At 51.2% G+C, this 57,671-nt stretch carries 45 protein-coding genes (2 of these 45 running past the window's edge); 33 read left to right on the forward strand and 12 right to left on the reverse strand.

Annotated features, from left to right (window positions below; genetic code table 11):
* The 13 genes from uppS to tilS form a co-directional block, all read left to right on the forward strand.
* Positions 1-585, forward strand: the 3' portion of a protein-coding gene (gene uppS / locus L2712_RS10380; protein ID WP_033537559.1) for an undecaprenyl pyrophosphate synthase. Its footprint begins 207 nt before the window's first position; 585 of the gene's 792 nt are visible here — the last part of the coding sequence; its start codon lies beyond the left edge, outside the window; its stop codon occupies positions 583-585.
* Between the two features lie 20 nt (positions 586-605).
* Positions 606-1,463 carry a phosphatidate cytidylyltransferase gene (locus tag L2712_RS10385; protein WP_033537560.1) on the forward strand — a complete coding sequence of 286 codons (858 nt, stop codon included), beginning with the start codon at positions 606-608 and terminating at the stop codon, positions 1,461-1,463.
* Between the two features lie 2 nt (positions 1,464-1,465).
* A complete protein-coding gene (gene ispC, locus L2712_RS10390) occupies positions 1,466-2,653 on the forward strand; it encodes a 1-deoxy-D-xylulose-5-phosphate reductoisomerase (protein ID WP_088904214.1) in 1,188 nt (395 codons plus the stop codon).
* Between the two features lie 35 nt (positions 2,654-2,688).
* Entirely contained in the window at positions 2,689-4,050 is a 1,362-nt protein-coding gene (gene rseP, locus L2712_RS10395) for a sigma E protease regulator RseP (protein WP_248977747.1), read from the forward strand.
* A gap of 31 nt (positions 4,051-4,081) precedes the next feature.
* On the forward strand, positions 4,082-6,565 hold the full coding sequence (bamA, locus tag L2712_RS10400) for an outer membrane protein assembly factor BamA (RefSeq protein ID WP_033537563.1): 2,484 nt from the start codon (positions 4,082-4,084) through the stop codon (positions 6,563-6,565).
* A 69-nt stretch (positions 6,566-6,634) separates the two neighbouring features.
* On the forward strand, positions 6,635-7,129 hold the full coding sequence (locus L2712_RS10405; protein ID WP_248977845.1) for an OmpH/Skp family outer membrane protein: 495 nt from the start codon (positions 6,635-6,637) through the stop codon (positions 7,127-7,129).
* A 6-nt stretch (positions 7,130-7,135) separates the two neighbouring features.
* Positions 7,136-8,161, forward strand: coding sequence for a UDP-3-O-(3-hydroxymyristoyl)glucosamine N-acyltransferase (gene lpxD, locus L2712_RS10410; protein ID WP_248977748.1), 1,026 nt, complete (start codon positions 7,136-7,138; stop codon positions 8,159-8,161).
* A 30-nt stretch (positions 8,162-8,191) separates the two neighbouring features.
* A complete protein-coding gene (gene fabZ / locus L2712_RS10415) occupies positions 8,192-8,653 on the forward strand; it encodes a 3-hydroxyacyl-ACP dehydratase FabZ (protein ID WP_033537565.1) in 462 nt (153 codons plus the stop codon).
* Positions 8,650-9,417 (forward strand): acyl-ACP--UDP-N-acetylglucosamine O-acyltransferase, encoded by a 768-nt coding sequence (gene lpxA, locus L2712_RS10420; protein ID WP_033537566.1) that lies wholly within the window; start codon positions 8,650-8,652, stop codon positions 9,415-9,417. The genes fabZ and lpxA overlap by 4 nt, the downstream gene beginning before the upstream one ends.
* Before the next feature lie 242 nt (positions 9,418-9,659).
* Positions 9,660-10,808, forward strand: coding sequence for a lipid-A-disaccharide synthase (gene lpxB / locus L2712_RS10425; RefSeq protein WP_248977749.1), 1,149 nt, complete (start codon positions 9,660-9,662; stop codon positions 10,806-10,808).
* Positions 10,809-11,435, forward strand: a complete 627-nt coding sequence (gene rnhB, locus L2712_RS10430) for a ribonuclease HII (RefSeq protein WP_248977750.1) — start codon at positions 10,809-10,811, stop codon at positions 11,433-11,435.
* A 98-nt stretch (positions 11,436-11,533) separates the two neighbouring features.
* Positions 11,534-15,007 carry a DNA polymerase III subunit alpha gene (dnaE, locus tag L2712_RS10435; RefSeq protein ID WP_248977751.1) on the forward strand — a complete coding sequence of 1,158 codons (3,474 nt, stop codon included), beginning with the start codon at positions 11,534-11,536 and terminating at the stop codon, positions 15,005-15,007.
* Complete coding sequence (tilS, locus tag L2712_RS10440) at positions 15,008-16,408, forward strand: tRNA lysidine(34) synthetase TilS (protein ID WP_248977752.1); 1,401 nt, start codon at positions 15,008-15,010, stop codon at positions 16,406-16,408. It abuts the gene before it with no gap.
* A 174-nt stretch (positions 16,409-16,582) separates the two neighbouring features.
* Here tilS and dgcS read toward each other — a convergent pair whose 3' ends face one another.
* Positions 16,583-17,467, reverse strand: coding sequence for a diguanylate cyclase DgcS (dgcS, locus tag L2712_RS10445; protein WP_248977753.1), 885 nt, complete (start codon positions 17,465-17,467; stop codon positions 16,583-16,585).
* Between the two features lie 237 nt (positions 17,468-17,704).
* Here dgcS and L2712_RS10450 point away from each other — a divergent pair, with 237 nt between their 5' ends.
* Positions 17,705-19,654, forward strand: coding sequence for a monovalent cation:proton antiporter family protein (locus L2712_RS10450; RefSeq protein ID WP_248977754.1), 1,950 nt, complete (start codon positions 17,705-17,707; stop codon positions 19,652-19,654).
* A 9-nt stretch (positions 19,655-19,663) separates the two neighbouring features.
* Positions 19,664-20,380, forward strand: a complete 717-nt coding sequence (locus L2712_RS10455) for an SGNH/GDSL hydrolase family protein (protein ID WP_248977755.1) — start codon at positions 19,664-19,666, stop codon at positions 20,378-20,380.
* Here L2712_RS10455 and L2712_RS10460 read toward each other — a convergent pair.
* On the reverse strand, positions 20,377-21,501 hold the full coding sequence (locus tag L2712_RS10460) for a patatin-like phospholipase family protein (RefSeq protein ID WP_088904225.1): 1,125 nt from the start codon (positions 21,499-21,501) through the stop codon (positions 20,377-20,379). The two genes, L2712_RS10455 and L2712_RS10460, sit on opposite strands and share 4 nt — an antisense overlap.
* A 438-nt stretch (positions 21,502-21,939) precedes the next feature.
* Between L2712_RS10460 and L2712_RS10465 the strand changes: the two genes are divergently transcribed.
* Positions 21,940-22,608, forward strand: coding sequence for a response regulator transcription factor (locus L2712_RS10465; protein ID WP_033537574.1), 669 nt, complete (start codon positions 21,940-21,942; stop codon positions 22,606-22,608).
* 59 nt (positions 22,609-22,667) lie between these two features.
* Here L2712_RS10465 and L2712_RS10470 read toward each other — a convergent pair whose 3' ends face one another.
* Positions 22,668-26,168 carry a hybrid sensor histidine kinase/response regulator gene (locus L2712_RS10470; RefSeq protein WP_248977756.1) on the reverse strand — a complete coding sequence of 1,167 codons (3,501 nt, stop codon included), beginning with the start codon at positions 26,166-26,168 and terminating at the stop codon, positions 22,668-22,670.
* A gap of 258 nt (positions 26,169-26,426) precedes the next feature.
* Here L2712_RS10470 and L2712_RS10475 point away from each other — a divergent pair, with 258 nt between their 5' ends.
* The 13 genes from L2712_RS10475 (at position 26,427) to L2712_RS10535 (ending at position 43,220) form a co-directional block, all read left to right on the forward strand.
* Entirely contained in the window at positions 26,427-27,464 is a 1,038-nt protein-coding gene (locus tag L2712_RS10475) for a DcaP family trimeric outer membrane transporter (RefSeq protein ID WP_033537576.1), read from the forward strand.
* 115 nt (positions 27,465-27,579) lie between these two features.
* Positions 27,580-28,377, forward strand: coding sequence for an ABC transporter ATP-binding protein (locus L2712_RS10480; RefSeq protein WP_033537577.1), 798 nt, complete (start codon positions 27,580-27,582; stop codon positions 28,375-28,377).
* A complete protein-coding gene (locus tag L2712_RS10485) occupies positions 28,377-30,344 on the forward strand; it encodes a long-chain fatty acid--CoA ligase (RefSeq protein ID WP_052125447.1) in 1,968 nt (655 codons plus the stop codon). The genes L2712_RS10480 and L2712_RS10485 overlap by 1 nt, the downstream gene beginning before the upstream one ends.
* Positions 30,341-31,234, forward strand: coding sequence for a branched-chain amino acid ABC transporter permease (locus L2712_RS10490; protein ID WP_033537578.1), 894 nt, complete (start codon positions 30,341-30,343; stop codon positions 31,232-31,234). The genes L2712_RS10485 and L2712_RS10490 overlap by 4 nt, the downstream gene beginning before the upstream one ends.
* A gap of 61 nt (positions 31,235-31,295) precedes the next feature.
* On the forward strand, positions 31,296-32,369 hold the full coding sequence (locus L2712_RS10495; protein ID WP_033537579.1) for a branched-chain amino acid ABC transporter permease: 1,074 nt from the start codon (positions 31,296-31,298) through the stop codon (positions 32,367-32,369).
* A gap of 139 nt (positions 32,370-32,508) precedes the next feature.
* Entirely contained in the window at positions 32,509-33,753 is a 1,245-nt protein-coding gene (locus L2712_RS10500; RefSeq protein ID WP_248977757.1) for an ABC transporter substrate-binding protein, read from the forward strand.
* Positions 33,754-33,816: 63 nt separating this feature from the next.
* Positions 33,817-34,635, forward strand: coding sequence for an ABC transporter ATP-binding protein (locus tag L2712_RS10505; protein ID WP_033537581.1), 819 nt, complete (start codon positions 33,817-33,819; stop codon positions 34,633-34,635).
* Positions 34,636-34,644: 9 nt separating this feature from the next.
* Positions 34,645-35,871, forward strand: coding sequence for a phenylacetate--CoA ligase family protein (locus L2712_RS10510; protein ID WP_248977758.1), 1,227 nt, complete (start codon positions 34,645-34,647; stop codon positions 35,869-35,871).
* A gap of 742 nt (positions 35,872-36,613) precedes the next feature.
* Positions 36,614-37,126 carry an Imm26 family immunity protein gene (locus tag L2712_RS10515; protein ID WP_248977759.1) on the forward strand — a complete coding sequence of 171 codons (513 nt, stop codon included), beginning with the start codon at positions 36,614-36,616 and terminating at the stop codon, positions 37,124-37,126.
* Between the two features lie 28 nt (positions 37,127-37,154).
* The gene (locus L2712_RS10520; protein ID WP_248977760.1) at positions 37,155-37,613 is read left to right on the forward strand and encodes a hypothetical protein; all 459 of its coding nucleotides are present in this window, start codon (positions 37,155-37,157) and stop codon (positions 37,611-37,613) included.
* 1,488 nt (positions 37,614-39,101) lie between these two features.
* Positions 39,102-40,865 (forward strand): hypothetical protein, encoded by a 1,764-nt coding sequence (locus tag L2712_RS10525; RefSeq protein ID WP_248977761.1) that lies wholly within the window; start codon positions 39,102-39,104, stop codon positions 40,863-40,865.
* 253 nt (positions 40,866-41,118) lie between these two features.
* Positions 41,119-42,102: a hypothetical protein gene (locus tag L2712_RS10530; protein WP_248977762.1), complete on the forward strand. Its 984-nt coding sequence runs from the start codon at positions 41,119-41,121 to the stop codon at positions 42,100-42,102.
* 98 nt (positions 42,103-42,200) lie between these two features.
* Positions 42,201-43,220, forward strand: a complete 1,020-nt coding sequence (locus L2712_RS10535) for a hypothetical protein (protein WP_248977763.1) — start codon at positions 42,201-42,203, stop codon at positions 43,218-43,220.
* 103 nt (positions 43,221-43,323) lie between these two features.
* On the opposite strand, the gene L2712_RS10540 is transcribed toward L2712_RS10535, so the two are convergent.
* Entirely contained in the window at positions 43,324-45,033 is a 1,710-nt protein-coding gene (locus L2712_RS10540) for a proline--tRNA ligase (protein WP_033537588.1), read from the reverse strand.
* A 517-nt stretch (positions 45,034-45,550) separates the two neighbouring features.
* Here L2712_RS10540 and L2712_RS10545 point away from each other — a divergent pair.
* Both L2712_RS10545 and L2712_RS10550 read left to right on the forward strand, forming a co-directional pair.
* A complete protein-coding gene (locus L2712_RS10545) occupies positions 45,551-45,856 on the forward strand; it encodes a hypothetical protein (protein ID WP_033537589.1) in 306 nt (101 codons plus the stop codon).
* Positions 45,857-45,981: 125 nt separating this feature from the next.
* Entirely contained in the window at positions 45,982-46,254 is a 273-nt protein-coding gene (locus tag L2712_RS10550; RefSeq protein WP_033537590.1) for a hypothetical protein, read from the forward strand.
* Positions 46,255-46,351: 97 nt separating this feature from the next.
* Here the strand turns inward: L2712_RS10550 and L2712_RS10555 are convergent, their stop codons facing one another.
* A complete protein-coding gene (locus L2712_RS10555) occupies positions 46,352-48,076 on the reverse strand; it encodes an AMP-binding protein (RefSeq protein ID WP_248977764.1) in 1,725 nt (574 codons plus the stop codon).
* A gap of 228 nt (positions 48,077-48,304) precedes the next feature.
* The gene (locus L2712_RS10560) at positions 48,305-49,858 is read right to left on the reverse strand and encodes a M28 family metallopeptidase (RefSeq protein WP_248977846.1); all 1,554 of its coding nucleotides are present in this window, start codon (positions 49,856-49,858) and stop codon (positions 48,305-48,307) included.
* A gap of 302 nt (positions 49,859-50,160) precedes the next feature.
* Here L2712_RS10560 and L2712_RS10565 point away from each other — a divergent pair, with 302 nt between their 5' ends.
* Positions 50,161-50,382, forward strand: a complete 222-nt coding sequence (locus L2712_RS10565) for a hypothetical protein (RefSeq protein WP_088904245.1) — start codon at positions 50,161-50,163, stop codon at positions 50,380-50,382.
* Between the two features lie 96 nt (positions 50,383-50,478).
* Here L2712_RS10565 and L2712_RS10570 read toward each other — a convergent pair whose 3' ends face one another.
* The 6 genes from L2712_RS10570 to L2712_RS10595 form a co-directional block, all read right to left on the reverse strand.
* Positions 50,479-51,096, reverse strand: coding sequence for an acyltransferase (locus L2712_RS10570; RefSeq protein WP_248977765.1), 618 nt, complete (start codon positions 51,094-51,096; stop codon positions 50,479-50,481).
* Positions 51,097-51,098: 2 nt separating this feature from the next.
* Complete coding sequence (gene tsaA / locus L2712_RS10575) at positions 51,099-51,836, reverse strand: tRNA (N6-threonylcarbamoyladenosine(37)-N6)-methyltransferase TrmO (protein WP_033537595.1); 738 nt, start codon at positions 51,834-51,836, stop codon at positions 51,099-51,101.
* 43 nt (positions 51,837-51,879) lie between these two features.
* Positions 51,880-52,260 (reverse strand): Rcs stress response system protein RcsF, encoded by a 381-nt coding sequence (gene rcsF / locus L2712_RS10580; RefSeq protein WP_248977766.1) that lies wholly within the window; start codon positions 52,258-52,260, stop codon positions 51,880-51,882.
* Positions 52,261-52,339: 79 nt separating this feature from the next.
* Positions 52,340-53,608: an amidohydrolase family protein gene (locus tag L2712_RS10585; protein ID WP_248977767.1), complete on the reverse strand. Its 1,269-nt coding sequence runs from the start codon at positions 53,606-53,608 to the stop codon at positions 52,340-52,342.
* A complete protein-coding gene (locus L2712_RS10590) occupies positions 53,608-56,733 on the reverse strand; it encodes an amidohydrolase family protein (RefSeq protein ID WP_248977768.1) in 3,126 nt (1,041 codons plus the stop codon). Before L2712_RS10590 ends, L2712_RS10585 begins: the two co-directional genes overlap by 1 nt.
* A gap of 219 nt (positions 56,734-56,952) precedes the next feature.
* Entirely contained in the window at positions 56,953-57,345 is a 393-nt protein-coding gene (locus L2712_RS10595) for an H-NS histone family protein (protein ID WP_033537599.1), read from the reverse strand.
* 316 nt (positions 57,346-57,661) lie between these two features.
* On the opposite strand from L2712_RS10595, the gene L2712_RS10600 reads away from it, so the two are divergent.
* A protein-coding gene (locus L2712_RS10600) for an electron transfer flavoprotein subunit beta/FixA family protein (protein ID WP_033537600.1) crosses the window boundary here: on the forward strand, positions 57,662-57,671 show its 5' end (the start). 740 nt of this gene lie beyond the right edge of the window; the window shows 10 of its 750 coding nt (coding positions 1-10); the start codon lies at positions 57,662-57,664; its stop codon lies beyond the right edge, outside the window.

The following is a 57,671-nucleotide window of genomic DNA, read 5'->3' on the forward strand; positions in this document are numbered from 1 at the left end:
GGTTCGTTAACCCTGTTTGCGTTTTCCAGTGAGAACTGGCGCAGACCCGAGAAAGAAGTCAGCCTCTTGATGGAGCTGTTTTTTACTGTGTTGCAGCGGGAAATCAAACTGCTGGATAAAAACGGTGTACGGTTAAACATCATAGGGGATACCAGTCGTTTTTCTGCCCGATTACAGAAGCAGATCGCCTCGGCGATGGAGAAGACAGCAAATAACGATGGCCTGATCCTTAATGTCGCTGCCAACTACGGTGGCCGCTGGGATATCATGCAGGCGGCGCAAACCTTAGCCCAAAAGGTGGAATCTGGTGAAATGAGCAGCAGTCAGTTCACCGAAGAGGCGCTAAGTCAGCATTTAAGCATGCAAAATCAGCCGGAAGTTGATTTAATGATTCGAACCGGTGGAGATTTTCGTATCAGCAACTTCGTGTTATGGCAGGCGGCTTATGCGGAGTTAGTCTTCACTGATGTATTATGGCCAGATTTTGACGAGCAAGCCTTTAAAGATGCGGTAGCCGTATTTGCTACCCGACAGCGCCGTTTTGGATTAACGGGTTCTCAAGTTGAGACTTTACAGGCTGAGTAAATAAGAATAGAGGGAAAGTTTTGCTAAAACTTAGAATAATAACAGCAGCATGGTTAATCCCATTGGTTATTGGGGCCATTTTCTTTTTCCCTGTGGAGTATTTTTCATGGGCCCTGGTTGCGGTGTTTCTGATTGCTGCAAAGGAGTGGGGGCGCATTATCGACAAGCGCTGTAATGTGACACAATGGAGTTTTACGCTAACCATAGGTATTTTGTTGGTGGCACTCAACCTTCTGGTGCCAGCACAAGAAGTCTGGTTTAAAGGTCAAATGCATCCCGTCTACCTGGCGATCACTTTGATTGGCGCCATGTGGTGGGCTATCTCGCTGATATTGGTACTCACCTATCCTAAGAGTTCCGCCCTGTGGGCCAAGAGCCACATGCTAAAATCCATGTTTGGCCAATTGACCTTAGTTCCCTGTTTTACCGCGCTGATTGCGCTAAAAGCCCTGAGTTCGGCGAGTATGCCCTATTATGGCGGCGCCTTGGTCTTTTTGGTGATGCTCACCGTATGGGCCGCAGACTCTGGTGCTTACTTTGCCGGTAAGGCGCTCGGTAAACATAAGCTGATGCCGAATGTTAGCCCAGCAAAAACCCTTGAAGGGCTGATTGGTGGATTGGTCACAACTATGATTGTGGTTGCCGGCATCATGATGGTCTCACCCGAGCAAGAATTAGCCTTAGTCATAGGGGTAACCCTGTTTGTGGCATTGGTCTCGGCCCTTGGCGACCTGTCCGAAAGCATGTTTAAGCGTGTGGCCGACATCAAGGACTCGGGGACTATATTACCGGGTCATGGTGGTGTGCTAGATCGTATTGACAGCCTGACCGCGGCGCTGCCTATATTTACCCTTATTTATATCGCATTTTGGATGTAACCATGCAGAATATGGTGATTCTTGGCGCCACAGGTTCTATCGGTGCCAGTACCCTGAGTGTTATCGAGCAAAATCCTGAAGACTATTCGGTGCATACCCTAGTGGCGCACCGCAGTGTCGACAAGATGCTGGAGTTGTGTCTTAAACACAATCCATCGATAGCCCATATGGTCGACCCTCAAGCCGCTGCCGAATTACAGCGTCGTTTACCGCCGCATATGGCGATAACTGTTTCATCGGGCGAAGATGAACTGGCAAGCATAGTGGCTTTGCCAGAGGTTGATACCGTGATGGCAGCAATTGTCGGCGCAGCAGGTCTACCTTCTACGCTAGCGGCAGTTAAGGCGGGGAAAAGGGTACTGCTGGCTAACAAAGAATCACTGGTGATGTCTGGGCGATTGTTTATCGATGCCATGCAAGCTTCTGGGGCAACCGTGTTGCCCGTCGATAGCGAGCACAACGCCATTTTCCAGTGTCTGCCAGAAATTGTGCAGCAATCTGTTGGTGTGTGCGATCTCACCTCGGCGGGTATTTCCCATATTTTGCTGACGGGATCTGGTGGACCTTTTCTCACCTCGGATCTTAATACCCTGAGCCAGATGACGCCCGATCAGGCGTGCAAACACCCCAACTGGTCTATGGGGCGTAAGATTTCGGTCGATTCCGCCAGCATGATGAACAAGGGGCTTGAGTATATCGAGGCGCGCTGGTTGTTTAATGCCACCAAAGCACAATTAAAGGTTGTGGTGCATCCGCAAAGCGTGATTCACTCTATGGTGCAATATAAAGATGGTAGTGTGCTGGCCCAGATGGGCAACCCGGATATGCGCACCCCTATTGCTCATTGCATGGCCTATCCAGAAAGAATTTTGGCCGGTGTTGAACCTTTAGATTTTTTCAAAGTCGGACAGTTAAGCTTTCTTGAACCCGATTTTACGCGTTTCCCCTGCTTGAAGTTAGCCATAGATGCCTGTGAGCAGGGACAGGAAGCCACCACTGTACTGAATGCGGCCAATGAGATGTCGGTAGCGGCTTTTTTAGCTGGCCAGATACGCTTCACCGATATTGCGCGGGTAAACGAGTATTGCCTGACTCAATTGGCGCAGCAGAGTTTAGACAGCATAGAAGATATATTGGCACTGGATACCCAGGCCCGCCGAGTGGCGAACGAATACCTGAACAGGCTGTAATAACGGCCTGGCTATAAGCAGAGATAAGGAGAGGAATGCTAGACTTTTTGTGGAACTTAGGCTCATTTATTATTGCCTTAGGAATGCTTATCACAGCCCATGAATATGGCCATTTCTGGGTGGCCAGACGATGTGGCGTGAAGGTCGAGCGTTTTTCTATCGGCTTCGGTAAGGCTATTTGGCGCAAAGTGGGCGCCGATGGTACCGAATATGTCGTGGCCATGATCCCCCTTGGCGGTTACGTCAAGATGCTCGATGAGCGGGTCGATACTGTGCCAGATGAATTGAAAGAGCAGGCGTTTAACCGTAAGTCTGTGTGGCAACGCATCGCCATAGTGGGCGCAGGTCCTATGGCTAACTTTGTGTTTGCCATTTTTGCACTCTATACCATGTATCTCATCGGTGTTCCCTCGATTAAGCCCGTGATTGAGTCGACTCAAATTGACTCGCCTGCGGCAGTTATTCAGGTAAACAAACCTTTGCAGGTGATTGCCGTTGGCGATCGCAGCGTGCGTAACTGGGAAGAGGTGACCTATGCCTTAGTAGGTCATATCGGCGATGACGCTATCGATGTGACTCTGGCGCCGCTGTCTGGCGTAATGGGCGAGGAGCGGACCTATCAGCTTGATACCCGCAACTGGAAATTTAATCCAGAGACAGAGTCTCCCATCACCTCTTTAGGGCTCAATGTTTTTAGGCCCGCTATCACACCCGAGTTAGGCCTTGTCGCTGAAGATGGTGCCGCCTACGAGGCCGGCATTCGAGTGGGTGACACCTTAGTGGCGGTAGATGGCGAGCGCTACGGTGACTGGGATCAGTTTGTTGCCAAGATAAAAGCCTCTGCCGATAAGCCGTTAACGGTCACCGTCAGACGCGATGGCGAGCAGTTACGATTGAATGTGACCCCTAAAGCCAGAACCATAGAAGGTGGCAAGGTAGAAGGCGTGATAGGGGTTGCGCCCACTCAAGCTCCTTGGCCTGAAGAGATGCGTTTGCAACTCGAATATGGCGTAGGTGAATCCCTATGGGTGGCCGTAGATAAAACGTGGCAACTTGTATCGGTCAGCATTAAGATGATTGGCAAATTATTTACCGGTGATGTATCGGTGAAGAATTTGAGTGGACCTATCTCCATTGCGCAAGGAGCAGGGAATAGCGCTAACTATGGTTTAGTTTACTTTTTGGGATTCCTGGCATTAATCAGCGTGAACTTAGGCATTATTAATTTATTGCCTTTACCCGTGCTTGATGGCGGGCATCTGTTATATTACTTCATCGAAGTGATCACAGGCAGGCCTGTACCGGAAAAGGTGCAGGAAATTGGATTCAGATTTGGGGCAGCCTTGCTGCTAATGTTGATGAGTATCGCCCTTTTCAATGATTTTTCCCGACTCTGAGCAAGGACACACACATAATTAGAAGTGCTCTATGAGATTGAATAAAATTTTTGCCTCGATGTTATTAGTCGGTGCGTCTTTATCAGGGAAGGGTTGGGCCGACACATTCCAGCCTTTTGAAGTGACCGACATTCAGGTTAAGGGACTGCAACGCGTTGCGCTGGGTGCAGCTTTGCTCAATATTCCGATCAAAGTCGGTGATACAGTGGATGAGATGCGCCTGCAGCAGGCGATCAAGAGTCTGTATTCTTCGACTAACTTTGAGCATATCGAAGTCAGTCGCGACGGTAGCGTATTGGTGGTGACGGTCAAAGAAAGACCCACTATCAGCATTGTTACCTTTGAAGGCAACAAAGATATTAAGGACGAGCAGCTTCAAGAGAGTCTCGACGGCAGTGGCGTTAAGACGGGTGAGTCGCTGGATCGTACCATGCTCAGTGGTATCGAGAAGAGCCTGCAGGATTTCTACTATGGTGTGGGTAAGTATGGCGCCAAGGTTGAAGCCCAGGTGATCAACTTGCCACGTAACCGTGTCGAATTGAAGTTTAAGTTTACCGAAGGTTTGGCGGCTGAGATTCGCCAGATCAACGTGGTCGGCAATACAATATTTAGCGATGCTGAGCTGATCGGTATGCTGGAGCTGAAAGACTTTGTGGCGTGGTGGGATCTCTTTGGTGAGCGTCGTTATCAGAAGCAGAAGCTCCAGGCTGACCTTGAAACCATCAAGACCTTCTACCACAACCGGGGTTATATCCGTTTCGATGTGACCTCGACTCAGGTTGCTATGACGCCGGATCGTAAAGGCCTCTATATCACGATTAACGTCAATGAAGGTGAGCAGTATAAGGTTAAGGAAGTTAACCTGACTGGTGATCTCATGGGCCGTGAAGAGGTGATGCAGGCGATTTTGCCAATTAAAGCAGGTGACACCTATAACGGCGCAGACGTTACGTTTACCGAAGAGATGTATGGCAAATATCTGGGCCGTTTCGGCTATGCCTACCCTGAGGTGAAAACCTATCCAGAGATTGACGATGAGACCAAAGAAGTGGCCCTCAACGTTAATATCAAGCCGGGTAAGCGCGTCTACGTGCGTAGCATTAACTTCACTGGTAACCAAGTGACCAAAGATGAAGTGATGCGTCGTGAGCTGCGTCAGATGGAAGGCGCTTGGTTGAACTCGGCGCAGGTAGAGCAGTCCAAAGCCCGTCTTAACCGTCTAGGTTATTTCGAGACCGTTGATACACAAACCGTACAAGTGCCTGGCACGGACGATCTTGTGGATGTTGATTTTACCGTGAAAGAGCAGCCATCAGGCTCGTTTAACGCGGGTGTGGGTTATGGTACCGAATCAGGCTTAAGCCTGCAGTTTGGTGTACAACAGAGTAACTTCTTAGGTACAGGTAACCAGGCCGGGATTAACCTCAATACCAACAAGTATTCTAAGAACGTCAATATTAACTATACCGACCCCTACTTTACCAAAGACGGTGTGAGTTTAGGTGGTAGCATCTACTGGAACGAGTTTGATGCTCAGGAAGCGAACCTTGAGCGCTATAAAAACAGCTCTTATGGTGTGGCGCTTAACTCAGGTTTCCCGATCAATGAATACAACCGTCTCAACGGTGGTATCGGTTATCGTCACAACAGTATTTCGGAGATCTCTGCCTACGAGCAGGCGCTGCGTTTCTACAACATCTACCGTGATGCTAACGATCCAAATGCTGATCTGTCGTTCGATAACTTCGAGCTAACCGCAGGTTGGTACCGCAGCACGCTAAACCGTGGTACTTTCCCAACCGATGGTTCATCACAGCGTCTGAGCGGAAAGATGACGATTCCAGGTTCAGATCTGCAGTACTTTAAGGCCGATTTTGATACCAGTTTTTACTGGCCAATCAACCGCAGCCACAGCTTCGTGCTCTTAACTAAAGCGCGTCTGGGTTACGGTAATGGCTATGGTCAGTATAACGATAACGATCAGATCCTACCTTTCTGGGAAAACTACTACTCGGGTGGTTCGAGCTCACTGCGTGGCTTCAAGTCTAACTCAGTGGGTCCGCGTTCATTCTATCTCTATCGTGGCAGCGAGCCTTGTTCGCCAGATCCAGCGGGTGATACTTGTACCTTGCCTGGGGATCCAAACCGTGTCACGGTAAGTGACGGTCGCTCTATTGGTGGTAACGCCATCGCGACGGCAAGCCTCGAGATGATTGTACCAACACCTTTCTTGGATGAGGCGTACACCAACTCGGTACGTACCAGCTTCTTTATTGATGCCGGTAACGTTTGGGATACTGAGTTCAACTATGACGCTTATCGCTTCCTACCTGTGGAGCAATTTGACAAGTTAGAGGACTATTCCGATCCAGGGCGTATTCGTGCATCGGCAGGGATGAGCGTCCAGTGGTTGTCGCCTATGGGACCTATGGTATTTAGCCTTGCATGGCCAATCAAAAAATATGAAGATGACGATACAGAGATCTTCTCGTTCAACATTGGTAAAACTTTCTAAAGTAGAACTAATTTAATTTATAAATCATCGGCAAGTTTTGCTGATAATAAGGAGTTTATTTTGAATAAGATGTTTAATCGCGCAATGATGGTTTTGGTTCTTTTAGGTGCTCCTCTGGCGGCACAAGCTGAAAAAATTGCCGTAGTCGATATGCAGGCGGTTTTTGAGCAGCTACCACAGCGCGAAGAAGTGAGCAAAACACTGAAGACTGAGTTTGGCGATCGTGTTGCTGGTGTTCAGAAGATGCAAGAAGAGCTTCGTGCCATGCTTGAAAAGCAACAACGCGATGCAGCGCTGATGAGTGAAACACAAAAAACTGACATGCTGCGTCAAATGGAATCTCTCAAGGCTGAGCTACAGCTAAAGGGTAAGGCTCTTGATGAAGATATGCGTCGTCGTAACGGCGAAGAGCAGAACAAGTTGCTGGTTAAAGTACAAAAGGCGATCAGCGAGATTGCCGAGAAAGAAAAATATGACGTAGTACTTCAGCGTGGTGCTGTGATCTATGTTAAGCCTGAATCAGATATCAGCAGCAAGGTTGTTGAAGTCCTGAGCAAAGGCTAATACTCGATGACAAGTTATACATTAAGAGAGATAGCGACCCATCTTAATGCTGAGGTAAAGGGTGACGACACTGTGATGGTTCATCGTGTCGCCACGCTGGAAAAGGCTCAGGAAGGAGAGATCTCCTTCCTGGCAAATGCGAAATACCAGAGTCAGCTAGCTGGCACAAGTGCATCGGCGGTACTGCTATCACCAAAGATGGCCGAGCAATTTGATGGCAACGCCGTCATCTTAAATGACCCATATGTGGGTTTTGCTCGTGTCGCGCAGCTGCTCGATACCACCCCAAAGGCGGCCGAGGCGATTCACGCTACCGCCGTGGTCGATCCCAGTGCACAACTGGGTGAAGGCGTGGCCATTGGTGCCAATGCAGTCATTGGTGCCAATGTTATCTTGGGTGAGAATGTTCAGATAGGTCCAGGCTGTGTCATCGGCCAGGATGTGATCATTGGTTCTAATACTATCCTCTGGGCCAATGTAACCCTATACCATGACGTACATTTGGGCACGGATTGTATTGTTCATTCGGGCACAGTGATCGGCTCAGATGGTTTTGGTTATGCCAATGAGCGTGGTCAGTGGGTCAAGATCCCGCAGACCGGTGGGGTACGTATCGGCAATCGCGTGGAGATCGGGTCTTCCACCAGTATTGACCGCGGCGCGCTGGATCATACAGAGATCCACGATGGTGTGATTATCGATAATCAGGTGCAGATAGCCCATAACGTGATTATTGGTGAAAACACGGCATTGGCCGGTAGTTCTACCTTTGCAGGTAGTTGTACCATAGGTAAATACTGTATCATAGGCGGCTGCAGTGCAGTGGCCGGGCATCTTTCGATTGCTGACGGTACCCACATCTCAGGTGGCACCAATGTGACGAGTGTTATTCGAGAGCCTGGTGTATACTCTTCTGCTACTATTGCGATGGAGAACAAGTTGTGGCGACGTAATACCGTCAGATTCAGGCAACTTGATGAGTTGTTCCAGCGCGTGAACAAGCTTGAAAAAAACGTTAAATCAGATGATTAACTGCCTGAGGGCAGCTAAGGAAGTTATTGAGTGTCAAATCAATTAAATACAATGGATATCAAAGAGATCCTGAAGTTTTTACCTCACAGGTATCCGTTTTTATTGATCGATAGAGTCCTTGACTTTACGCCAGGTGAAACACTGCATGCGATCAAAAATGTCACCATCAATGAGCCGTTTTTCCAAGGCCATTTCCCTGTAGCGCCCGTTATGCCAGGTGTCTTGATCCTTGAAGCTATGGCCCAAGCAACCGGTCTGTTAGCGTTTAAAACCATGAGCGACGTGCCTTCTAACGATACCTTGTACTATTTCGCCGGTATCGACAACGCTCGTTTTAAGCGTGTGGTCGAGCCAGGTGACCAACTTCATTTCGAAGTTAAAATGATCAAAGAACGCCGCGGGATTGGCGTATTCACAGGTGAAGCTAAGGTCGATGGTGAACTAGTTTGTTCAGCAGAGATCATGTGTGCCCGCAGAGAGATAGCCAAGTGATTGATAAGTTAGCATTTGTACACCCAGATGCCAAAATCGGTAACAATGTTACCATCGGCCCTTGGACCTACATTGGCCCAGATGTAGAGATCGGTGACGATTGTCATCTGAGTTCCCATGTGGTGGTTAAAGGCCCAACGGTTATCGGTAAGGGTAACCGAATTTTTCAGTTCGCCTCAGTGGGAGAGGATTGTCAGGATAAGAAATATGCTGGCGAGCCGACCCGACTCATTATCGGCGACAACAATGTGATCCGTGAGTCTGTTACCATTCACCGTGGTACTGTGCAGGATAACAGCGAGACCCGTATCGGCTCCAACAACCTATTTATGGCCTATGTGCATATCGCTCACGACTGTGTGGTGGGTAATAATGTGATTATGGCCAATAATGCCTCTATTGCCGGCCACGTACACGTGGGTGATTGGGCGATTTTGGGTGGCATGACAGGTGTGCATCAGTTTGTACATATCGGTGCCCATGCCTTTACTGCTGGTTGCTCACTCGTCCTGCAAGATGTGCCGCCTTTCGTGATGGCATCGGGTCAACCTGCTATACCTCGTGGCCTGAACAGTGAAGGCCTCAAGCGCCGTGGTTTTTCTAAAGAGAGCCAACTGGCCGTGCGCCGTGCATACAAGACCTTGTATCGTAAGGGCTTGACGGTTGAAGAAGCGGTTGCCGCTCTGGGAGAAGATGCCCAGGATGAGCAGGTTAAGTTACTGATGGACTTTGTGGTCAACTCGAACCGAGGCATTATTCGTTAATCGGTCGCGTTAATCGGTATTAGTTATCGAAGAAAAGCTCGTGTTCACGGGCTTTTTTATTTTCAGTAATACCAATCACAGTAAGTGATTAGAAATAGCGCAGGAAAAACGCTTGAGAACAAAGCAGGATTTTTAGATAAGTAGTTATTCTACAATTAAAAATACTAATGCCGTTATCGAGCATTTTAACAAGCAAGAATGATCCGTTATTTATTACGATTGGTATAAGCAAGTAACAGAAGATGAATCAGAGCAATCAAAAAGTCTTTGCCATGGTGGCGGGTGAGCTATCAGGCGATATTCTCGGTGCAGGCCTGATTAAGGCGCTGAAACAGCAATACCCGGATGCACGTTTTTTTGGCATTGGTGGCCCGCAAATGGACGCTTTGGGGTTTGAGTCCCTGTTTTCTTTCGAAGAGCTTGCAGTAATGGGGCTGGTTGAGGTGTTGTCACGCCTGCCGCGCCTGCTTAAGGTAAGAAAAACCCTCATTGAAGAGATCACCACCTTAAAGCCTGACTGCTTTATTGGAATCGATGCGCCTGACTTTAATATCGGCTTGGAGCTGAAACTCAAGGCTCAGGGGATCAAGACGGTTCATTATGTCAGCCCTTCTGTTTGGGCCTGGCGTCCTAAGCGGATCTTCAAGATAGCCAAGGCGACCAACATGGTGTTGTCTCTGCTGCCGTTCGAGAAAGCCTTCTACGATGAACATAATGTGCCCTGTACCTTTGTTGGCCACACCCTGGCGGACGATATTCCGCTACAAAGTGATAAGCTCGCTGCCCGAGAGGTGCTGGGGTTAGATGCTCATGCCGAGTATCTCGCGATTTTACCTGGCTCGCGTGGCGGTGAACTTAAGCAGTTGGCCGAACCTTTTGTACAGGCGGCGGTAAAATTAAGGCAAAAGTATCCTGACCTTAAGTTTGTGACTCCGCTGGTGAATGCCAAGCGCCGCGCTCAGTTTGAGCAGGCTCTTAAGGCCCACGCACCGGATCTCGACATTCATTTGGTGGAAGGCCAATCACGCACAGTGATGGCGGCTGCCGATGCAATTTTGCTGGCCTCGGGCACGGCGACATTGGAGGCCATGTTAGTCAAACGCCCCATGGTGGTGGCCTACCGCGTATCGCCAATAACCTACCGTATCGCCAAAGGAATGATGCAGATCGAGCATTATTCGCTGCCCAACTTGTTGGCTGGCAAAGAGATCATTCCTGAACTGATTCAGGCTGATTGCACTGCCGATAAGATAGCCGATGCCGTTGCCAAGCAGCTAGATGGCGATCATCAGCCGCTGATAGATACCTTTACCGCGCTGCATCATCAACTCAGATGTGATGCCAGCCAACGGGCCGCTCAGGCGGTTGTTACACTCGTTGAGGCAAAATAGATGGCCATATATAAAGATATTACCCAGGCGCAGATCGACGAGCTGTGCTGCGGATTTTATGCCGGCGTCGATGAGGTGGGCCGTGGTCCCTTAGTCGGTGATGTGGTGACGGCCGCCGTGGTGCTGGACCCCAATAAACCGATAGCCGGGCTTAACGACTCAAAAAAGCTGTCTGAGAAGAAGCGCGATGCCCTCTATGAGGCGATCTTGGCCAATGCGCTGGATGTCAGTGTCGGGCGCTGCTCACCACTGGAAATCGATGAACTCAACATATTACACGCTACCATGTTGGCGATGCAGCGCGCCGTGGCAGGCTTACGAGCCAGGCCCGATAGGGTGCTGATCGACGGTAACCGTGTGCCAGCATTTGAAGATGCGAGCCTTGAGGGACACGCAGTGATCAAGGGTGACGGCTTAATCCCGGCCATCAGCGCCGCCTCAATCGTCGCTAAAGTCGTGCGTGACCGAGAGATGGAAGTCCTGGATAAACGCTATCCAGAATATGGCTTTGCTCAGCATAAGGGTTATCCCACCAAGGCTCATTTCGAGGCGCTTGAGGCCCATGGGGTATTGCCCGAACACCGTAAGAGTTTCCGCCCCGTCAAGGAGCGTTTAGACGCTTGTTAAATGGCGAAGTGCCCCCGGACCGCGACTGGTGCCTGGGGCGCGACTCTGTTACTCTTTCAAGGCGATAACCTGCCGATAAAAAAAGAAATTAGCTAACTATGTCAGAACCTCGTTTCGTGCATCTGCGCGTCCACAGTGATTTTTCCATGTCTGATGGCCTTGCCAAGGTCAAGCCTATTCTCGCCAAGGCGACCGAATATGAGATGGCGGCGCTGGCGCTGACCGACAATACCAACCTGTGTGGTTTGGTTAAGTTCTATAGCGGCTGTCATGGTGCGGGGATCAAGCCCATTGTGGGTTGTGATTTCGCTATGCTGGTGCCGGGGTTTGACGATGAGTTTTGCTCGCTGACCGTGCTGGCGATGAACAATCAGGGTTATAAAAACCTCACCTTATTGATCAGTGATGCCTATCTGCGTGGTCATGTTAAAGATAGGGCGGCGATCGACCAGGCCTGGCTTGAAAAATACAGCGAGGGACTGATCTTACTCTCGGGCGCCAAAGATGGTGACGTGGGTAAGGCGCTGCTTAAGGGAAACCGTGGCCAGGTCGAGTCCTTGGTGGATTTCTATCAAACCCATTTCCCAAACCGATACTACCTTGAGCTGATCCGTACAGGTCGCCCTGATGAAGAGCGTTACCTGCATATGGCGGTCGAGCTGGCGGGGCAGAAAGACTTGCCTGTGGTCGCCACTAACCAGGTGGTGTTTATGCAACCCGAGCAGTTTGAGGCCCATGAGATCCGTGTGGCCATCTCAGATGGCTTTACTCTTGCGGATCCTAGGCGACCTCGACGTTACAGTGAACAGCAATATTTCCGCAGCCAAGATGAGATGTGTGAGCTGTTTGACGATATTCCCGAGGCGCTGCAAAACAGTGTGGAGATCGCCAAGCGTTGTAACGTCACCGTGAGGCTAGGAGAGTACTTCCTGCCTAATTTCCCCACGGGCGATCTCTCCATCGAAGACTTTCTGGTCGAGGCGTCCAAGAAGGGCCTCGAGGAGCGTCTGGAGTTCCTGTTTCCCGATGAGGCGGAGCGCGCCGAGAAACGCGGCGAATATGACGAGCGTCTCGATGTCGAGCTCACCGTGATTAACAACATGGGCTTCCCCGGCTACTTCCTTATCGTAATGGAGTTCATCCAGTGGGGTAAGGACAACGGTATTCCTATCGGGCCGGGGCGTGGTTCAGGCGCGGGTTCCTTGGTGGCCTATGCGCTGAAGATCACCGACCTGGATCCGTTGGAATTCGATTTGCTGTTCGAACGTTTCCTTAACCCCGAGCGTGTTTCCATGCCCGACTTCGATGTCGACTTCTGTATGGACAGGCGAGACGAGGTGATTGACCACGTAGCCGAACTCTATGGCCGCGACGCCGTATCACAGATCATCACCTTCGGTACCATGGCGGCTAAGGCCGTAGTGCGCGACGTGGGCCGTGTGCTTGGCCACCCTTATGGTTTCGTCGACCGTATCTCTAAGATGATCCCCGCCGAGCCGGGCATGACTCTGGCCAAGGCCTTCGAGGCCGAGCCTGCGCTGCCCGAGGCCTACGATGCCGACGAAGAGGTGAAAGATCTCATCGACATGTGCCGGGTGCTCGAAGGGGTGACCCGTAACGCCGGTAAGCACGCGGGGGGCGTGGTGATCGCGCCGACCGTGATCACCGACTTTGCGCCGCTCTATTGTGATGCCGAGGGGCACAACCCGGTCACCCAGTTCGATAAAAACGATGTGGAAACCGCAGGTCTGGTGAAGTTCGACTTCCTGGGGCTGCGTACCCTGACCATCATTGACTGGGCGCTGCAGATGATCAATCCGTATCTGGCGAAACAAGGTAAAGAGCCAGTTCGCATCGAGGCGATCGCCTTGGATGACCCGGCGTCTTTCCGCCTGTTGCAGCGCTATGAAACCACCGCCGTGTTCCAGTTGGAATCCCGCGGTATGAAAGATCTGATTAAGCGTCTGCAACCTGACTGTTTCGAAGATATGATCGCTCTGGTGGCCCTGTTCCGTCCGGGGCCCTTGCAATCGGGCATGGTAGATAACTTCATCGAACGTAAGCACGGCCGTGAAGAGGTCTCTTACCCCGATATTCAATGGCAGCACGATAGCCTTAAGCCTATCCTAGAGCCGACCTACGGCATCATTCTCTATCAGGAACAGGTGATGCAGATCGCCCAGGTGCTCTCTGGTTATACGCTGGGCGGCGCGGATATGTTGCGTCGTGCCATGGGTAAGAAGAAACCCGAGGAGATGGCCAAGCAGCGTAGCATCTTCAAAGAGGGTGCGGAAAAGAACGGCATCGACGGCGAGCTGGCGATGAAGATCTTCGACTTGGTGGAAAAATTTGCCGGTTACGGTTTCAACAAGTCGCACTCGGCCGCCTACGCCTTGGTTTCCTATCAGACCCTTTGGCTCAAGACCCATTACCCGGCGCAGTTTATGGCGGCAGTGATGTCTGCCGATATGGATAACACCGACAAGATTGTTACCCTGGTCGACGAGTGTGAGCGCATGGGGCTGCCGCTGCTGCCGCCTGATGTGAATAAGGGCTTGTTTCGTTTTACCGTGGATGACGACCTTAATATCGTCTACGGCATCGGCGCCATCAAGGGCGTGGGTGAAGGCCCGGTAGAGTCAATTCTCAAGGCCCGTGAAGATGGTCCATTTGTGGATCTGTTTGATTTCTGTGCCCGGGTGGATCTGAAAAAGCTTAACCGCCGGGTGATTGAAAAGCTGATCTGCGCCGGCGCGCTGGATAATCTGGGGCCGCATCGCGCGTCTATGATGGCGACCTTGCCTGAGGCGATCCGCGCGGCCGACCAACATGCCAAGGCTGAGGCGATCGGCCAGCACGATATGTTTGGCCTGCTCAACAGCGAGCCAGAAGATAGCAAGCAGCAATTTGTTCAGTGTACCCCTTGGCCCGATAAGATCTGGCTCGAAGGGGAGCGGGAAACCTTAGGTCTATACCTGACAGGTCACCCGATCAATCAGTACCTGAAAGAGCTTAAGCATTACACCTCAGGCAGGCTTAAGGATGTCCATCCTACCGAGCGCGGCAAGACCACTAAGGCGGCAGGCCTGGTGGTGGCGACGCGTGTGATGATGACCAAGCGTGGCTCTAAGATGGGGTTAGTGACTCTGGATGATAAGAGTGCGCGCCTCGAGGTGATGCTGTTTACCGAGGCCTTTGAGAAATTTGGCGAGCTGTTGGAGAAGGACAGAATATTAATCGTCGAAGGCGAAGTGAGTTTCGACGATTTCTCCGGCGGCAATCGCATGACGGCGCGTAACATTATCGACATGGGTGAGGCTCGCAGCCATTTTGCCCATGCGGTCGAGGTGGATCTGGACGGCGCCAGCGTGACTCCTGAGTGGCTCAGTCATTTTCAGGCGGCCGTAGAACCATGGAAAGCGGGCAGTGTGCCCGTGGTGATTAATTATGCTCAGCCGACGGCGAAGGCGCAGTTCAGGCTTGGGGATGAGTGGCGAGTGAACCCCACGGATGAGCTGATGTTGGCGCTTGAGACGTTGACCGGCTCAGATAAGGTCAGGATCCTCTTCTAAATGGCTATCGACAGCTTCTGCCCGTTTGATGCACTAAGCAAACTGGTTGCCCAGATAGCGCCGCCGGCTGGCACTAAGTTAGTGCTGGCTTACAGTGGCGGCGTCGACTCTGAGGTGCTTGCCTATGGGCTGAGCCAATTGAGCAAGGTAAAGAGCGAGCTCAGTTATCAGCTGGTGCATGTGCACCATGGCCTAAGTGATAATGCTGATGGCTGGCAGTCGCACTGTGAGCGGCGCGCCCGTGAATATGGGCTGCCAATTGCGGTGAAACGTGTCACTGTGGCGAGCGGCGCACGTATTAGCCTGGAGGCAGCGGCGCGGGACGCCAGATATGCGGCGCTTAGGGAGGAGCTTAGCCCAGGTGATATCCTGCTCACCGCTCATCATCAGGACGATCAGCTCGAAACCTTGCTGCTGGCGCTTAAGCGTGGGCTAGGCCCCAAAGGCTTAGCGGCCATGGGAGAGGTGCAAGCCTTTAGCCCGGATAACCTAATGCTCAGACCCTTGCTTGGGGTTGCTCGCGCACAAATTGAAGCTTTCGCTAAGGCAGCAGGACTGACCCATATTCAGGATGAGAGCAATCTCGACAGTCGATTCGATCGCAACTTCCTGCGCCTTGAGGTGCTGCCAACATTGACCGCTCGCTGGCCCGCCTTTGCCGCGACAGCCAGCCGCAGTGCCCAGCTTTGCGCCGAGCAGCAGGCGTTGATTGATGAGGAGGTAAGCCTTCGCTTACCTGCCATGCTGGTAAGCGTGCCCCATGCTGAGTATCAGGTGTTAGATCTTAAAGCCCTGGCCAATGAGCGAGCGTTATGGCGACCTCATCTGCTGCGAGGTTTTATCGAGTATCGGGGCTTTGCCTTGCCCTCGGCGGCGCAGCTTGGCGAGATCCTTAATCAATTGCTGGCGGCGAAGAACGATGCCCAGGTGGCGATCCGCATTAAGTCGATGCAGCTGAGACGCTTTCAGCATCATCTTTATCTGGATCCTGTCGTGCTTGAACCTAGAGTCGGGAGAAGGCTTACTGGTGTTGGCCCTCATCCCGATACGCCCGAGTTAAGCTGGCCAATCGATAGCCGATTGCAGCTGCGGGCGACCTGGGCTGAGGCTGGGCCCAGGTTAACCCTTGATGAAGCTTTGCCTTTACGGCTGGCGTTTGGCGCACCTGGCGGGCTGCGCTGTCATCCGCATTCGCGGGATAAGGGAAGAGAGCTCAAGAAACTGTGGCAGGAGTTTGCCGTGCCGCCATGGGAGCGTAGTCGCGTGCCGCTGATCTTCGCAGGCGATAAGTTGGTGGCCGCTGTGGGTTATTGGGTCGAAAAGAGTTATCTGGCCAGTGAAGGCGAAGGGGGCTGGCAGTTCACGCTTGCGTGTTCAACCGGCTCTATTGCTAACCCTTGATTCTGAGACTCAATCTCAGGCCTCAATCTCAGGCCTTAAGCTCTAGCCTTAAGCAGGGGGCTTTCCCTCGAAGTAGAAGCCCTCTAGGCTGGCAGCTTCAGAGCACAATCTTCAGTGCAGCATTTTTGGCGTATAACCTTCAGTGTATAGTCTTCAGCACTGAGCGGGCTATCTTTATGAGGCTTGATCGATACGGTAGCAACGACGCCCGGCTGCCTTAGCGTGATAAAGCGCCCTGTCGGCCCGCAAGTAAAGCGCCTCAGCATCCTTGTCTCCATGCCACTGAGCTGCCCCAAGGCTGCACTGTACCTGAAATTTGTTTAGCAGGTTATCCTGAGCCATTAGAGCGAGGATACGTTCACACAAGATACTTGCCGCGGCGGCATCCCCCTCGACGATAAGCGTAAATTCATCTCCGCCGATGCGAAATGCCTGATCGCTATCTCTGATCGCTTGATTCAGGGTTTTGCCGAATTGACACAGCACTTCATCGCCTACCAGATGACCATACTTATCGTTCAGACTCTTGAAGTTGTCTAAATCCAGCACCACTAGCGTGATCGCATCATCATGGCGCAGTGCGCGGGCCATGACCTGCTTAAGGCTCTGCTCATAGTAGCGACGGTTACCCAGCTGAGTGAGCGAGTCGTGCATCGCCTGTTTCGCCATCTGTTGGTAGGCGATGGCATTGACCAGAGGGCTTAGCAGCAGAGATTGCAGCTGATACAGCAGCTCTGTCTGGGGCTTGACCAGAGGCGCCGACAGACGATAGGCGATCACCGCGTTCAAACCATCATGGCTAAGGTTTTGTTTTATTAGTAGACCTTGCTCAGTGCCCCAGCTTAGCTGATACTCTTTATAGACAAGGCTGACACCTTGAACTGGCAAGTATTGTCCCATGAGTTTGCCGTAGCAGGCAAAAACCGTCCGTGGATCTAGGCTCTCATGCAACTGTTGCATAACAGACACCAGATTAGGGACACTGGCTGAATTGTGATGGTGATCTGGCTGATAGCGATATTCGTCAAACGAAAATTCTGTCGCTAAGGCAAAGTCCATAATCTTTACTCCACAATGTAACGGACCTGAGATAATGTTTGTAAAGCAAAAAACGTGCCTAATACTAAATGATGACTTTGTCTTTATTAGTCATTAAGTTAGTCTGTAAGAGGTGAGTTCTTTCGTGGTGACAGTATTTTGACTTCGGTGAAAACTTGACGCTTTGAACTCATGCTCTGCGGCGATATAGGGGAATCCGACCTGGTACTTGGGTCGGTAGCAGATAATGGAGCGTTAATGGAACACGGCATACTGGTTAAGATCCTCTTGATGTTAATGATGGCTATCGTCGCGATTGCCCTCTTTAGACGTGCTGGGTTGCCGGCGATCTTGGCTTATTTGATCACAGGCGTGATCAGTGGTCCTTCCCTATTCAATTGGTTTACTCAGCAGCAGATCCACTCGGTAGCAGAGCTGGGGGTGGTACTTTTGATGTTCTCCCTCGGTCTGGAATTCTCTCTGCCCAGGCTATGGGCCATGCGCCGCACCGTATTTGGATTAGGCTCAGCCCAGATGACGGTTACCGTCGTTTTAACCATGTGTATTAGCATGTTATTCGCGCTTAATCTTAGCGAATCTATCGTGGTCGGCTCGGCCATCGCACTGTCATCCACAGCCATTGTACTGAAACTTCTTAACGAGCGTGGCTGGCTCAGGCGTCGCCATGGTGAGTTGTCAGTCAGTGTGCTCTTGTTTCAAGATCTCGCGGTTGTGCCTTTGCTGATCCTTATGCCATTGCTGGCCTCCGATGGTGAGGTGTTAAGCTGGCAAGAGATCGTTCTGGCCATGGGGGAAGGGGTTCTGGCCTTTATCGCCTTGATGGCCGTGGGTAAGTGGGCGCTTCCTAAGGTGTTTGATGAAGTGGCACGCTCGCGCTCCAATGAGCTGTTTGTGCTGTCGACCTTAGTGGTCGCTTTAGTCACCGGGGCATTAACTCAGTGGCTGGGACTTTCTATGGCATTGGGCGCCTTTATTGCCGGTATGCTGCTGGGCGAGAGCCAATACAAGCGTCAGCTAGAGGCTGACATTCGTCCCTTCAGAGATCTCTTGATGGGACTGTTTTTTATCTCTATCGGCATGTTGCTCGACTTTAGCCTGGTATTAGCCTTCTGGTGGCAGGTGCTGCTCTTGGTCGTGGCGGTGATCATCACCAAGGCACTGATCGTTTTCGGTCTGTTGAGGGCGGCCAAGGAGTCGTTTCGTACCTCGGTGGCGACCGCCATTAGTCTGGCTCAGGTGGGGGAATTTAGCTTTGTCGTGTTGGCACTGGCGGTCAACTACCAGCTGTTGGAGATCACTGTCAGCACTAAGCTGGTGATGGTGGCGGTACTCTCTATGGCGGTGGCACCTTGGCTGGTGCGTCATAGCGTGGAGATCGCCAGACGTCTGCATGGGGCGAGATCGACGCCGCTGGCCGATGGCGAGACGATACCGCCGATGGAACAGAGCAGCGAGCTGGTGTTGATCTTAGGCTATGGCCGGGTGGGGCAAACCATAGCCCGTTTTATGAAGAGTGAGGCGATCCCCTATCTGGTGCTCGACAGAGACCCGACAAGGGTGACCGAAGCGCGCCGGGCAGGTGAGCCTGTCTATTTTGGCGATGTGGCTAAACGGGCGATTCTTAAGCAGGCGCAGATAAAGCAGGCCAAGCTGATTGTGCTCACTTTTACCAGCAGTCATGTGCTCGATGAAGTGTTACCCCTGTGTCGTCAGCTGGCACCAGAGGCCAAGATCTTGGTCAGAACCCGTGACGACGAAGGCATGGAGGCGCTGGAGGAAGCTGGCGCTAGCCAGGTGATACCTGAAACCCTAGAGGGCAGTCTGATGCTGGTCTCTCAGGTACTCTATCAATGTGGCGTCCCCCTGACCCGAATTCTTAAGCGCCTGGAACATGAGCGCCGTAATCACTATCAATATCTGCACGGTTTCTTCTCCGGCGAGGAAACAGATTTTACCCTGGAGCTACTGCATGCTGTCGCGCTACCCAAAGGGGCACAGGTGGTGGGTCAGCCGCTATCGGCTATTCCCTGGGAGCGACTTAGGGTAGAGCTGAGGGCGGTGCGTCGTAATGGCGCCGAGGTGGAAAGCCCTGAGCTGGATTGGCTAATTCGCCCCGGTGATATTCTGATCATTCTGGGTAAGCCAAGGCGTATTGAGAAGGCCGAGCACTATCTGTTACAGGGCTAAACAGTTATTATGCGGATGGTAAGACGTTATAGCTTGCTGATTTTGATCTCGCCCTTGTTGTTAGCACAGGCGCTGTGGGTCAAATGGCGAACCCCAAAATTGCCCGAGCCTTCTGGCCCAAGACGCGGTGAACTCGGCGAAGGGCCAAAGTTACGCCTGTTGATTTTGGGAGATTCGGCCGCCGCAGGTGTTGGAGTGATGACTCAGCAGCAGGCGCTGGCGGGACAAGTTGCTACACGTTTGAGCTGTCATTATCGCCTCCATTGGCAGCTTGAAGCCAAATCAGGCATGACTACGGCGCAAACCCTGGCGGTGCTTGAGCGCAGTCAGCTAGAGGTCGACTGGGTGTTAATCTCACTTGGGGTGAACGATCTGCTGTCGCCTTTAGGCGTCAAACGCTGGGTATTTAATACAGAGACATTGGTAGAAACCCTGCTGCAAGCCTCTCCCAATGCCAAGATCTTACTGACGCCCTTGCCTCCACTTGGGCACTTTCCCAGGTTTCGTCAACCGTTAGCCGGCATGCTGCGTCGCCGTGAGGCGCTCTTTAATCAGGCATTAAGGGACTTTTGCCGTCAGCATAGGGCCTGTGAACTGCTCGCCTTGCAGCTGCCATTGACCTCAGATGCCTTGGCCAGCGACGGTTTCCACCCCAGCGCCATGAGTTATCAAGTTTGGGCTGAGGCCGCCTGTGACCAAATCTTAGCGCTACATCCCCGCCGCTAATCGATATTGAAGAAAGCTTTAATCTCATCGATTTGGCACATGGCATCTTGATAACCCAAGTTAATCAGCGCGCTACAGTAGGGTTGCTCAAACAACAGATAGGAGACGATACTCGAGTCCGATTGTTGATTGATGCCGATTAACCTCAGCAGCAGTTTGACCGCCATCGGCATCTCATGATAGTGCTGAGCGGCGATCAGGCTTAGATCTTCGCTGGGTTTTATCACTAAGGTGTTTATGGTCTTGAGCGACGCCTCATGTTTGCGCTCCTTGGGGATCAGGTTGAGGGTGCTATTGATCCGCTGCAGGCGTTCCAGATCGCTATTTAGGGTGTCGGAGAAGATGGTATCGAGCAGGTGACCTGCGATAGTAGCCGTCTTAGGATGATGCTCAAACTCTTTGTGGACCTGCTTATGGGGGCTCTCTAAATTGATCACCATGATCTTCTCTGCGCCCAAATGAATAGGGCTGCTTAAGGGAGCCAACTGGTGCACCGAACCATCGCCATAATAGCCGCGATTAAGCTTGATAGAGGGAAACACCAAAGGGATAGCGGCACTGGCCAGCAGATGTTCGGTATTGAGATGCGTGCGCTGGCCACCTCGCCGGGCACGCTTCCACTCATCTATCTCCTTGGCTGCCTGAAAGAAGCTCACCGAACGTGAAGAGTTATAACAGGAGGTATCGACACTCAGGGCATGCAGGGCGCCGCTGGCAATATTGCGATCGATTCGTTCAAAGTTGATCAGGTTATTGAGCAGATCACGTAGCGGGTCGTTGTTGAACAGGCTGCCGGCATCGGTATTAATCTTTGCATCTTGCAGTCCCATCAATGCCATTTGCGCTAAATGAGAAAAGACGCCGCCGAAAGAGGAGCGGTAGACCTTGTGGGTGTTAAAGTGGCGCCAGACCCATTCGAGTTTGCGTACGCCGAGATGGAAACAGGAGGCGTGAGTCGCGATAGAGGTGCCATTGATGGCGCCAGCAGAAGTGCCGCAGATGATTTTGAAAGGGACGCCATGATTGCGGGGATAGAACTGAACTATCGCCTTGAGAACCCCTATCTGGTAAGCGGCGCGTGCGCCGCCGCCCCCTAACACCAATGCTGTTTTATCTGGCAAATGCGTTTCCCCTGTGTCCCAAAACTACCTGAGGCAAGTTCGCTCTATCGGGTTTATGCACCTTTATCTATTCGTACCTGTTTCGTGGGTAGCGTCCAAGACAGTGCTTCTTATTGATTAGAATATGTGAGCCCAGAATCTTGTTCAAGCAGGCCTATATGTCTGAACTTTTGCTCTGCTTTTGTGCGCCATTTTAGTCAAATAAGGTGAAATAGGCGGCGTTAACCTCTTCTCTAGCATAAATAATACGGTCGCAATCTAGATAATAAGTCTATATTGACCTGGGCTCAGATATCGGCTTTTCACCGCGATATATCTCTATCTACTTGTAATGTAAATGTTAACTGACAAAGCTGCACAGATACAATGATTTTGGGTCGGTTTGATAATCTTTAAGGTTCGCGTAGACTGAGGCTGAGTACATATGAGGGATCAAAAATGTTACAGCCACTAAAAATAATAATAGCTGATGATCATCCACTGTTCAGGCAAGCACTCGTTAATACCTTAACCACTCAATTCGATCAGCTGATGCTGTTTGAAGCGGAAACGGTAACGGCCCTGGATGAGATTTTACAGCAGCATCAGGATGCAGACCTGCTTTTATTGGATCTGAATATACCCAATGCTCATGGATTTAATACCTTAGTTAATATTCGCAACACCTATCCCCATATCGGGATTGTGGTGATTTCCGGCCAGGAAGATAAAGTCACCGTGGGCAAGGCGATGTCCTTCGGCGCGGCCGGCTTTATTCCTAAATCCTCCTCGGTCGAGCAGATGGTCAAGGCGATTAATGCTGTCATGGCTGGTCGGCAATGGACACCGCCGGGGTGTGACGATCTCAGCGCCATCACCTTAGACAGCGTGAGCAGTAAGATTGCCAGCCTGTCACCCCGTCAGCACAAGATCTTGATGATGTTTGCCGATGGTCTGCTTAATAAGCAGATCGCCTATGAGTTGGGTTTGTCAGAGGCCACCATCAAGGCCCACGCCAGTGCCATCTTCCTTAAACTTGGTGTTCATACCCGTACCCAGGCGGTGATCGCCATGAGTCAGCTCTATCTGGAAAAGACACCGCTAACCACAGAGGTGGAAGAAGCCTAGCTTTCGAGAGTAATGAAAACGCCCCGCAGTGGTTTAAGTCCGCTGCGGGGCGTTTGCTTTTAATCGCTCAGGGGATCCACCAGGCTATAATGGGGATTAGCTTGGGCCGAGTAGTTGTTATGCAGGCTATTGGCTAGGGTGGCGCTCATCACGGCGCGCAGGGCGATAGGCTTGATGATCTTACGCAGATAACCATAGCCCAGGGCCTTGGTGCGCTGCACCACCTCTTCGTCAATCGTAGCTGTGATCAGAATGGCCGGAATAGGGCGGCTGGATAGGGCTTGCAGCTCACCCATAAGGTCCAGGCCATTGAGGTTATTATCCAGTTGATAGTCCATCAATACGATATCGATTTTACTGGCGAACTGGTTAACACAGGCCTTGGCCTGCTGCGCCGAAGAAGCCGTATGCACCTGACACTTCCAGCCTTTTAATAACTCCTCCATGCCAGCCAGCACATTGGGGTCGTCATCGACGCACAGCACCCTGACGCCATTGAGGGTGAGAATATCGGGCTGGGTTGCTTGTTCATCTTGCTGCTGAGGTTTCACTGCCGCCAGGCTCAGGCTAAAGATACTCCCCTGGTTGACTTTCGATGACAGAGTGAGTCTGTGTTGCATCAACTCGGCGAGTCCCTGAGCGATATTCAGCCCCAGACCCAGACCATTAACCCCTTCATGTCCCGAGTGCTGTAGGCGGGTAAATTGCTCGAAGATCACCGCCTGCTTGTCATCAGGGATGCCTGGGCCATCGTCCACCACTTGAATGGCCACAGTGTCACCGTGACGGCGACACCCCAGCAGAATACGTCCGCCACCGGCGTAGCGAAAAGCGTTGCTGATCAGGTTCTGTAAGATACGTCTGAGCAGCACCTTGTCGCTGCGTACCCAGAGTTTGGTCTTGATGCACTTAAACTCGGCCTGTGTGGTGCTGGCCATGGCGCTAAACTCCTCCATCAGCGAATCCAGTACCTCTTGCAGGGCAAACTCGGTGATCTCGGGCACCACAGTGCCTCCTTCGATACGCGACACTTCATTGAGATCCAGCAGCAACTCGTTGGCCACCTGTAGGGCGTTGTCGATATAGCCTATCTGCTGCTTCTGTTTATTGGAGAGCTGCCCGCCCTGTACAAATGCAGAGGAGAACAATCGCGCCGCCGACAGGGGCTGCAGCAGATCATGGCTACAGGCCTTGAGGTATTGGCTCTTCTTCTGATGTGCCTGCTCTACTTTTTGCAGCGCTTCGGCCAGTTCGGCGTTAGATTTGGCCAGCTGTAGATTCGCCTGTTCTAAGCGCTTGGTGCGCTCAAATACCCTGGCTTCCAAGTCTAAGTTTTTCTCCTTTAGCAGCTTTTCCGCTTCGCGGTACATGCTGATGTCGGAGAAGATCATCACAAACCCTCCACCTGGGATAGGGTTACCCTGGATGCGTATTGTCTTGCCATCGGGCTGGATTCGCTCTGTGCTGTGGCGGCTGCCCTGGCGTAGGAAGTTGAGGCGCCGCTCAATCTGCTCATCCAAGTTAGGCACATAGCCCTTGCCAAATTTGAGGTTGTACTCAATCAGCTGCCTCACCGGGCAGCCGATATAGACAAGATCATCGGGATAATTAAACAGGCTCAAATACTGCTGGTTCCAGGCCACCAGATTAAGATCTTTATCGATAACCGAGATCCCTTCACTGGCGTTTTCGATGGCGCTGTGCAGCACGCTGCGGCTAAATTCCTTACGGTGACTGGAGGCTTCCTCTACCAGTTGTGCCACATCTTCGATAGCGATATCACGCCCATGCAGGGCGCAAGAAAGCACTAAACGCGCCGAAGCCGAGCCCATGACGCTGGCGAGCATATTTTCGGTGAAGAAGATCAGCGCTTGGTTATGGGCATTTTTATCTAAAATGGGCTGGGGCTGACAGGATAAAAAGGAGTAAAACCCCTGAGCCGCCTTGTCTTTGCCTACAAAGCGAGCCACCAGAAGTTCGAGTTCTGTTGGGTTCACATGCTTAGGTACGTCTGGCAGTGCCTTGTCCAGCTCAGGACGTTCAATAAAGTGACCTATCTGCATCTGCTCATGTACGCTCTGGCGGGTAAAGGAGGAGACCAACCAGATGGCCGTGACGTTGACAAACAGCCCCACCAGGGTGGATAGGGTGGTCATCGAATACTCACTACCGGCAAAGGGATGGCCGTAGAGCCCAAGTTGTGGCAGCAGGTTGAGTACCAGCCAGAGGGCGAAGCCACTGGTGATCCCCACCAAGACACCGATCAGCGTGACCCGGCGCCACAAAAAGGCGGCAAACAGGGCGGGGCCGATTTGGGCTATGGCGCCAAAAGCCACCTCGCCAAGGGAGGCCAGGGTGTCGGGTGGGGCGATGAGAAACATGCCATAGCTCATAAATATAACTAACAATACCAAGGCTTTACGGATATTGAGCAGGTGCGAGCGAAACTTATGAAAGTCGTTGCTCTGGATATTGTTGATCTTAAAAAGGGTCGGGAAAACAATCTCGTTACTGAGCATTGTGCTTAGGGCGATGGTTGAGATGATCACCATGGAGCTGGCGGCCGAGATGGCGCCAAGAAAGCTAAACAGCCCTAGCCAGATATCGCCACTGAATACCGGCAGAAACAGCACATAGGCATCGGCTTCCAGCGAGTCACCATAGAGAATGTTGCCCGCTTGCCCCAGTGGGGTAGCGAAGAAGGCAAACACCAGCACATACAGGGGAAAGGTCCAGCGACTCCAGAGCATATGTTTCTGTGATTTTAGCTCGACGATCATCACCTGAAACTGTCTTGGCAGACAAAGAAACGCTGACATCACAATGATCAACAGGCCAAACAGCGAGATTAAATTGGGGTAAGTAAACTCATTTTCCATGGGATTGATCGCTGTCGCCTGACGCCAGATATCCATGGGGGAGTCGAATAGAAAGAAGGAGACAAAGATCCCTATGGTGAGGTAGGCGATAAGTTTCACTAAGGACTCGAAGGCGATGGCCAGCATCATGCCCGGATGGCGCTCGGTTACATCGATAGCCCGTACCCCAAACACTATGGTGAAACCAGCGAGGATCAGGCTCACCACTAAGCCTAATTGCCAGGAGGAGAGCAGGTGGTCTTGGCGCAAGATCTCATAGGAGTTCACTATCGCCTTTTGCTGCAGCGCGATATAGGGCAGGGTGCCAAACAGGGCAACGAAGGTGACGACTACGGCCAAGAGGGGCGACTTACCAAAACGGGCCGCCAACAGATCGGCGATGGAGGTGATATTGAGCTTAAGGCAGACACGGATCACCCGTTGAATAAAGGGCCAGGCAAAGATAAACAGCAGAATGGGCGCAATATATACGGGCAAATAGGAAAAGGAGTTATGGGCGGCCTGACCGGCGGTGCCGAGAAAGCCCCAGGAGGTACAGTAGACGCCTAGGGAGAGAGAGTAGATGATGGTGTGCTGTCCGGAGAACCACTTGCCACGGTACTTATCACCCAGAAATGCCATGATAAACAGCAGGCCGATATAGCTGATGCTGATGGCAACCAATAGCCAATTTGGGAACATCTATTACTTTTCCTATATTTTCAGGAGTTTATGTAAGCCATCCCGGCCGACTCCTTTTATTTTGTTATTCAAGTCAACATACCACAGTTAGCGCCAAAGTCGGCATTTCCCACCATCGACTTAAGTATTAGTGCTGACGGCTTAAGCCTCAGGTCTTGCGCCTTTTGGTCTACTACCGCTGCATTACTACCTATTCCCAATTGAGGCCAAGCGGGCATTTCTCCATCTTGGAGGCAACCACAAAAGGGGATAATCAAGATGATATCAACAATAAAAAAACTCACACTCGCAACTTCACTCGGCCTGATGGCCAGTTCTGCCATGGCCGGCTACGACTTTAATGTTGGTGACGATGGCAAGCTGTCCTTTGGCGGCTACCTTAAGGTGGACGCTCGCTATGTTAACGGCGATGTTGCCTATCGTGACTTCTGGATTGGTACGGGGGTGCCGCGCGAAGAGAGCGCGTCACAGTTCCGTATCTTCGCCAACGAATCTCGCTTCAATACCAAGTATGTTCATGGCGATGTGATGGGCTTCATCGAGATGGATTTTCTCGGTGGCGGTGGCAATCAGGTGGTGTCGAATTCGGCTAATCCGCGTCTGCGTCACGCCTTTATCAAGTACAAAGATCTTACCGTGGGTCAAACCTGGACCACCTTTATGAACACCAGCGCTATCCCTGAAACCGCTGATTTTGCTGGCGCTACCGTAGGTCTGGCTTTCGTGCGTCAGGGACAGATACGTTACGACATTGGCGGCTTCCAGGTCTCTATCGAGAACCCTGAGAGTCACGGCGGCGATACCGACAATGACGATCTGCCAGATGTGGTGGCCCGTTATAACTTCAAGGGTGATTGGGGTAACGTTTCTATCTCGGCCCTGGGCCGCAATCTCAATACCTTGGGTGGCAACAGTGAAACCGCCATCGGTGGTTCGATAGCCGGTCGCATCAACACCTTTGGTAAAGACGATCTGCGCTTCCAGTTCCACCAAGGTGAAGTGGGCCGCTACGTAGGTTTGGGCGTGACCAAAGATCTTATCGGTGAAGAGGTGGAAACCAGCACCTCTTACCTTGCAGCTTACCGCCACTACTGGACAGATACCCTGCGCAGTACCTTCCTCTATGGCCGCATCGAAACTGACGAGTCAGATGCCGACCGCAGCCAGTGGAGCGTCAACCTGTTCCAGAACCTGACCCCAGCATTGGCGGTGGGGATCGAAGTGGGTAACTTCGCCCTGGATGACCAGAACGTCGATTCCAACTACGCACAGTTCTCAATGCGATATGCCTTGTAAGTGCTCTTAGGGGAGGCTCTCTCCCCATTTTTTTTCCGTTTCATTTCGCCAGGGGCCATGCCCTTGGCTGCCACCGCCGAGACACCCAGGCATTGCCGTTTAAAGGAGTAGGGTTGTGAAAGATACCATTTTAAGTGTGGATCAGATCTCGCTGGCATTTGGTGGGGTAAAGGCCCTGACCGATGTGAGTTTCGAGGTCGAACGAGGCGCCGTGTTCTCGATTATCGGTCCCAACGGGGCGGGCAAGACCTCAATGCTTAACAGCATCTCGGGTCGCTACCGTCCTCAGAAGGGAACCATCCATTTCGATAACCAAGATGTGACCCATCTTAGACCCAATGCCCGCGCCGATCTCGGCATAGGGCGTACCTTTCAAAACCTGGCGCTGTTTGGCCACATGTCGGTGCTGGATAACATTATGGTGGGTCGTCATCACTTGATGAAGAACAACTGGCTTACCGGCCCCCTGTACTGGGCCTCGCCGGCACAAAAAGAGGAGTTGGCTCACCGCCGTCAGGTGGAGGAGATCATCGACTTTCTCGACATCTCCCATGTGCGTAAATCCATTGCAGGCACCCTCTCTTATGGTCTGCGCAAAAGGGTAGAGCTGGCGCGTGCCATGGCGCTTAACCCCAAACTCATCCTGCTCGATGAGCCGATGGCGGGGATGAACCTGGAGGAGAAGGAGGATATGGCCCGCTATATCCTGGATCTCAACGAAGAGTTTGGCATTACCGTGGTGATGATTGAACACGACATGGGGGTGGTGATGGATATCTCCCATGAGGTGATGGTGCTCGATTTTGGTAAGAAATTGATCTCAGGCCTGCCCGAAGCGGTGATGGCTAACGAGCACGTGAGACAGGCCTATCTAGGCCTTGAAGATGACGAGCAATTACAAGAGGTTGGCTAATGACACAGGTAAATAATGCGTCGACGGCGCGGGCCTTCGACATGGGCGATCTCGATACCTTTCCCAAGATCTTACGCCACAATGCGGCCAATTGGGGTAAAGAGGTGGCCATGCGCGAGAAGGAGTTCGGCATCTGGACCGAATTCAGCTGGCAAGATTATCACAACCGGGTGAAGTGGATGGCGCTGGCCTTCGATCACCTGGGCATCAAAGCAGAGAGCACCATAGCCCTGCTCGGCGAGAACCGTCCCGAGTGGGTCTGGGGCGAGGTGGCCGCCCATGCGCTGGCCTGCTTCTCACTGGGGATCTATCAAGATTCGCTTCACGAAGAGGTGGCTTATTTGCTTAACCGCAGTGAGGCTCAGGTGATTGTCGCCGAAGATGAGGAGCAGTGCGATAAGCTGCTGGAGCTGGGCGACAGCATCCCCTCGGTGAAATATATCGTCTACTGCGACCCACGTGGTATGCGCAAGTATGACGACCCACGTCTCATCAGTGTCGAGGAGATATATCGCCTCGGCCAGGAAGTGGATAACACCCAGCCGCGCCACTACGACAACCTGGTCGATGCGGGCAAGGCGGAGAACATCGCCATCTACTGCACCACCTCGGGCACCACTTCTAAGCCCAAGATTGTCTTGCTGCAGGGCAGCAAGTTTATCGACCACTGCTGCTCTTACCTCAGGGCCGATCCGCGTGCGCCGGGCGACAACTATGTCTCCGTGCTGCCGCTACCCTGGATCATGGAGCAGGTCTACGCCGTGGGCCAGGCGCTCATCGCCCGTCAGATCGTGAATTTCGTTGAAGAGCAGGAAACCATGATGGCGGATCTGCGCGAGATAGGCCCAAGCTTCGTCTTGTTAGCGCCTAGAGTGTGGGAAGGGATCCTCGCCGATGTGAAGGCGCGCATGATGGACTCGACCCCGCTCAAGCAAAAATTGTTCGACTTTGCCATGAAGCGCGCCGAGCAGCGACTTGCCAATGGCGGGCGTTCCAAGCTTGCCGACATCCTGCTGATGAAGGCGCTGCGCGACCGCTTAGGTTTTTCCTTCTTAAAATCGGCGGCCACCGGCGGCGCGGCTATGGGGCCTGATACCTTTAAGTTCTTCCAGGCGATCGGCGTGCCGCTGCGTCAACTTTACGGTCAAACCGAGATGTGCGGCGCCTACACCATACATGAAGAGCATGATGTGGATTACGACACTGTGGGGGTGGCCTTCGATACCGCCGAGCTTAAGGTGATCAACACCGACAGCGAAGGGGTGGGTGAGGTGATTGCCAAGACGGTAGGCATGTTCAACGGCTATCTGGGCGATCAGGCCGCTTATGACGAAGACGTCAAAGATGGCTGGATGCACACGGGAGATGCCGGTTACTTCAAGCCATCGGGCCATCTGGTGGTGATCGATCGTATCAAAGACTTAGCCAAGACCAGTCAGGGCATTCAGTACTCGCCGCAATATATCGAGAACAAGCTGAAGTTCTCCTCCTTTATCGGTGAGGCAGTGATCTTAGGTAAGGGTAAGCCGTATTTGTCGGCCATCCTCTGTATCCGATTCAGCATCGTCTCCAAGTGGGCCGAGCAGCAGGGACTGGCCTTTACCAACTACACCAATCTGTCGAGTCTGCCCGAGGTCTATGAGCAGCTACAGGCCGAGGTGGAGCGAGTCAATGAGACCCTGCCTGATGCGCAGAAGATCAACAAGTTCATCTTGCTTTACAAGGAGCTGGACGCCGATGACGGCGAGCTGACCCGTACCCGTAAGGTAAGGCGTGGGGTGATTGCCGACAAGTATGGCGAGATCATCGAAGCCATCTATGACGATCAGTCCCATGTGGATATCGACACAGTGATCACCTTCCAGGATGGCACTAAGTCGCGCATCAAAACCCAAGTTAAGGTGGCGACAGTGATCGCGCCAAGCCAGCCCATCGAGGGCGAGGCGAGTCAAAGGAGAGCATCATGAATTTTGAACTCTTAATTCAACTTATCATCAACGGCCTGATCGTCGGCCTCTTGTATGGTGTGGTGGGCATGTGTTTCGTGCTGGTGTACAAGTCGACCCAGATCGTTAACTTTGCCCAAGGGGAGTTTCTGCTGGTGGGGGCCTGGGTCTGCTGGGCGTTTCTGACCTATTTCCAGCTGCCGTTTTTCATCGGCTTTATTCTGACCCTCTGCTTTATGGCAGTGTTCGGTATCTTGCTGCAGATGATAGTGCTGCGCCCCATGATAGGTGAGCCCATTATCTCGGTGATCATGGTGACGATTGGCTTGTCTATCTTCTTCCAGTCGCTGACCAAGTGGATCTTTGGCGTCTCGCCCCAGAGCTACCCTCAGGTGTTCGATACTCAGTCCATCGCCATCTTCGGTCTGAACATAGAGCTGGCCTATCTGATGAGTACTGTGATCGCGATACTCATCATGGCGGCCTTCTTCATCTTCTTTAAATACTCCAAGCATGGTCTGGCGATGCGCGCCACCGCGTTTGACCAGCAGGTGGCACAAAGCCTGGGGATCTCGGTTAAACAGGTGTTTGCCATGAGCTGGGGCATCGCCGCCACAGTATCGGCGACGGCCGGTGTGGTGATCGGCATGGTTAATGGCGTGTCCGACTCCCTCTCGACCATAGGTATCAAGGTGTTCCCAGCGGTGATTCTGGGCGGACTGGACTCCATCATCGGTGCCATCGTTGGTGGTGTGGTGATTGGCGTGCTGGAAAACATCGCCGAGTTCTTTGACAGCCAGTGGCTGCATATCGGCAACATGTACGATATCGCGCCTTTCTATGTCTTGCTGGTGATCCTCTGGTTCAAGCCCTATGGCCTGTTCGGTACCCGTGATATCGAGCGAATTTAAGGAATACGGCAGATGACACACCTAATTGCGTTCGACCTTATTGCAGCTCAAGGAGTTTTTTATGTCTAGTTTAGCGATGCGCCCGTGCGGGGATTTTCGCACCAGCTATAAAGCTGACAACACGATTTTTGAAACCAAGACCATACGCCTGGTGACCTTTTTGGTGATCGCGCTGGCCTGCGCCGCGCCCCTGGTACTGGATGGTTATTTTCTGACCCTGTTTATTCAGATCTCATACTTAGGCATCGCTGCACTTGGACTGAATATCCTGGTGGGCTTTACCGGGCAGATATCCTTAGGTCACGGCGCCTTCTTTGGCTTTGGCGCCTTCGCCTCGGCCTGGCTTAATACCAGCTTTAATATCCCTGTGGTGTTTTGTATCCCCTTAGCGGGCTTTCTCACCATGGCGGTGGGCATGATGTTTGGTATGCCAGCGGCGCGTATTAAAGGGCTTTACTTAGCCATCGCCACCCTGGCGGCCCAGTTTATCATTCAGGACTTCTTCGGCCGCGCCGAGTGGTTCTCGGGTGGTTCCTCTGGGGCCATGGCGGCGCCGGTCAGCCTGTTTGGCTTCGATTTCGACACAGATAAGAGCTTCTACTTTATCGCTCTGTTTGCCCTGGTGTTTATGTATATCTGGGGTTGTAACCTGATGCGTAGCCGTGACGGCCGCGCCTTCGTGGCGGTGCGTGACCACTATCTGTCGGCCGAGATCATGGGGGTTAAGCTCAACAAGTATCGCCTCTTGTCCTTCGGCATCTCCTCTTTCTATGCCGGGATTGGCGGCGCCCTGTACGGCCACTACCTGGGATATGTCTCTGCCGAGGGCTTCACCATCTTAATGTCGATTCAGTTCCTGGCCATGGTGATCATCGGCGGTTTGGGCTCTATCAAGGGCACCCTGATGGGGGTGGTCTTTATGGTGCTGCTGCCCGAGGTGTTAGAGGGCATGGTGGGACTGATGAAGTACACCGACTTTGGCAATCTACCCATGGTGACCGACGGTCTGGCCTATATCAAAGAGATGGCTATCGGCCTAGTGATCATCTTGTTCCTCATCTTCGAACCTGAGGGGCTGGCCCACCGTTGGGGACAAATTAAGAACTACTGGAAGTGTTACCCATTCGCCTATTAAGTCGAGCACTGATAAGGGCGAGGACAAATAAATTTGATGTAAAACCGACACAGTTTGAATAGCAATGAGCGTTGATCCTGGCTGTAGCGCTGCCTTAACCGCATTCAATCTAAATGGATCATGTTGAAGGAAGATAACGATGACTAAAAAAATATTACTTAGCACCACGCTTGCTTGTTTCGCCTTTGCCTCGGGGGCTGCCCAGGCCGAGGATACGGTTTTTGTTGGCCATCTGGCCGATATGTCTGGCCCTACGGCCTTCGTGGGTAAGCCTTACGCCGACGGTGTGCGTGATGCGCTGGCCTATATCAATGCCAATGGCGGCATCGACGGCACTAAGCTGGAATATGAAACCATAGATTACGCCTACAAGGTGCCTCAGGCGATCGCCTCTTATAAGAAGTGGTTGTCGCGTAAAAACATGGTGGCTATGCAGGGATGGGGTACGGCGGATACCGAGGCACTGATCTCTTTCGCCGCCAAGGATAAGACGCCTATCTTCTCCGCCTCTTACTCGGGCCATCTGACCGACCCTCAGGGCAAGAACCCAAAGACCACTAAGCCTGCGCCTTATAACTTCTTCTATGGCGCCTCATACTCAGATGCCTGCCGTGGACTGGTGCAGTGGGCGGCCGAAGATTGGAAGACCAAGGGCGGCCAGGGCAAGCCTAAGTTTACCCATATTGGCGCTAACCATCCTTTCCCGAACGCGCCTAAAGAGGCCTGCGCCGAATACGCCACCGAGTTGGGTTTCGACGTACAACCTTCAGTGGTGATCTCCATGAAGCCGGGTGACTTTAAGGCCCAGTGTTTGAGCCTTAAGAGCTCGGGGACTAACTATGGCTATATCGGCAACCTGGGGGGCTCGGTGCAGTCGCTGATCAAATCCTGTGACACGGTCGGTACCGATATCCAGTTCATGTCTAACATCTGGGGCGGCGACAAGCTGGTGTTTAAGGCTGCCGGTGAAGGGGTGAAGAACTATATTTTTCCAACCATGACGCCCTTCTGGACCGATGATGTACCGGGTATGAAGCTGGTTCGCGAGATCTCTAAGATGTCTGATAGCTCGGGTCAAGAGGAGCGTCTGCACCACTATATTCGCGGCGTCTGCTCAACCTATTTCATGAAAGAGTCGATGGAGTGGGCCAAGGCCAACGGTGGCATTACAGGCGAGAACGTGAAGAAGGGCATGTATGTGCACAAAAACTGGGTGCCTAAGGGGCTAGAGGGCGTCTGCCTGGCTGCCACTTGGACACCAGAAGATCACCGTGGTATCAACCAGGTCAACATCTACAAGGGTAACTTTAACGATGGCGACATTAAGGTTGAGAAGGTTAATCAGGTGACCCTTGAGCGTCGGGTTGACTGGTTAGGCTATTAATCTCTTTTCCATCTGCCGGGTAAGCGAGTCTTGCCCGGCCCGCTTCTTGACCTTGGAGTTGTTATGACACAAGCAGTGCAGTTAAAGCCCGAGACACCACTTCTCTCGATCAACAATATCGAAGTGGTCTATGACGATGTGATCCAGGTGCTACGTGGCGTGAGTATCGATGTGCCACAGGGCGAAATCGTGACCTTGCTGGGGCCCAACGGTGCCGGTAAGTCCACCACCCTCAAGGCGATCTCTGGTTTACTTAAAACCGAAAACGGCGAGGTGTCTCGCGGTGACATTCACTTTATGGGGGAGCGTATCGATGTGAAAAACGCTGATGAGGTGGTGCGCTCTGGCCTGTTTCAGGTGATGGAGGGGCGCCGGATTATCGAAGATATGACGGTGATCGAAAACCTCAAGCTGGGGGCCTATACCCGCCGTGATGGTCAGGTGAACCAGGATATCGAGATGGTGTTCAACTACTTCCCGCGCCTCAAGGAGCGCACCGGGCTGGCGGGTTACCTGTCGGGCGGTGAGCAGCAGATGCTGGCCATCGGCCGCGCCCTGATGGCCAGGCCTAAGATGATCTGTCTCGATGAGCCCTCTATGGGGCTGTCGCCTCTGCTGGTGAAAGAGGTGTTTGGCATCATAGAGAAGATCAACCGCGAGCAGGGAATTACCATGTTGCTGGTGGAGCAGAACGCCAACTACGCCCTTAAGGCCGCCAACTATGGTTACATCATGGAGTCAGGCAAAATTGTGCTCGACGGCACCAAGGCGCAGCTGCTTAATAACGAAGATGTGAAGGAGTTCTATCTGGGGGGCGGTAACGAGACCCGTAAGAGCTTTAAGAACTTAAAGTCGTACAAACGCCGCAAGCGTTGGTTGTAGGGAGGCATGATGGCCGAGTATTACAAACCCGAAGAGACGCTCGCCCCTGAGCTGCGCGAGCAGCAGCTGATGGCGGCGCTGGCAGAGCAGCTCAGCTACGCCAAGGCAAACAGCAGCTATTACGCCGAGTTGCTGGCAGATATTGAAGTGACCAGCGTCGATAGCCGCGAGGCGCTAGCGACCCTGCCCATTACCCGTAAGGCAGATCTTATCGCCCTGCAGGCCAAGCAGCCGCCCTTTGCCGGCATGACGCCAAGCAAGCCAAGTGGGCGTATCTTTCAGTCGCCTGGGCCCATCTATGATCCCGAGTGTGATGGCCATGATTGGTGGCGTATGGGGCAAGCCTTCTTCGCCGCTGGGTTTAGAGCTGGGGATCTGGTGCAGAACTGCCTGTCTTATCACCTAACGCCGGGGGGCTTTATCATGGACTCGGGCGCGAAGGCCTGTGGCTGCACAGTGATCCCGGCGGGCCCAGGTCAGAGTGAGATGCAGCTGGATCTTATCGCTTCGCTTAAGCCGACTGGCTACTGCGGCACTCCTTCGTTTCTTAATATCTTGCTGGAGAAGGGCAAAGCTTTAGGTAAGGACACCAGCTCTATTACCAAGGCCCTGGTATCGGGCGAGGCGTTAACGCCCTCCCTCAAGGCCAGCTTCGAGGCGGCGGATATCAATGTTAAGCAGGCCTATGCCACCGCCGATCTCGGCCTTATCGCCTTCGAGAGCGTCTCGGGTGAAGGCCTGGTGGTCGCCGAAGGCATCATTGTCGAGATAGTGCGACCCGGTACCTTAAGCCCTGTGCCTGAGGGCGAGGTGGGTGAGGTGGTGGTGACCAGCTTTAATCGTGATTACCCACTGGTGCGCTTTGCCACTGGAGACCTGTCAGCCATTTTGCCGGGCGCTAGCCCCTGCGGTCGCACTAATGTGCGCATCAAGGGCTGGCTAGGCCGCGCCGATCAGACCACTAAGGTGAAGGGGTTGTTTGTGCATCCCGAGCAGGTGGAGCGGATTCGCAGTCGCCATCCTGGTATCGCTAAGGTGCGTTTGGTGGTGAGCCGTCAGCATGAGAATGATGTGATGCATCTGCTGTGCGAGGTGGATGAGGCGATGCGACCTCAGGTCGATATTAGCGCGGTGCAGGACTCGATCCGCGCCGAGACTCAGCTGTCTGGCGAGGTGGCCTTGGTGGCACCTGGTGCCTTGGCGGATGATGGGGTGGTGATAGAGGATCAAAGATAATGGTCTAGGCTTCGTCTAGCCTGACTTTGAGGATAATGCCCAGCCTTGGATGAGGTTGGGCATTTTTGTTTTTGTTGTTTAACTATTAACGTCTAACATCTACCGGAGTTTTGTTGGAAGGATATTTGAAGGTCGCACCTTCATGTCAATCTAACGCCTGTCCGGCGGGGATCGTGCAAACACTATTTTGGCTCGCCACGAGCACTTCCTTGTGGGCTCTGCGAAATCATCCCTGATTTCGAAGGCCAAAATCGTGTTTGCACTGGGTATCTAACGTCTCTTCGATTTAGCGGTATTTGGCGCGAGTCGCGAATATAAATGCTGGGTTATTTTTGCCCCAAATGAGTTAACAAGGTATCGGTGAATCAGTAACGAACGGACTTTCTGGCCTAGCAATTTTCATCGTGACACCCGTGAGATGTAATTCACTTATCCCTATCCAAAAAACTGGATAAGTACACAGTCATATTTAAATCATCAGGATTTTGAACGATTTTTATCCTGTATTTGTGCGCGTTTTCTCATTTTGGCTTAAATAAATAGCATTAAAATTAATCACTTAAAATATTCGTCAAGTAGATAATAGGTTTGGAAAACGCGCATGCGCGTTTTTCCAGATGGTGTATTTAGCAAAATGCTGATAAGTTCATTGTATACAGATAGTTAACTGTGCGCGTTTTTGCTGGTCCAACGAGGTAAACGCGCATGCGCATTAATAAGCTGTTAGGTACTTATCGAAGTTATGAGTTTTAAACGAGCGCGATGGGAACAAGGAAGTGTTTATGCAATTCCTCTGAGAGACGGAAGCTTTGGTGTTTGCCAAGCGATCGATTTAATGATGCCCAATGTAGTTTATATCGCAGTATTTTCTTATCAATTTAAAGAACTTCCTGAAACTATTCCGCCATTAAGTAGAAGTGATATTTTGTCTCTCGGCGCAACATGGAAGCAAGAATTAAATAACGGAACTTGGGCATCATTAGGTAAATGCGAACCTGTCGTAGTGAAATCAGACTTTCCTAATGAAGAGTTTGCAGAAGACGGTTATGTTGGTGCTGTTACATCGGATGCAGGATTATACTCAAATTTCTTAGCAGCATGTTTTGGTTTAATTCCCTGGAATACCATGTTCGACCCTAATTATTGGGATGAATACTTAAATTCAGGAAGTGCTCGCCCGAGCTCAGTAAATATCTTGAGTGAAGTAGCACGCAATAAATATCGTAGCGAAGAGTTAGGTGTAAAAAGTACCTAACAAAGCATTTAAGAGTGATTCGCATCGCTTGGCAGTTTCGCTTCGCTCAAGTATAGCCAAGCGTCGCTCACACCTTAATGCGGCGTTAGTTGCCAAGGAAGATATGTCAGCAATTTCCCAGATAGTAGAAAAGTTACAGAAATTTCCCGAACTTGATTATGAACAGAGTGAAGACTTCATTTCTGTTAATCCTCCTAACGGGTTTAATGTTTGGCTAACTGAAAATGAAAATAGTTTTACGGTTGGCTTCGCTGGTTGGCACGAAGATTTCTCGGAAATTGAAGACGCGCTAAATTGTTTTGCTTTTGGCCTCAGTGATAAATGTCGTCTCAAAGTGTATAAGCGTGGCTCATCCGAGTATAAATGGATAGTTCAGGCGTTGCGTGAAAATGAGTGGTATGACGACAGTGAAACAGGGTTGTTGTTTTTCCCCTTTTGGCGCAAGAAACAAGTAATGATTTTACAGAATACAGTAATTGGCAACTAACAAGACCATCATGGCATTTGTGCGCCCCATATGGAGGCGCTGGGGGAGCCCCTAATAATTCAGGTCTTCCTGAGGGATACGTGGGACAGAGTAAACTTTATTTGATTATCATATTTTTCCTCATCCCCCCAGCTTTAGACTCCTTGCTTTATCGAATTTCTGTCCAAAAATTATTTAGTATTTGATCGTTGCGGATACAGAAGTTACCACATCGAAGAGATGATAGGCTTAGTGCAAACACATTTGTGACCTTCCGAGGCATTGATGCCTCGTGTTCGTTCTTCTAGCAGATATTGGTTCAATTTACTATTTTATATAAATTGGCCTGACATTTTTATATGCTCGTTAAAGGTGTAAAAATAATGTTGATTTGACATTTTATTTGTTTCTGAAAATAAATACTAAAATTATATTGGAGCAATTTTTTACTATAAATTCAGGCTGGTTTTATTTTTATGTCGCCTTTAAAAGATGGGGTTGTATTTATTCACATGTGTACGGATTTCTTCAAAGATCTTTAGAATGTAATCATCTATAGAGTTAATGCTGTTTTAATGAGGGTGTAAATGCATCAGTCTTAATTAAAACAGTTAATGCTTATAAAGGTGATGATTAAATTGGTGCCATCTTAGGTGGTGTTTCTTTCATGCTTTTAAATATTCTTGGTTAATATGTTTTAGCTACTGCTAAATTATCTTTAATACGGCTGATTTTTTTTGTGGCAGTCTTTATAAAAATTCGAACCCGTTTATTCTCAGTGCAGATGTGATGTCTATCTCATTATTTAAAACTCTGTACTCCTCCTTTAAATTGTAGTCATAACCATTATAACTTTTATCCGTTACAAAACAGTGGCTTGCCGTTTTGTAGCAGATGTTTAATATTATTGGGTGGGGAATTTATGATCTACGAAACGCTATTTATCTATGCAAGCTGTTAGGGGAGTTGGTTTGTCAAAACGCCAAAGGGTTTATCAATAAATCAGTGTTAATTAATTAAGGTTTTGATGTAGTAAAAAAATCTTATGGATTTTTATAAAAACAAGATCCAGCTCATAAAATGACCAATGCCATTAGTGTAAGTTCAACCCGAATAAGTAACAAAATTGTTAGCCATTATTTAAAGGTCTCATAAATTATGTCTACTTGGATTGTTTTGTTTTAACGGGTGTTAAATAAGCAGTCTGAAATATATATGACGTCGAGCGTAATAGGTCGGCTTACGACTCGATATATAAAGTGAATGCCGACAATCATAGCCGTTAACTGCGGTTTTAATTTTGGAAAAGACAATCGTTGAATTGAGTCTTTCAGATAAGTGCACCCTAAATATAAGTGACACTGTGAGTGACTGTTGTAGACAGTATTTTTTTAGCAGCCACTTTATTGAGTGTAACTGATGCTGAGGTAATAAAGACTTAAGCCTGTAATTTAGCGAATGAGTTAAATCCATAATTAAAGATTAATAAAAATAAAATGGAGAAAGATGATGAGTAACACCAAAGTATCAGGATGCATAGGCTTGCTGGCCTTAATCCTAACGCTTCCGGCAAGCGCCGGAAAACCGATAGACAATGATGGAGATGGCTACAACGCTAATTTAGATTGTAACGACAACAACTCACTCGTCTGGGAGGTTAACTCCTGTGGCGTCTGTGAAGTTGAGCCCTTAAATGGCTGTAATGCTTCCAACCCGCACTCGGATTTGAGTTGGACCGACTACCCGACGGCTTGTATAGACTGCCACGATGGTGGGGTAGCTGGCTCGCAGTATGAGGAGATGTTTGGCTCTACCCATTACCAATGGACGGGCGATACACCGGATATGGTTAATCAGGGCGGTACATTGCAAGGTAAGTTGACCAATGCGGTTAACAGCTATTGCATCAATATCGAGGGAGATTGGCCTGTTTGTGGTTCATGTCATGCTGGCCGAGGGGTCAAGCCTGGCGAAGGCGACACCAAAGCCAATGTCGACTGTTTGATGTGCCATAACAAGGATTACGCGTTAAACCGCGTCAGAAAGCCAGACGGCAGTATGGGGCCATCGGATGGTACAGCGCAGGCCACGCTTGATACTTATGTGCAAAATATTGCCGCACCGAGTAGAAGTAACTGTTTGAAGTGCCACGCCTATGCCGGTGGTGGTGATGGGGTGAAGCGTGGAGATATCTCCTCTGCATTGGTTGGCAACTCAGATATGCACTTTGATGTTCATATGAATGTCGCTGGGGCAAATTTGCAGTGTCAGGACTGTCATAAGTTTGAAAGCCACAGAGTGATAGGTAAAGGCTCTGATCTACGTCCGACCGATGATGTTGTTCGCGGTTCTGAAGTGACCTGTAGCAGCGGTACTTGTCACCAAGGTATGGATTCAGGTTCAGGACATGCGACCTCTGGCAGACGCGGTGAGCCCGATCGTCACGTGGCCAGAGTGGCTTGTCAGTCTTGCCATATTCCAACCTATGCCAAAGATTTAGGTGATCCTTCACACGTGCCAACAGAGATGTACAGAGACTGGCGTTTCCATCATGACGGTACACCAGCGGATGGTGTTTCAGGCTCAGGTCACCCCCATGTCGATAAGCTGGCAAACCAGACCCCAGAATTTAAGTTCTGGAATCGTAAGAGTGATAACTACTTACTGCATGACTTAGGGGTTATCGATCCTGCTACCGGCCGATACCCGACCTCTCGCCCTATGGGGGATGTGAACGATGGTAAGTTAACGCCATTTAAGTACAAGACCGCGACTCAGCCTATGACGGTTGCCGATGAGCGTATGATTGCCTTGGATACTTTTGAGTACATCAAAGGCTCGGGTGATGCGGTTACTGCAATCGAATCTGGTTTGGTCAACATGGGCTACCCTGTTAATGAACCTTACAAGTGGATAGAAACTGACACCTATCAGGTGATTAACCATGGTGTTAATCCAGCCAGTGATGTTGCGGCTTGTAGCCAGTGTCACGAGGAAACGCTGGACTTAACGACAGACTCTAAGCTAGATGCCTTGGGTTATCGCCTCAAGGGGCCGAAAGAGCAAGTATGTGCCCAGTGCCACGACGGTAGTAAAAACTTACCTCGTACTTGGGATCGCATGCACAATCATATTAATAAGGGCACCACTGGCATAGGTTGTAACTTCTGTCACGATATAGAACGTGTCGAGCGTAACCTATGTGATCCATGCGACTCTTCTTGTTCCATTGAATATGTCGATAACATTGCTTATCCGCATCAGTGTAAATAAATTAAGGTCGTTCAATAGAGAGTAATGAGTAAAAGGCTGGCACTGTGTCAGCCTTTTTTCTGCTGAAGATATTGTGAGTATTTAGCCTAGCCTTAATAGAAATGCCGGGTAGATAGCCATGCAGGGCTGTGGTTTTGCGTCAGCTTAAAGATTGTCGCCACGCCATCTGCATTTATGCTGCGATTTGAATATGTTATTGCTTTATAATGGAAGGCTAAGCTAGAGATCGGATAAATATTGCACGGAGGCAATCATGCTAGGCGCTTCAATTAAACCCAAAATACCTCTGCTATTTCTTGTCAGTGTGTCCGTCTGGTGGGCGTTTTACTATCAGAGTGATGGCCCTTTAAATGATTATGGCGAGGCTAACTTTGAATGGCTCTATCTGCTCGATGCCCTAATCGTCGCGCCGCTATTATGTTTCTTCTGTATTAGAAACAAGAAGGATGCGCTCATTAAGGCGCTAGCGTTGCTTTTGCTTGGGGTATTGCTTGGTAGCTATATTGTGCCGGAGCAAAACAAGTTTATCTGGCATCATCTGGAGCAGGGACGTTATTTGGTCGTTGCCGTCATAGTGCTTTTCGAGCTAGTGGCGATAACGAGTGTTATCTTGGCCATAAGTTCGGCTCTTGGTCAGGGCAGAGATCCCGACCTGGCGATTGACGAGCCTATAACTCGAGTCCTTGGTACAGGTGCAATCGCCGATCTGTTACGTTTCGAGACTCGTATGTGGACCTACGCTCTATTTGCCTCTCGTATCGATAGGCATCATTTTAGCGGCACGCAGCATTTTACCTACCATCAAAAAGAGGGAGCGCAGAGTAATCTACTTGGTTTTATCTTAGTGATCGCCTTTGAGGCGCCGCTGATGCACCTGTTGCTGCACTACCTCTGGTCGCCCTTGGCTGCCAACATTATCAGTTTACTAACACTGCTGAGCTTAGTGTTTTTTATTGCAGAATATCGTGCCCTGTCCAGATGGCCCATTTCTTGTTGTCGCAATGAACTCATTATTCGCTGCGGCCTCTCTTCGCCCATGGTGATCCCCCTTAGTAATATATTGCACGTCGCGCCCAACCAAGCTTTTGTTAGGCGATCAAAGCAGATTAAACGCTATAACTATGCTGGTATTCCCAATGTTGAAATCAGATTAATCACGCCCATGAAACAAGTAGAAAGGGTGTATCTCGGCGTGGATGACCCTGAGGGGTTTATCCTAGCCATGCAGCCTGAATAACCAAAGTATTCAACACTTTTAATCCATGAGTGGAGAGCTTGTTTGCTAAAGACAGGTCATCTTTCCAATCAATAATAAGTAGCAGTATTAATCTATATATGAGTATTTTTCTAAAATCTGCGCCGTGTTCGGGTGACACCGTGATGCTGCAGGGTTTTCCTGCCTATTTCCTTGCGCCACTGCCCGTGATGTCACCTCCTGGTGCTCCCTTGCTTCCCCCCGAGTTGATTCTGCGCCATGACGAGGTGACTCTGGATATAGGTCAGGGAAAGGCCGACAGGGATATTGCCTTTCAGGTGCGATGCGTCATCGGTTTTCTCTACCTGTTTAGCGCGATTTTTATCGCGGCGGGTCTGCAAGACGGTGAGCTCGAGCGACTGGAAACTATTCTTATCCTAATTGCTCTTTCAATCGGTTTATTGGTGTCTGGGTTGCTGTTTAGCTGGCAGGTGATGCGTCGTCGGCAACGCCCCATGATCCGCTTTAATCGACAGCGGCGTGAGCTTTGTTATTGGAAGCCTGGTTGTGGCACGCCGCGCTTCGTGCCCTGGGAATCCCTCGTGGCTTATGTCTATGCTGGTGAGGCGCTGGGGGCGACGGCTATAGGTAAACCCATAAAGATGGATGCCCACAGTCTGCGTTTGGCAGAATATAGAGAGCAGGATAGATCGCTGCACTGTTTCTATCAGGGGGAGGGCAACATAATCGTTAACTTTGCCTTGGAAAATTGGGAGGCCATTCGGCGATTTATGGATGAGCCCAAAGAGTGCTGGCTAAGCGTGAAGCCCTTACCCGACAGGCAAAGCTTCCTCAATCGGCGCCTTGGCTTATGGCAGCGCTTTGTGGCTAACCCTAACAAGCGTTGGTTGCATATCAATCTGCGGGATTACAGTGAGTCCTGGTTAGTCATGGGCTGCTACTATGTGATTCATATGCTGTTTTGGTGGCAGGTGCCCTATCTGATCTCTGCTTGGTATTTGCGACTTGCGGTGTTCAGGCCCTGGCCGCAAGCCGTGCAGCAGTGGTGTAAGCCATTACCTGAGCACCAATGGGCTAAACCTAGTGAACAGTATCTAAAGGCGAGAGCGGCGTTTTTAGCCCGGAAAGAGCATCAATAAATGGCTCATAGGATTAAGGAAAGCATTACAAACTAAATAAAAACGCCCGGCATTTGCCGGGCGTTTGTGTAAGCGAACTCTTGTTTGAGCGAACTTGCGGGTCTTAGTTAGCAGACTTGATGAAGTCGACGATCTCCTCGAATGGGATCTCCTGCTTCTCGCCGGTGCGACGATTCTTGTATTCGAATACGCCGTTGTCTATGTTGCGATCGCCAATTACGATGACGTGCGGTAGACCAATCAGCTCCATGTCGGCAAACATCACGCCTGGACGCTCTTTACGGTCGTCGAACAGGACTTCGATACCAGCATCGTGAAGATCGCTGTAGAGCTTCTCGGCCATATCTTTAACACGATGTGACTTGTGCATGTTCATCGGCAAGATACCCACCTTGAAAGGTGCGATGGCGTCTGGCCAGATGATGCCACGATCGTCGTGGTTCTGCTCAATTGCTGCGGCCACGATACGGCTCACGCCGACACCGTAACAACCCATCAGTAGGGTTTGTGCCTTACCGTTTTCATCCAGTACGCTGGCGCCCATGGCTTGTGAGTAGTTAGTGCCCAGTTGGAAGATGTGACCCACTTCGATACCGCGTAGCAAGCCGATAGTACCTTGACCACATGGGCTAGGCTCACCTTCGATAACGTTACGCAGATCGGCAACCTCTGCTTGTGGCAGGTCACGTTCCCAGTTGATGCCCACATAGTGCTTACCGTCTTGGTTAGCACCGGCAGCAAAGTCGCTCATCACGTTGACACTGTGATCCACATACACAGGGATGGTCATGCCTACTGGGCCAAGTGAGCCAGGGCCTGCACCTAAGGCGGCGCGGATTTCAGCTTCGTCGGCCATCTCGAACGGAGAAAGTACCGCATCGAGTTTTTCAACTTTGACTTCGTTCAGTTCATGGTCGCCGCGAACGATCACTGCAACCAGTGGTGTGTCTTCGCTGGCACCCTTAACGATAATGGTTTTCACCGTCTTCTCGATGGCGATACCGTGCTGCTCAACCAACTCTTCGATGGTCTTGGCGTTTGGCGTGTCAATGACGCTCATTTCCATGGTGGCGGCGCCGCGTGGCTCGGTCGGTATTGGTGCCTCCGCCTTTTCGATATTGGCGGCGTAATCACTCTCGGTTGAGTAGGCGATCAGGTCTTCACCACTGTTAGCCAGCACGTGGAATTCATGTGACATGCTGCCACCGATAGAGCCAGTGTCGGCCAGTACCGGACGGAAAGCCAGACCCATGCGGCCTAAGATGTTGCTGTAGGCTTGGTACATCGCCTCATAGGTATCATCCATGGTTTCCTGATCCAGATGGAAAGAGTAGGCATCTTTCATCAGGAATTCGCGTGAGCGCATCACACCGAAACGGGGACGGACTTCGTCGCGGAATTTGGTCTGGATCTGATATAGGTTCAGCGGCAACTGCTTGTATGAGTTAACCTCTTTACGAATGATATCTGTGATCACCTCTTCGTGAGTCGGGCCCAGTACGAAGTCGCGGTTATGTCTGTCTTGGAAACGTAGCAGCTCAGGGCCAAATTTTTCCCAACGGCCAGTTTCAACCCAAAGATCTGCCGGTTGCACCATGGGCATTAAGATCTCAACAGCACCTGCATTATTCATCTCTTCGCGAACGATCGCTTCGACTTTGCGCAGCACACGTAAGCCTGTCGGCAACCAGCTGTATAGGCCAGAAGCGTTACGACGTATCATACCGGCGCGTAGCATTAATTGATGACTGATCACCTCAGCGTTTGCCGGGGTCTCTTTTTGTGTTGAAAGCAGGTACTTGCTAACTCGCATTCCCAATATCCACTTGTGTTATGAAATAGGCCGACATTTTAGCACCCTGACGTTTGATGTCACCTAGTTTGTTGGCTCGACGCCGCGGGAGATTTGTGTCGGCCTGTCAGGATGGCAGCCCCATGTTGTCTGTTTTTGCAGCAAGCTGGAGGTGATTCATACAAGGCCGAGTTTAGTGTGGTGTGATGAGTCGATATAAAGGTGTGATAAGCCGGCAGAGATGGCCTTTAAGAGCCGCCCCAAGGGGGCGTAGAAACGCGTTGGTTATTATTGTCCCGATTGCGCGTAATCTAGAGCACTCACCGTGCGCTATTGCCTAGCTCAGTGCTCACTTCACAGGTCACCTGGCAAGCAAAACCCGCTTAGATTAAGCAGAATTTAACCTGAGATATTAACTGCTCCTAGTGATCAACGCGGATAAATGGCGTAAAGTACCGGGTTTTTCGCAAACTGTCTCTGGCCAGTAAAGTGGCTAGTAAAGTGGCCAGTAAAGTGGCCAGTAAAAGGTAGACAACAAATGGAAGTGATCGCGCAAATCTATCCCGATCGTATCGTGCTGAGTAAAGGCTCGCAGCAAACGGCCCTGTCGCCGAGTGCGCCATTTACGACGAGGCGTTTGCTGGTGGGCAATTTTGCCCCAGCCGAGCAGTGTCTCAAACAAGGGTTGACTGAGCTGGGCTGCCTTGGGCTGTTTAAGCGGCCAAAACTTGTCATCCAGCCGATGGCCATGTGTGAGGGCGGCCTGTCTGAGGTCGAGGAGCGCTGCCTGATGGAGCTTGGCCTGAGCGCCGGCGCCCGTGATGTCAGGATACAGGCTGAGTGATTATGCCTAGTTTCCGCCTAATGGACGCCGGAAAGAGCAGGCTGTAGTCATCTGCCATTTAGGACAGTTATTTAGGCAGTTAATTTAGGACCGTTATTTTAAGGATCGTTTTTTTAAGGATAGCCATGAAAGCAAAATATTTTATCGTCATCGCATTGATCTTAGGGGTCTTAGTGCTAGTGCCCAGACTCGAGACCACCTATCAGAAGGCGACTCTGAGCAATGATAAGGGCGAGACGGTGGAGTGCGAGGTCAACTGGACAGGCCTTGGTTTCGGTGACACGCAATCAGATAGCGACTATCAGCAATGTATTGATGATTATGTTGAGCAGGGATATGTGATCAGTCGTAACGAGAAACGGGTTGAGAAGGTCGGCGCCCAGCTGCTGAGTTTTTAATATTGGCCTTTTCAAATTGCCCCTAAGTACCAGACGCCAGACAAAAAAATGCCAGCCTATTCTAGGGAATAGGCTGGCAAAAGGCTAGCTGGGAGCGCTAGTTGCAGTTGATCGCCTCATACAGTTCCTGATACATCATCTCGCGCATCTTGAACTTCTGTATTTTACCGGTCACCGTCATGGGATACTGTTCGACGAACTTGATGTATCTCGGCACCTTAAAGTAGGCAAATTTCTCGGTGAGGAAGTGACGTATCTCCTCTTCGGTGACGCTGGCCCCCGGTTGCACCTTGATCCAGGCGCACACCTCTTCACCATATTTCTCACTCTTGACGCCGAAGATGGCCGCATCTTGCACTTGCGGATGGGTGTAGAGCTTCTCTTCGATCTCTCTCGGGTAGATGTTCTCACCGCCGCGGATGATCATATCCTTGATGCGACCGACAATCTTGACATAGCCTTCGCTGTCCATCTCTCCTAAGTCGCCCGAGTGGAGCCAGCCTTCGCTGTCAATGGTGGCCGCCGTTTTCTCGGCGTCGTTCCAGTAGTATTGCATCACGCAGTAGCCACGGCTGCAGACCTCACCAGGCTGACCAACGGGTAGCACTTCGCCAAACTCATCGACTATCTTCACCTGGGTGTGGGCCAGGGCGCGGCCAACCGTAGTGACGCGTTTTTCCAGTGACGAGCCAATCTCTGTCATATTGTTGATAGGGCTGCACTCTGTCTGACCATAACCGATCAACACCTGTTTCATATACATGAGATCTTGCACCCTGCGCATCACCTCCTCGGGGCAGGTGGCGCCCGCCATAACACCTGTGCGTAGCGTGCTGAGATCGAAGCGTTTAAATTCTGGATGCTCAAGCTGGGCGATAAACATGGTCGGTACCCCATGCAGCGCGGTGCAGCGCTCGGCTTCAACCACTTCAAGGGTCGTTAGGGGATCGAAGGAGTCGCTCGGATAGATGGCCGAGGCGCCAACAGAGATGCAAGAAAGGTTACCCAACACCATGCCGAAACAGTGGTACAGGGGCACAGGGATACAGAGCTTATCTTCGAGGCCTAAGCGCATCGCCTTGGCGACCAAGAGCCCGTTATTCAAGATATTGTGATGGCTCAAAGTGGCGCCCTTTGGGCTGCCCGTAGTGCCTGAGGTGAACTGAATATTGATGGCATCGAAAGGAGATAGCTGGGCGGCGGTATCTTTGAGCGCCTTGCGGTCGCTCTCGGTCAGCGGGCGCTTGAGATGGCTAAAATTGAGCATGCCGGGAGACGCCTCATCACCCATACGGATCACAAACTCAAGGCTCGGCAGGTTGGCCGATTCCAGTTGACCCGGTAAGCAGATATTCAGTTCAGGGGCTAGCTCGTAGAGCATGGAGAGATAGTGACTGGACTTAAACTTTTCGGCGCAGATGATGGCGCGACAACCCACATTGTTGAGGGCGTATTGCAGCTCCTCTGGGCGATAAGCCGGGTTAATACATACCATGATGGCGCCTATCTTGGCGGTAGCAAATTGGGTCAGACACCACTCGATATTGTTGGGTGACCAGATGCCGACGCGATCCCCGGGTTTTATGCCGATGGCCAGTAGACCCGCGGCCAGTTCGTCGATATGAGACTGGTATTCCTGGTAGCTCCAGCGGATCCCTTGATGATGCATGACGATGGCGAGTTGGTCGGGGTGTTTGGCTGCCATCTCATCCAGGTAATGACCTATGGTTTGTTCGATTAGCGGCGTGCTGGTGTCGCCGTTAAATTGGCTCAGTTGTAAGGGAAGTTGGTTTTCAATTGCAGATGTCGTTACAGCAGACATAGAGCCTCCGTGCTTAGGGGGTGTCGATTGTGGTTTGATCACACACTACCCAAAGCCTCGGGGGACTCACAAGTGAAGATTGGCCGATATAGACTAAAGAACTAAGGTCGGATAAGTCCGCTAAAGGCCCTGTAAATTGGCCTTTTTTATCAATAAAAACAAGATGAAAACAGGAGGCCTGAGCCTCCTGTTTCACTGTGTCATCTTAATGAGGGGACGACTGCCAATTTAGCGACCATCTTGGGCGCGACGGGTCTTAAAGTCCGACGCTTCGAGCCATTTTGGCCAATCATCATTGTTGGCGAGCTTCTCTAGAATATCGCTGATCAGCGCCAGATCTTGCTCGATGCCATCTAGGGTCCAACTGGGATCATAATCGTCGGCGCCCTGATGGTACTTGTGGGCGATATAGTCTGGATCTGTATCCCCCAAGCTCATAAACATCAGGCCGGGGACACCTTGTTTGGCCAGGGCGAAATGATCCGAGCGGAACATCAAACCGTTTTGCGGCCTTGGATCGGCCTTAACCCAACGGCCTTGGGCCTTGGCGGCGGCATCTAGATAGTTTTCCAGCTCAGAAACACCTTCGCCATAGCGCAAGATATAATCGACTTTGTTGCCGACATTCATACCGTCTATGTTGAGGAAGGCAACCAGCTGTTTGGTGGGCACTGGTGCGTTTTCGGCAAAATATTGGGCGCCGATGAGGCCGGTTTCCTCGGCGGTAAAGGCGCTAAACAACATGGAGCGCGCAGGCGGCTGTGTCGCACTTAGAGACTTGAAGTGACGTGCCAGTTGCAATACACCCGCTACGCCTGAGGCGTTGTCCACCGCGCCATTGTAGATACGGGTCTGATCTTCATGCATTGTCTTGCCTAAGTGATCCCAGTGGGCGTGCATTACCAGCCACTCGTCAGGACGGGTTTTGCCTGGCAGCAGAGCGGCCACATTGTAGGAAGTAGCCAGCTCAATCTCATTTTTCAGAGTAAGATCAGCCTTAAGCTTGAGCGATCGCGGTTTGAAGCCTGGTTTGGCGGCGGTGAGCTTAAGCTTGTCGTAATCTAAGCCCGCGGCGGTGAAGATCTTCTGCGCAACTTCATGTTGGATCCAACCCATCACCCCTATGTGAGAGCGATTCTTCTCCTTGTCCACCAAGGTGTACTTGGTGTTGGTGTTGCTGTTTTGCACTACATTCCAGCCGTAGGCGGCAGGTGCGGTTTCATGGACGATAAATACTGCCTTGGCGCCTTGTCTGGCCGCCTCTTCATATTTGTAGGTCCAGCGGCCATAGTAGGTCATGGCGTTACCCTTGAAGACCTCTGGGTCCTGCGTAGCAAAGCCGGGGTCGTTGACCATGAGGATCACGGTTTTGCCTTTGACATCTATGCCCTGGTAGTCGTTCCAGCCATATTCCGGTGCCTTGATACCGTAGCCAACGAAGACTACCTCGCTGTTATCCAGGCTGAGGCTTGGCTGGATCTGCTCGGTGCGGGCGGTAAAGTCGCTGCCATTGGTAAAGAGCAGATCGCCCACTTTGAGTTGCATATTCTGGTCGGCAGTGATCTTGGCCATGGGGACACTCTGACGGTAGCTATCGCCAAATCCTGGCGCTAAGCCCATCTGTTTAAAGGCATTCTCCAGGTATTCCACCGTGAGGGTTTCGCCCTTGGAGAGTGGGCCGCGGCCTTCAAATTGATCGCTGGCGAGTGTTTTGACATCTTGACGATAGCTTTGCTGGTCGAAGATGAAGGGCGCGGCACTGGCGGCCGGTAGCAGCAACAGGCCGAGTAAGCCCAAGAGGCGTGGGATATTCACAGACGACTTCCTTTTGTGATGATTGCTTTTTATGTTGTAGTCGTTGCCTGGTTAGGGCAATCGATTGATCATCATATGTGTATCAGAAAGGTAGATGCAAGGGCGGCGGCGATGGCGGGGCAAAGATCTGTTAAGTTTGTTTGCTTGTTCAAAAAATCTGCCTTACCTTCTACCTAATGGCTAGTGTCGATTTGCCATCTTTGGGCGAGTCATGTTTAGTGGATATAAAGGGAATGACGATGAAAGCCTCTCGGGTTAAGGAAAAGAACATGAAAGTTACTATGACCTTGTTGATCGCCAGTCTCAGCCTAGGGCTGATGAGCGGTTGCGCCAGCAATAAATCCCTCGATCAGGCCTTTTACGATGGGGTCAAAAAGCGCGCCGAATCTCGGCCCAATAACCCAGATAATCAGGTCGAAGAGAAGGATTTAGCTGGTGGGGTTGTCAATGTGATTTTCCATGGTGCCGGTAAGCTGATCCATGGTAATTAGCTTGGCACTCTCGGTTTAGGTAATTAGCTTGGCGCTCTGGGTTTAGCTAATTAACTTGGCTATCTTGGTTTACTCACTAGCAAACTCGCCAGGCGTTTATTTCTTGTCGCGCCTATCACCTATGATACGAGCGGGATTACCGGCGACAATAGCGAAGTCGGGAACATCTTTGGTGACGATACACCCCATGCCGATCACGGCGCCGTCGCCTATGGTCACGCCATCGACTATGCCCGCCTGGGCGCCAATCCATACATCTTTGCCTATGACGATTCCCTTAGATTGACTGCTTTGTTGATATATCGGCGTGTCGGGGCGCATGCCATGGTTAAAGGCGTAGATGGTGACATTGTTGGCGATGCGGGTCTGATCGCCAATTACTATCTTGCCGCGACCGCCATCTAAGGAGCAGCCATGATTGATGGCCACCTCATTACCCATAACGATAGGCCCGTGCAGAAAGCTGTCGGCGGCGATCATGCAGCGATTGCCTATCTGAATATCCCGGCCCGGTTCGGCAAACAGTTTGGCCTGGGGAGCGATAAAGCACTCCGCTCCTATGCTCACCGTCTCAACGGCCATCAATTGGGTTTGTATCTCCTCTTGCCAGGGCCTGGCCCAGGAGAGGTGTTTAGGCTTTAAGGAGAAGTAGAGCCAAGGCATGTAGGCCAGGCGCTGTTTATGTTGCTCGCGGTAATCGATGGGCGTTTCCATGATTAATCTGCCTGCTCCAATGCCTCAGGTTTTACCGGGCGAATGGCATCGACCAGAATACCTTCCTCATCCACATGCCAGAGGATATCCAGATCATAGAGGGCTATCTGGTAATCTTTTGGGTCTTCCTTGGCCTTTTTATAGGCTGGGCGGGGATCCTGTGCCAGCACGCCTTCGATGATGGCCTTGAGGTTGGGATACTTATCTTTGGGTAACTTGTCCAGCTGGTGTTGCACGGCCTCAGTAAAGCGTACATGGATCAGCACGGGCGCCTCATGGGCGATACCGCCTATGGCGCCTTCGATGGCGTCTGAGAAGGGGATATAGGGTTTGATATCCAGAATCGGTGTGCCGTCCAGTAGATCCATGGCGGAGATCTCAAGTTCTACCTTGCCTTTGCGCTGATGGATAGCGTGCAGTTTGACCACAGACTGGCCGATACCGTTGGGGCGGAAGGTGGAGCGGGTGGCAAACACCCCTAGCTTCTCGTTGCCGCCTAAGCGTGGTGGCCTAACCGTGGTTTTCCAACCTTGGCTGAGGTTTTCATGAAAGGTAAACAGCAGCCAGATGTGAGAGTATTGCGACAGGCCGCGCACCGTATCTATGTGGTTATATGGCGGCTGCAGTTCAACGAAGCCGCGGGCGGCAGTAACCAGTCCTGGCTGTCTGGGAATGCCAAATTTCTGTTTGTAAGGGGTGCGGCAGATGGCCACCGCCTCAACTTCACGTTTGAGTGTCATGGTAAAGACTTCTGTTTACGCTAATGCGCAGGGCGATAAAAAACTACTTCTCTGTGGTGGGCAGCAAGATGGCCTGGCCGACACACAGCGCCTGGGTTACACAGGTATTGCCCGGCTGTTCGACCAAGGTGCAGCCCTTGATGATAAGCCCGTTAGCCCCTTTATCTGCGGCGGCGCGGCGTGCTTGAGTTCGCGCGTCACTGATGGAGGCTGGCACATCTTGAGTACGCACCTGACATGACTCGCCTTCGACCATGCCTTTGAGTTCGTATGAGCCCTTAGGTAGCGTCTCTTGATACAACTTGACCTCGCCAACCTTAAAGTAGTCATTGATGACCTTGCCATCTAAATTGCTGTTGAAGGTGTATTCGCCCGCGCAGCCACTCAGTAGCAGGGCAGATAGGATCAGGGCGGTCTTTGTCATGGTATTGGCCTGTGTTATGAGGTGAGCTCAAATCTGGCCGAAATAACCAGTCAGATTTGAGTCGCTTAGAAGCAAAAGTCTAACGCTTTAGGTACTTTTGATAAAGTTGTTGTTGGCGATTATTGAGATCTATTTGGCGACCGTCGATAAACACAGCTTGGATTTTACTGCTGGCGGGGTCGAGAATATCCCCCTTCGACAGCACCAGGTTGGCGCGATAACCCACGGCGATGGCACCCATGTCGTCGACGCCTAAGATCTTGGCCGCATTGAGGGTGATGCTCTTGAGCGCCTCCTCTTTACTCAGCCCATAGGCTGCCGCCTGACCCGCCGCAAAGGGCAGGTTACGAGTGTTCCAGTCGCCGCTAAAGCCAAGCGCAAAGGGAATGCCAGCCTGATCCAGCAGTGCAGGGATCTTAAAACTCATCTCCACCGGCTCATCCTTGCGCAGTGGCAGGCTGAGGGTGCGGTTGTAGATCACCGAGGCGCCAATTTCGTTGAGTTGGTCCGCCAGGCGCCAGGCATCATAACCGCCGACAAAGACTAACTTAAAGCCGTAAGGACGCGTCATGGCGATGGCGCGCTCTATCTCCTGGCTGCGATTGGCGTGAATAAACAGGCTGGCTTTACCCTGATATAGGGGGAGCGCCGCCTGCCAGCGGTTATCTATCTTCGCGACAGTGCCGGCTTTTTCCGCTAGGAAATAGCGATAACCCGCTTCGAGTTGCTGACTCAGCTCAGTGATTTGTGTATCCCTTTCTTTAAGCTGTTTAGCGGCGACTTCTTCATCTTTGGAGAGATAACCAATGGTAGGCCAGTAGAGATGAAATTGTGGCGCGGTGGCCACCAGAGCATCTTCAATGGTCCAGCTATCTAGGGAGACCAGTGAGGATTGCCCTGCCAGCGCCTTCCCTTGGGGGACGACCTGGGCGTGGGTAATACCGTTAACTCTGATGGTAGGAATGAGCTCTGAGTCAGGATTAAAAGCACTGACGGCAAGCAGCTGCGGGTTGCTGTCGCCCACCTCGAAGCTGTCGTTACTGGCGCGCATCATCTCCACTTCGACCAGGCCTATGCTGCTGTCGAGAGCGATAAGGCCTGGGTAGAGTTCTTGCCCTGTGGCATCGATCACCTTGGCCCCGTCTTGAGGCAGTTGCTGGCCGATGGCGACTATCTTGCCTTGGTCAAACAGCACATCTGTGCCATCCAGAACACCGTCGATGGCAGTGTGTACTCTGGCGTTATGGATCAGGATTGGCTGGCTTTGGGCGCTCGCGGGGACCATATCGTGAGCCATCAGCGTGGAAGAAAAGAGGCCCAGGCTAAGGGCGAAGAGTGTTGGCTTCATTAGATGGCCTCCTTGTGTAACTTACTGTGGGCGCTTGAGTACTGAGCAGCTTGTTGGCCCAGAGCTGCTTGGCTCAAGGCTGCTTGCCCCCAAGCATTGTAATGGGTGTCACAGTGCCATTGAGGCTCAGTGTTATCTGTAGGGGCTTCGCCCGGCACTTCTGGCTTATCACTGTTAAGTACCGCCTGGATCAGTGCGGCGCGTTCCTGTTCAACCTCATGCTGCAGCTGTTTGTCGAGCTTGCGATCGAAATAACGGCGCCCCGCCACCCAGGTGCTCTGCACTTTGGCGTAGACGGAGAGCGGCGAGGTATCCCACAGTACTAGGTCTGCCTGTTTGCCCTCTTCGAGCGAGCCGGTTAACTGATCAATACCTAGCTGTTTAGCCGGGTTAATGGTGACCATGTTCCAGGCATCAAGTGGTGACATGTCGCAATACATCATGGATTTGGCCGCTTCCTGATTGAGACGTCTCTGCATCTCATAGTCGTCGGAGTTGATGCTGGTGAGCACCCCTTTGTTGTGCATCAGACAGGTGTTTTGCGGAATGGCATCATAGACCTCGAACTTATAGGCCCACCAATCAGAGAAGGTGGAGGCGTAGGCGCCATGTTTAGCCATCTCATCGGCAACCTTGTAGCCTTCGAGTATGTGGGTAAAGGTGCCGACCTTAAAGTTATAGGCTTCAGCAAGGCGCAGGAACATTAAGATCTCAGATTGTACGTAGGAATGAATATGCACCTGACGCTCACCGCGTAGCACCTCGGCCACCGCCGCCAGGCGATAATTTGGCTTAGGGGCTATCTGTTTACGTTGCTGGCTGCTGCGCAGGCGCTGGTAATCAGCCTTGGCCTTCTCATAGGCTAAGGCTTCGTTAAAGGCCTCCTCGAAAAGCGACTTGACGCCCATTCGGCTTTGAGGGAAGCGGCGGTTGAACTGGTCTCCCCAGTTGGCCTGTTTGACGTTTTCCCCTAAGGCAAACTTGATGCTGGCAGGCGCCTCTTTAAGCTTCATCGCCTCGGCGCTTTCGCCCCAACGCATCTGGATCACCTGAGCCTGCCCACCTATGGGGTTGGCGCTGCCGTGAAGGAGTTGCGCCGTGGTCACCCCGCCAGCCAGGGCGCGGTAAATGGCGATATCCTCTGGGTTGACCACATCGCCGATACGCACCTCGGCGGTGACCGCGTCGGTATCCTCATTGGTGCCGCCGTTGAGGGCGATGTGAGAGTGTTCGTCAATGATCCCTGCGGTCAGGTGTTTACCTGTCGCGTCCAAGGTTTGGTAACCCGAAGGGGTACTGAGTGATTGACCTATCTTTTCGATGCGACCATCGCGGATCAGCAGATCATAGCCTACCAGTTGTCCGCGCTCTGTTGAGGTCCATAGGGTCGCATTTTTGATATGCAGTCGTTCAACTGTCGGCTGTGTGCTAATGCCAAAGGCGACATTGGGCTTAGTGAGCTTGGAAACCAAAGGCTGGGCTGGGCTCTCATCTGAGGTTGCTGCCTTGTCTGAGACTGAGCTCTGCTCGGCGGCAATCTCTACACCTGCTATAGGGTGCTGACGATTGCTGCTATCGATCATTCTGCCGTGGATGCCCTCTGAGTCGAACCACAGGGTGAAGCGGCTGATGCCCGGATAACCCGCCTCACTGAGATCGGCGTGAAAGGTAAGCCGCGCTTTAGCATAGTCGAGTGCGCTCAGGGGGATCTCCTGCTCACCACTAGCCAGAATGCCGCTCAGCTTGTCGTGGTCCTCTAGACTCAAATCCAGAGTGAGTTCACCTAAGGTCAGCTGGTATTCTTTCGCCAGCCACTGTCTGTCTCTGGGGATCTGTTGTGTCTCGCTACCTTGCAGCCAGACGCTGACTATCTTGCCCTGGGTAAAGATATCGCCATCGGTCACCACCAGATCGGCCATATAACCGGGCTTTAGCTTGCCGCTAAAGGCCGAAATACCTGCAATTTCGGCAGCCTCTGTGGTCAACGCCGCCAGTGCCGCGTCATGGCTTAGTCCTTGTTTCACGGCCTGTCTTAGCCTTGGCCAGAAGGCATCGGCTTTAATGCCATGCTGGGTAAAGGCAAAGGGAATACCGGCACTTTCCAGCGCATGAGGGTTGCTTGGCGCCCGCTCCCAGTGACGCAGCTGCGCCAGGCTTATCTCTCTTTCTTTATCGCCATCTTTAATATCGGGAGCGGCGGGAAAATTGAGCGGTGCAATAATGCTATAGCCTGTGGCCTTGACCTCATCGATACGCGCATATTCGCGGCCATTGCCGACTAAGCTTGCCGACAGTTCAAATTCGTTTAATAAATGTGCCGCCCTGAGCTGATTATTTAAGTTCTTGGTTTCGAATATCGTCAGGCTCTTGTCTATATCAGCCAAGTGTTCTAGCGCAATATTAAACTCTATATTCTTCTCTTGTGTGGCAGAGTCTGCTTTGTTGATATTGGCCCGATACCAGTTGGCATCGGCAAGGGTTTGTCGAATAAGTGCGATGCTACCCATTAATGAGTTGGGATAATCTTGAATCGAACTGCCTTTATCGAAGGCGAGCAGATGACTGGATTTCGCTCGGTAAATAATGTCATTAGCTTTTAGCGGCGCTAAAGAAACCGTTGCCGAACGGCCCCTGAATATCCCATCTAACATGCCCGTTTGTACGCTGGTAAAACCATTGTTTATCCATTGTTTGGCCGTCTCTTGGTCGGGGTATATATAGTTAAACCATTCTTTTTCTGCGTGAACAGCACCATTTTCGGCATTGCCACCTATGCGTTTAATTTCGTAAACCGGGCTAGTGACCTTCTGCTGCTCATATTTAAAGTCGATACCGTAATTGGTATAGGGATCGATAAATCCGGGATAAATAATTTTGCCACTCATATCGATGACAAAGGCATCTTGCGGGATCTTGTCATTGGCGATAATGGCTTTAATTTTATTATCTTCTATTAACAAGGTGGCATCTTGCTTGGTTTCACCCGGCGCTATCATTAAAGTTGCATGGGACAGCGCCGTTAATTTTGGCGTGTTATCAGTTAATTGAGCGTTCGCTATTGCGGACTGACTCACCAACAAGCAGGTGACTAGGCTCGCACTGACAGAGAGAGAATAGATTTGCATAGGGTTTATTATTGTTGGCTGGGATCAAAAAGTGGCTCAAGATTATCCTATTTTATGAACAATTTCCAAGGGTGTAACTGTATCGGTTTATGTCAATCTCGGGGCGGAGATTATGGGGGAGCTGAAGAGGTAAAATGAGGAAAAATGATGGCTAATAAAAAAGCCAACCTACTGGTTGGCTTTCAAACCTGTCTCCCAGATGGACTGGGATATTATGCATTAGATAAGAAACTCTTCCAAAGAACGGCCTTTATCTAATTCATTTTTAAATACGGTTGGTGTGCGACCTTGACCCGTCCAAGTGATCGTTTCGCCATCCACTTCAATTTTATATTTAGGTGGGCGTGGTGCACGTTTTTTAGGGGCAGGCTTAGCAGCTACGGCACCTAAATCGTCAATTGATAAACCAACAGCTTCCATTTGTTGGCGAATCTCTTCTATCTTTGCATTGCGCTCGGCCATCATCGCGCTTTCTTCTTCAGCTTGCTTCTCTTTCTCGGTGATGATTTTTTCAAGCTTAGTCGCTACATCTTTTAAATCTTCTACCGACAATTCTTTAACAGCAGCCTTAAAGCGACGACCGTGCGTCAATATATCTAGAAATTCGCTCATATTAATTATGTCCTGCTTAAAAAATAAAATAGTAAATAGGATTACAGGGCTAATAATAGGAACTAAAAAAGATTTTATCAAACGAATTAAATGAATATTTAGTCTTTATTGTAAATTTCATTTCGAGATATCTCTTTATTAGCCATTTTGGTGCAGCGACTCAGGTAAAGATAAGGGGTTATTGATGTAGGACAAAGATGCCGACGACTTCCTGTTGACGTTAACGTCAACAGCACGTAAAGTGGCATCAGTTTGTGATAGTTTTGCTATGCACTATTTGTTGTTATCCAGAATAAAGACGTAAGAAGGAAGCCTTATGAAAGTAT

This window comes from Shewanella marisflavi, from assembly GCF_023283925.1.
Taxonomy (GTDB): Bacteria; Pseudomonadota; Gammaproteobacteria; order Enterobacterales; family Shewanellaceae; genus Shewanella; species Shewanella marisflavi.

What these genes read in the sequence shown, in the direction of transcription:
- ispC (WP_088904214.1), top strand. Translation starts at nt 1,466, where the DNA reads ATGCAGAATATGGTGATTCTTGGCGCCACAGGTTCTATCGGTGCCAGT.
- rseP (WP_248977747.1), top strand. Translation starts at nt 2,689, where the DNA reads ATGCTAGACTTTTTGTGGAACTTAGGCTCATTTATTATTGCCTTAGGA.
- bamA (WP_033537563.1), top strand. Translation starts at nt 4,082, where the DNA reads ATGAGATTGAATAAAATTTTTGCCTCGATGTTATTAGTCGGTGCGTCT.
- L2712_RS10405 (WP_248977845.1), top strand. Translation starts at nt 6,635, where the DNA reads ATGTTTAATCGCGCAATGATGGTTTTGGTTCTTTTAGGTGCTCCTCTG.
- lpxD (WP_248977748.1), top strand. Translation starts at nt 7,136, where the DNA reads ATGACAAGTTATACATTAAGAGAGATAGCGACCCATCTTAATGCTGAG.
- lpxB (WP_248977749.1), top strand. Translation starts at nt 9,660, where the DNA reads ATGAATCAGAGCAATCAAAAAGTCTTTGCCATGGTGGCGGGTGAGCTA.
- rnhB (WP_248977750.1), top strand. Translation starts at nt 10,809, where the DNA reads ATGGCCATATATAAAGATATTACCCAGGCGCAGATCGACGAGCTGTGC.
- dnaE (WP_248977751.1), top strand. Translation starts at nt 11,534, where the DNA reads ATGTCAGAACCTCGTTTCGTGCATCTGCGCGTCCACAGTGATTTTTCC.
- tilS (WP_248977752.1), top strand. Translation starts at nt 15,008, where the DNA reads ATGGCTATCGACAGCTTCTGCCCGTTTGATGCACTAAGCAAACTGGTT.
- dgcS (WP_248977753.1), bottom strand. Translation starts at nt 17,467, where the DNA reads ATGGACTTTGCCTTAGCGACAGAATTTTCGTTTGACGAATATCGCTAT.
- L2712_RS10450 (WP_248977754.1), top strand. Translation starts at nt 17,705, where the DNA reads ATGGAACACGGCATACTGGTTAAGATCCTCTTGATGTTAATGATGGCT.
- L2712_RS10455 (WP_248977755.1), top strand. Translation starts at nt 19,664, where the DNA reads ATGCGGATGGTAAGACGTTATAGCTTGCTGATTTTGATCTCGCCCTTG.
- L2712_RS10465 (WP_033537574.1), top strand. Translation starts at nt 21,940, where the DNA reads ATGTTACAGCCACTAAAAATAATAATAGCTGATGATCATCCACTGTTC.
- L2712_RS10470 (WP_248977756.1), bottom strand. Translation starts at nt 26,168, where the DNA reads ATGTTCCCAAATTGGCTATTGGTTGCCATCAGCATCAGCTATATCGGC.
- L2712_RS10475 (WP_033537576.1), top strand. Translation starts at nt 26,427, where the DNA reads ATGATATCAACAATAAAAAAACTCACACTCGCAACTTCACTCGGCCTG.
- L2712_RS10485 (WP_052125447.1), top strand. Translation starts at nt 28,377, where the DNA reads ATGACACAGGTAAATAATGCGTCGACGGCGCGGGCCTTCGACATGGGC.
- L2712_RS10490 (WP_033537578.1), top strand. Translation starts at nt 30,341, where the DNA reads ATGAATTTTGAACTCTTAATTCAACTTATCATCAACGGCCTGATCGTC.
- L2712_RS10495 (WP_033537579.1), top strand. Translation starts at nt 31,296, where the DNA reads ATGTCTAGTTTAGCGATGCGCCCGTGCGGGGATTTTCGCACCAGCTAT.
- L2712_RS10500 (WP_248977757.1), top strand. Translation starts at nt 32,509, where the DNA reads ATGACTAAAAAAATATTACTTAGCACCACGCTTGCTTGTTTCGCCTTT.
- L2712_RS10505 (WP_033537581.1), top strand. Translation starts at nt 33,817, where the DNA reads ATGACACAAGCAGTGCAGTTAAAGCCCGAGACACCACTTCTCTCGATC.
- L2712_RS10510 (WP_248977758.1), top strand. Translation starts at nt 34,645, where the DNA reads ATGGCCGAGTATTACAAACCCGAAGAGACGCTCGCCCCTGAGCTGCGC.
- L2712_RS10515 (WP_248977759.1), top strand. Translation starts at nt 36,614, where the DNA reads ATGAGTTTTAAACGAGCGCGATGGGAACAAGGAAGTGTTTATGCAATT.
- L2712_RS10525 (WP_248977761.1), top strand. Translation starts at nt 39,102, where the DNA reads ATGAGTAACACCAAAGTATCAGGATGCATAGGCTTGCTGGCCTTAATC.
- L2712_RS10530 (WP_248977762.1), top strand. Translation starts at nt 41,119, where the DNA reads ATGCTAGGCGCTTCAATTAAACCCAAAATACCTCTGCTATTTCTTGTC.
- L2712_RS10535 (WP_248977763.1), top strand. Translation starts at nt 42,201, where the DNA reads ATGAGTATTTTTCTAAAATCTGCGCCGTGTTCGGGTGACACCGTGATG.
- L2712_RS10540 (WP_033537588.1), bottom strand. Translation starts at nt 45,033, where the DNA reads ATGCGAGTTAGCAAGTACCTGCTTTCAACACAAAAAGAGACCCCGGCA.
- L2712_RS10545 (WP_033537589.1), top strand. Translation starts at nt 45,551, where the DNA reads ATGGAAGTGATCGCGCAAATCTATCCCGATCGTATCGTGCTGAGTAAA.
- L2712_RS10550 (WP_033537590.1), top strand. Translation starts at nt 45,982, where the DNA reads ATGAAAGCAAAATATTTTATCGTCATCGCATTGATCTTAGGGGTCTTA.
- L2712_RS10555 (WP_248977764.1), bottom strand. Translation starts at nt 48,076, where the DNA reads ATGTCTGCTGTAACGACATCTGCAATTGAAAACCAACTTCCCTTACAA.
- L2712_RS10565 (WP_088904245.1), top strand. Translation starts at nt 50,161, where the DNA reads ATGAAAGTTACTATGACCTTGTTGATCGCCAGTCTCAGCCTAGGGCTG.
- L2712_RS10570 (WP_248977765.1), bottom strand. Translation starts at nt 51,096, where the DNA reads ATGGAAACGCCCATCGATTACCGCGAGCAACATAAACAGCGCCTGGCC.
- tsaA (WP_033537595.1), bottom strand. Translation starts at nt 51,836, where the DNA reads ATGACACTCAAACGTGAAGTTGAGGCGGTGGCCATCTGCCGCACCCCT.
- rcsF (WP_248977766.1), bottom strand. Translation starts at nt 52,260, where the DNA reads ATGACAAAGACCGCCCTGATCCTATCTGCCCTGCTACTGAGTGGCTGC.
- L2712_RS10585 (WP_248977767.1), bottom strand. Translation starts at nt 53,608, where the DNA reads ATGAAGCCAACACTCTTCGCCCTTAGCCTGGGCCTCTTTTCTTCCACG.
- L2712_RS10590 (WP_248977768.1), bottom strand. Translation starts at nt 56,733, where the DNA reads ATGCAAATCTATTCTCTCTCTGTCAGTGCGAGCCTAGTCACCTGCTTG.
- L2712_RS10595 (WP_033537599.1), bottom strand. Translation starts at nt 57,345, where the DNA reads ATGAGCGAATTTCTAGATATATTGACGCACGGTCGTCGCTTTAAGGCT.